This is a genomic window from Aureispira sp. CCB-E, assembly GCF_031326345.1.
In the GTDB taxonomy this organism is placed as follows: Bacteria; Bacteroidota; Bacteroidia; order Chitinophagales; family Saprospiraceae; genus Aureispira.
The window spans coordinates 5962672-6020342 of sequence record NZ_CP133671.1 but is presented as its reverse complement, the minus strand read 5'-3'; the positions used below and the strand labels follow the sequence as shown (position 1 = coordinate 6020342).

The window sequence follows — 57671 nt, the reverse complement described above, 5'->3', positions numbered from 1 at the left end:
TGATAAGCTTCGTGTACTAGAATCGCTAAACGTTGATTGACAGACATGGTTTCTATGTCTCGAATGTAAATGTGTACTTTTTTTCGATCGTAAGTACTAGGTAGTGCTGTACCAATGGCAAAGGTATGGTGCATAAACCAAGGCATTTGACAGTAGCAATTGACTAAGGACCAGTCAATTTTAGGATACATTTGTTCTAAAAGTCGACGGTCTTTTGGCATTAATTCAAAAGAAGAAGGAACAATAAAATGATATAACCGTTGTCCTATATTCATGTATTAGGCAGTTGCAAATATGGCTTTAAAAGCCGTTTCTAATTTTTGTTGAGAGTGGGTCTGATATCCTAAAAGATAAACCTCGTTTTCAAGGTGCAGTTTCAGGTGTCCCGAACCCTTTACCCGATTAGAGATAAAATCTGAGTGGTTCTTTCGAACTTGCTGTATTAGAACCTTTATTTGAGTAAATTGTTCAATATTGAGTAATTTTTGAGCAGCTTTGCCACCGCAATAAACTCCACTAGAACTTTGGATAGGAATTACTGGCTTATATTGGATAAACTCTTTTGTAATATAATAAATATTACCAGAACCATCGGCATAAGAATAGATAAGATTGGGTGGTGGTACTGGTGCATTGGGGAGTAAAGCATCTAAGTTCATTTTGAGACATGTTAAAAAGGTGTGATAAAATTAAGAGCGATATTGGGCAATAAAACTATATTTTTACCATCTTTTGATAGATACTAAGATTTGCTTTTGTACTTTTGCTTGTAATGGGATGTTATTATTAATAGTACTTAGCTGCGCTGTTACTTCGTAGTTTCCACAAAATAATGATTAATAGTAGTTCGTTGATTACCTACGGTGCTACTTCGTGGTAGTTCGCTACGCTCATGAGGGCGCAAGCTTAGTTTTTTACTTTTTTACCAAAAAGATAAAAAAGCACATTTATATTAGTTTAGCTTCGCTGCTACTTCGTGGTACTTCGTGAGTGCTGCGCAGTTGATAATCAAAATTTTAACACAAAACGCAATAAAAGTGCAACTTGCTGATTATCAAACTGATAAAGTTTAGCTGCGCTGCTACTGCGTGGTTTCAACGAACTATTGGATTAAGATAGCATTAAAAAATAAGTCTACGTTTTGTCGGTAAACTTTTTTTGTCCAATTACTTATGAGTTCTAAAAATACAAAGTTGTATGCCAAATAAAGAAGAAATTACCAATTGGTTTCAAGGATTACAGGATAGCATTTGCCAAGGGTTAGAAACCTTAGATGGCAAGGGGCAATTTAAGCAAGATTTATGGGAACGCCCAGAAGGTGGTGGCGGAAGGACGCGTGTCTTGTCTGAAGGTGCTGTTATTGAAAAAGGAGGTGTTAATTTTTCGGCAGTAGAAGGTAATATGCCTGCCCAGTTGTTGAAAGTATTAAAAGTAGATGCCAATACTTCTGAGCCGATTACATTTTATGCAACAGGGGTATCAATCGTCTTACATCCTCGTTCTCCTCGTACTCCTATTATTCACATGAATGTGCGTTACTTTGAAATGAGTGATGGAACATGGTGGTTTGGAGGCGGTATTGATTTGACGCCACATTATGTCGATGAAAAATTAGCTGGAGCTTTTCATCAGCAATTAAAAACCGTTTGTGATGCGCATGACGCTAGTTATTATCCTGCTTTTAAGCAATGGGCAGACGACTATTTCTTTATCAAGCATCGAGAGGAGACGCGTGGTATTGGAGGAATCTTTTTTGATCGCCTCAAAGCTACGGATGAGCATACGAAAGCTGATCGTTGGGCATTTGTACAGGCTGTCGGAGCAGCCTTTGTAGATTTATATAGCCATCAAGTGCAGGCAACTAGAAATTTATCTTATGGTCAAAATGAATTAGATTGGCAACGATTGCGTAGAGGTCGTTACGTTGAGTTTAACTTGGTTTGGGATCGAGGAACCAAATTTGGTCTAGAAACAAATGGACGCACGGAATCTATTTTGATGAGCTTGCCTCCTCAAGCAGATTGGGCATACAGTTATGAACCTACTCCTAATTCCCCAGAAGCACAGACGTTAAATTTGCTTAAAAAAGATATAAACTGGGTTGATAAATTACTTGAAACGGCGCATTAAGACAATTGATGTTCAATTGTTTTGAGTAAGCGGGGATATAGCGAACTGAGCACAGCGAGTTCACGACCAAAGGGAGTAACAAAGCGGCCTCATAAAACACCAAGCAGCAGCAGCGCAGCTAACTAAAAGCGCAGTGCTCACGAAGTAATCTATGCAGTATTACTAATAATAAGTATATGATCTAGTGATAACTTCCCCTACATCATTTCCTGTATAGTGAATGCGCTGTATCCAATTGCCGATAGAGTCGTATTCGTAATGATAAGCATACGTTCGTTTTCTACCCTCGTAGGTGACCATTTTTTCCCGAATAATATCACCATGTTCATTGACTTTAAAGGTAGAATGCGTTGGTGTTTCGTGGCATTTTTCTAAAATATTATTATAATGGTAACTAAATTCTTCTTGGATGTGCCCATTATCATCATAAACCTTTTGAATTTTGCAAGGGACATGCGTTGGATGTTTTTGTTGGCTGTAAACGATTTCTGTTGTATTTCCAGCAGTGTTGGTTTCTAAATCAATATGAAAATTAATAGAGCTATCAATAAGTATAGAAGTGATGGATTTCTGGATGCCGTTGGGAGCTAATTTATAGAGCCAGTAAGCTTGGGGTTGTTCGTGCTTGCTGTAGAGTTCTCTTACTTCATCAATCCAAACAGAATCACCTTTATAGCTGTATTTCATCCACAAAATATCGTTGGGACCCATGTAAATAGCTGATTTGTTAATCAGCCCTTTGGGGGTAAAGCGAATGAAACTTTTTTTGCCATTTTGTTTTAATTGTAAATCTCTAAAAGTAGGGTATTTGACTTCGTCAATTTGTTGTATTTGTCCTTTTAAGTTCATGCGGTGCCAATCATTGAATTGTTTTGATTCTTTGGAACAACTCAAAAAAGAATGACCCAATACAATAAAAAGTAAGATAAACCAAACGTTAATTCTCATTATGTGCTTGTTCTAATTTATAGTACTTCGTGCAAAAAACGGCGAAGTATTCATTTAAAAAATACATGATCTTTGGGAATTCAATCCTATGATTAACAGTGAAGTGGTTTAAAATTAAGTAATCATCAACTATACAATCAATTTTTACGTTACTTTGCTTTGCGTTGGATTTTAGTAGCAGCGCAGCTAACTATTGTTAAACAACTTCAATACAAAATTAAGGAATCTTGACTTTGGATGCGTAAATTAGAGGCGCTTTTTTGAGTCTAAAAGCAAAACCAAAAATTACGAATGTTCTTGCAAATTTGGACATATACCAAGTTGATGTCCCCCTTCGTTTTTAGTTGAAAGTATAACAACCTATTTTATATGACTTATAAAGGAATTGAACCACTTTTGTTATCGTGTATAAGCATTGTATCTCTATTTTTATGAAAATACATAATTACCTCTTTATCGTGTTGTTGTTATTAAGTACAGGAGAATCCTTACTTGCTTGTAACACAAGTGAACACCACTCTGTTTCCAATCACTATAACCATGCTCAAAAAATATTTGAAGGAAAAATACTAAAGGTTGGGAAATTAAAACAACGCAACTTTTCTTTTGTCTATAAAGAGACAGGGATTCGGAGTATTTTTATAAAAGTAGAAGTGACTAAAAATCTAAAAAATACAACCGTCAAAGAACAGTTGATTATTGGCGTAATGCCTGGACTGTATCGTGACTTTGAGCTTGGAGAGACTTATCTAATTTACGCTAACGCAAAGAAGGGGTATGATTTTTTGATATGTGAAAATGGCTTCTCCTTAAAGAATAAAGAAGCAATGCATTTACACGCATTTTTGTGGACAATTCCAGTTGAACACACTGGATATTTGGTCGAGTACGATACTGCGGGAAGAAAATGGGCAGAAGGAAAGCTAGAAAATGGTTTGCCTGTAGGAGAGTGGAAGTACTATGCTAAAAGTGGGGAATTGCAAATAAAAGGAAGTTATCAGCACGGCGAGGAAACAGGACAATGGATTTATTATTACCATACTATTGACGATACTTATGCTATTTTGAGCCAGATAGTTTCAGGAGCTTATTATCAAAAAACAGGTACTTATCAACTGTTGAGGTTGGATAGTAATCAAACAGGAATGCATAAAAATAAATTGACCTATACTGTTGGAGAGGATACATTGACAGAGTCATTTTATTATAAGCATCGAATTATTGCTAAACAAGTCTGGTATCAGAATGGTTGGCGCAATGGCATTGAGCAACGCTTTGACGAACAGGGGAGATGTATTAGTTATTATCAATTTAAGGACGATGCTCTAGAAGGCGAATACTGGGAAACCCAAGTAATTAGAGGAGCTGAAAACGTACATTTGAGAGTCGAGGGCTATTATCGGAAAGACAAAAAATACCACGAACGGCATTTGTATTATGAAAATGATGTTTTATCCAAAACTAAAGAAATTTTAAGAGATGGAAAGGTCTTGCCATAGATACAAACGCCTCCAAAAGCTGAGCGCTCTTGGAGGCAACATGTCATTTGAAAGGATTGAAAAAGTATAGTACTAATTTGACTTCAACGCTTGTTTTAAATGTTCTTGCATATAAGCTCTTACTGTTAGAAACCTAGCGGTATCCAAATCCTGGTTTCCAATTAAATAATTCATACAAGCTTTAAATTTACCCATATCCCCCCATGGCATAGGATGTTCTAAAAGAGGCGGAATATTAGGCGTTTCATCTTTGCTTCTAAATTGAGGATTGGCTTCTTTTTGTGTGGTTAGCAATTCTTTGACCACCTTATTCTCCAAAATGCCACATTTATCTAAGGTTTCATACGCCTCATCCTTTAGTAAAGTACTAACATCATCAACAGTAGTATTGTAAATGTCTCCAACAATATTTTGAGCCGCTTCTGTTCTTGATTTGCCTAGTGTACCTCTCATTCTTTTCCAAAGATTATTCGCCAGCATACGAGTTTTTTGACAGAAGCCCATGAGCCCATTAATCGCTCCGATAGCACTAGCAACAGCCTGTGTGACACCAATAGGAATCAAGGTCAATACCCAAGACAAGTAGTTGAGTACCTTAGCACAAAAATCAATAATCTTATTAAAGAAAAGACGGATCATTTTTTTTGCAGCACGGCTATAGTTGTGAATTCTTGTTAGCAATGTTTCCTTCTGTTGTTGAAACTTTAATAATGTTTGCTGGCTTCCATTTCCTTCCGAAAGGAGGCGTTGTTCATGTAAAACAGAATTGCTAACAGGGTTCAATTTTATTTCAAGGTCATTGATGATTTTTTTATACCTTTTTCTAGCATCCCAAGCGTCTCGAATTTCTTGAACTAAGGTAATAAATCCGTTGACCAAAGGAACCTTTTTGTACCAAGGAGCATCCCCAGATTTGATGGCTTCATAAGCTTCGTAGGTATCTTTTCCCATATCCACTGCTTGAGCAAGGACGCCTGATGCTGTGCAAAAATTAGAAAGGCTACTGTTCAAACTGCCCCAATCTACCATATCTTTAAAGTCTCCCAAGTAGTTATTTTCAGCTTTGAGCATTTTGGCTGCATTTTTTAGACCAGCTAAGTCTTTTGCCAAAGCTGTTGAACCAGCAAAAAAGTCAAATTTATCATAGTAATCTAAAGCATATTTTGTTTTAGACCATCTTTCCTTTCCAATAACGTTTATCCAAGAATTGAGTAATTTTTGGCATTCTACATGAATTCCTGATTCCAAAATATTAATACCATAAGTAACTTGAAACAACTCTACTAGCGCATCGGTTTGCTTTTCTATTTCAGTAATTAAGGCATCATTTTTTAATTTCTTTTTGGCACTTTTAATATTTAAAATCAAGCGATCCACGGTTTTTTTCATACGCCCATCGTTGATAAAATACTTGTACCAAGCATCTTCGTATTTCTTGCGAAAATCAGGGGAGGAGCCTACTGTTATCATTGCCGTTGGAAAATCCAATAAAAACTTGTTGAGATGCAAATGATTCATAAACTCAATCTTATTAGGCTTGAACGCCTCCATCGTCTCTGCTTTCTCTTTTTTAGCCCCTGTTGTATCGGGCGAAGTCATAATTGAATCAGGAACCAAGGCTGTTTGAGGCATCGTGATGTCATTCCAACTAATTGGGCTAAGCGTATCCAAGGCTTCTTGCTCTAAGGGATAATCTTCGTATTGTTTAGACTTCAACAATGACTTTAAATTATCAAGATCAAAAGCAATATTTTTGATGGCTTGTACGACCGCCTTTTGAGTGCCTTTATCCTTATCTTTAGTGCTTAGGTTATCTACATTGTCAAATAACATTTTAGGACTAACACAAGTTTTTCCATATTCCAAGCTTTGGGTGTAGGTTATGGTACGTTCTTGGGCAGCAGTTAAGTATTTTTCCAAAAGCTTTTCGGAAGCCAACAAAGCGTCAAGCTCATTAGCTGTCACCTGTCCTTTGACATAAGCAGTATACTCCAATTCACTTTGCAATCCTCCTTTGAATAAATCTACCAACGTATCATTGATAGATGCAATTAAATGATTTCTGTAACCAACCAACCACTCTTTTTGACGCTGTATACGAACAATTCTTTTTTGTTTTTCCTCCTCCAGACGTTTCTTTAGGAGCAATTCAAGTTCTTTAGTATCAATTGTGTTTTCTTGAACATTGTCATCCAATTCATCGGTTGGTTCATCTTCAGGAAGATCGTCAATAACCTCAACTGTCTCGATAACTTTTTCTTTAGGTTCAGGCTTGGTAGTATACCCTAGTTGCTTTATTCTTTTAACTAGAAGTTTGCGGTATATCTTTAAAAGGTTAGCATCTTCGATTCCTGTCAGTGCCTTGAATTGTTCTAGCAACTCTGTCATGGTATGCTTAAAAGCAATAATAGAGAGCGTTGAATCGATAGCGGTAAAGGCTTTTCTGCGTTCAAGCAAAGCCATATTGTAAGCCATTTTTAACTCATCTAGTCTACGGTTTAGTTTAGTAGAGACTTTTTTAGGAGCATAGCATTCTCGTCGGATTGTTTCATAATGTGTTTGAAAACGATCTCTATAATCCTTATCAGGGGTTTCGAAATTGCCCTTATAAGGGTCTAAAATATGCTTGTTAAAAATAGTATGTGTTTGGCAACTTAGAATTATTTTTTCAAGTTCAGTTTTCCAAAGCAAATCTTGTTCATTAAGTTTTTTGGAAGCCTTGATTTTTTTTGCCTTTTTATTTTTGTATTTATTACTATTATTGTTGATGTTAGAACTTCTACTTTTACGAGGCATGATAGTTATATTTGTAATAAGATGATGGATTGACTTTTCACCAATAAGCATCTTAGGTTTTTTGAAAAATAATGAATAGAAAGAGAGGAGGTAGGGCAGTGCTAGACTTCAAAACTTTGTAAGTGTTGATCCAACTCTTCTTCAAGTAAGGGGACAGAAGAAGAGGTTAAGAAGTAAAAATCTAAATCTTCCAAATCCTCATAAGAAGCTTTTTCTAATGCTTGGTCAATGGCATCAATGACCTTCTGAACAAGCTGAACCGCTTTTTGAGCATAACTCTCAAAATCTTTGACCAAGTCAGTTTTGTTTTGTTCTTTCATCGTATCAATTACCTTTTGGCGACTGGTATCAATTGGCTTCATTTGGACGACTCCATCTTCTGCTTCGCCAAGAGCATTAACAATAGCATCTATAAAAAAGCTTAATTGTTCGTAAATTAATTTTGCTGCTTGGTTAGAACTAGAATCTTCTAGCATTTTTCGCATTTTTTCTTGCGCTACATATGTTGGCATAACTGTGTTTTTTTATAGTAATTTAAAAGAGAGCATTAGGATAGGATACAACTAAAAGATTGAAACGGAAGCACTGTTTTGCGCCAAATTATTAGTTAAGTTTTCAACTTTACTAAAGATCGTTTGTCGCAGCTTTAAATCCTCGGTAGCAAGGAAATCGACTTCCAATTGTGCCAATTCTTTGGCAATTGTTTCAATAGTTTTTATTCTTGCTGTCATCGTCTCTTTGAGTTTAACAATGCCGCTTCGAATGACCGTCATTTGTTGAGAAATTTCAACAGGATTACCTATTTTTAGAATTTTAGAAGCTTCTAACATCCCCTTAGCCTGTGCCTCTACAGTTTGTTGAAATTGTTTGACGGTTGCTTTCATTTCAACCATATCGTTGGCTAAAATATCATTGAAACTCTCTGTTGTTTGTGTTTGTTGGGAAAAGGCAAACCACAAGTCATCCAGTTCTAATTGAAATTTTTCTGTAATAGTAGAAGGGCTTTCCAACAACGATTGCATTTCGTCAAATTGGTCGTTATCTTTTTGAAGCAAAATCTGAAGTTGTTTTCGGATACGCTTAAAACGATTCATCAAATCAACATTCTCTTTGAGAATTGTTTTAAAACTAGGTTGCACCCGAATTTCTTGGCAAACAGCCATAAGTTGAAGTAGTTCGGACAAAGAGTCGTCCTTTGATGTTTTAAGGTTATTTTCTAAATCCGTTAAGCGACGATCTAATATTTCTTTGGAAGAGTTAGCGTCTGTATCCGTATTAGTTTCGGATTGCTTTTTGACAAGGTTATATTTTAACAACCATTCTTTAAACGTACTTTTTAAGTTGTCATTTTCAGGTTGTTTTGCCAAGACCTGTTTGAATTTTGCCAAAACTTTGCCCCATGCCATTAGATTATCAGAAGTAGGAGTTAGTTTGTAGTCATTTTCTGCATTTTCTAAGCGCTGAATAAGTTGCTCTAGAATACTCAATTTAGGACTACTAGACGTTGGTGTTTCTATCTGAGTTGTCTCTTCCGAAGTTGATTCCTCTGGTTTGATTCCTGTTGCCATTTCAAACTTTAAATTGGTAGGTTTTCCTACCTTGTTAAGCCATTTGATAACAGGAGCCATTTTCATTTTGCACGCAGGCAATATTTCTATGCCCAAGATAAGCGTATTGTTTTCCTTTTTGCCTTCATAGACAAATCGACAAGTTGCAATTTCTTTGGTTCCTTTTTTTACAAATTTGTCAATATTTTTTAGAGCACTTTTAAACAGACCTGCTTTGCTTTCGGAAAGTAATAGACAGACATCATTGGCTATTGTGTCGCTCATCGTTGTTGCTCCCAAAACAATTACAGCAGTAACACTTGTTCCTACGGCTTCGGTCTCATTTTCTCTCAATGCATTGGATAAAACTTTTAAATTATTTTTTAAGTTGGTTTGAAATATTCCTCCTTTTTGGTCGGTAGCTAATTTTTTACTTCCCGAACTAAGAGGAACAATTTGGACAGGTTTTATTTTGGTGATAATAGGTATGCCTGTGATCATGATTATTGTGTTTTTTAGATACTTTATGAACATTGAATTTGCTAGTAAGTCGACAAAAAAATGGTACCTCCCTATTGCGGTTAAAAATTTTTTTAAAAAACACTTTTATCCTTGTCAACTCATCACAAAAAAACGCCACTTTATCCCAAGTGGTTTTATATGAGATTTTTACCTGAATTGTAATTTTACCTTTGAGTCATAATTATCAATTTAAAAAACAATTATTATGATGAAAAAAACGGCTCAGAATTCCATTTGTATGTTATGTTTATGGATGGCTTGGTGCAGCTTTTATAGTTGCCAAAAAGAAACATTCGTGACAGGAAAAAAACAAGATTCTTTTACCCTTCAATCCACTTATACCGAAACTCAATACGACCTAAAAATCGCTTATCCAAAGACCTATGATGCCACTAAAAAGTACCATACGATTTACTTATTAGATGGCGACGATTATTTTGACGAAGCGAGTGCTGTTATCTCAAATCAACAACGAGAAGATGTTATTTTGATAGGCATTGGGTATGTAGGTAACACCCAAAGAGGAAGAGATTATTCTTTTCCCAAAGACAACGATTTCCCCAATGCATCTGGAGGTGCAAAAGAATTTATTCAATTTATCAATAACCAACTAATTCCTAAAGTTGAAACGGAAATGGGAGTCAAAAGTAAGGCACGTACTATTTATGGTCATTCTTTAGGCGGCTACTTTGCCTTGTATATTTTATTTCAACAAGAACATCCTAATCCTTTTGACAACAGCATAGCTATTAGCCCCAATCTTATGTGGAAAGATGCTTATTTGTTTGATCTAGAGCAACAATATTATAACCAACGAGATAGCTTAGACAAGCGAATATATATGACTGTTGGTGATTTGGAAGGAGCGTCTATCAACTTATTTTTTAATGCTTTTAAGAACAAATTACTAACAAGAAATTACACAGGTTTAAGCCTTGATTACGAACGGTTGAGCCACGTATCGCACCGCAATAGTCCAATTATAAGTTTCAAAAATGCACTTTCAATCATCCTATAAAATAAATCTTATGAAAATCTATTCTTTTTTATGGTTAATGCTCTTTTCTTTTTCGTCAATATGGGCACAGGAGCCAGAGAAAAAAACACCGAAATCATCGCACCAATTATGGAAAGTTGAACTCCTACACACCTACGATGTGCTCAATATGAGTTATGGATTTAACTATGGTTTTATCGCCAAAGGCAAGTTCAATTTTTATAACAGGAAGCATTTGAATCTATATTGTGGCATGGCACATCAGTATAGTTATATATCGGAGTCCGACAACCTCTTTTCGGACAAGGTAGATGGATATACCAAAGATATTGGTTTGTATACGGTGCTAGACATTGTTTTCTATCCTTTTAAAAAGAAAACGTTGTATCTATCTTTAGAACCTTTTGTTGGATTAACACACCTGCGCTCTAAAGGCACTTTAAAAATGCCGCACTATGGCATCGTAGAAACGTATAAAAATGATTACGTTTATTTTAATTATGGATTTACGCAGGGGATAGGGTATACACTAGGGCAATTTACCATACAAGCGTCTGTTTGGTTGTCTCTAAAAGGATTTTTGGACGAAGGAAGGAGTCGCCCTGCCGACTTTGATTCAAGATTTTTAATTGGTTTAGGAGCTAGTTATTCCTTTTAACGTATTGCCTGACTAATAACTTATGTCCTTCGTTACTTCGCTTGGTCACAGACCTTGATGGAATAGCGAAGGCATTATTGATATGATTGGGTTGAGAAGTTTTTGGATTCTAGGCATTAGAACCAAATGCTTCTTTAAATGTTTGAAACTTATTTCTAGAAACAGGGACTTCATGTGTTGTGCCCTCAAAATGAATGCGATAATTTCGAGCATTTCCTGACGTACTGCTAATATTTTTGACATTAACAATGTAAGAACGATGTGTTTTGGAAATAAAAGGATAAGCTTTGAGTGCTTCTTCTAGTTTCTGAAGGGTGAGCCGATAGGCTTTATATTCTATTTTGTCTGCATTTTTTATGAATACATCGATATAGTTGCCTTCTGTTTTGGCAAATAAAAACGAATCAAGATTAAGTTGTAGGATTTCATTTTTATTATGCGTAGGAATTTCAATTAGGTCTGGCGTAGTATTTTGAATTGCTTTAACCTTGGTTTCCAACTCCTTGTTATAGAAAGATATTTGTTTTAGATTTTCTCTTAGTAGCAAGGTGTAGTTGATCCAAATAATTAAAATAGTGGGAGTCGTACCAATGATTATCACATAAAAAGAAGCATTTAGAAAGCTGGATAGAATATCAACGGTATTTTGCGTTTGGCTAATAATAAAGGATAAGAAATTATTAGATATTGCGATGACGAATAAGAGGAATAAAATTAGTAAACTTTCTTTTCCTACAGTCCAGTTTTCTTTTAATTCAGGTTTGAAAAATAAACGAGGTATCATTTCTGTTACTAAAATGATACTGCCAAATGTTACCAGTCCTGCAAAAACACAAGCCCATGTTTTGCTCAAAACATAGTTTTCTATAATATGATTTTCTGTTAGAGTTGTTGTATTAACAATATAGACCAATAAGCCTAAGACAATAGCAATAATTGTGTTTCTTTTGGTAGAAAATAAATAGGGATAAGGTTTATTGGAAAGCTGAATTAAGTAGGTCAAAACAGTAAGTATCGTACATTAGAAATAGGCTATTAATTGGCGACAAAATAGGTAAATAAATGCGTTTATTGGCATCTAGCAAAAGCAAAATATAAAAGATAGAATAGATCTCACGAATTTTCATTAAATTAGAAGCAAGCCCCTTTTGTCATTTTATGGTAGTTCACGAATACATAGTTACAGCACAGTTGACTATTGAAGTAACGACCTATTAATTTTAAATGAATTGTTATGCTAATATTGTTGGGATTTTTGATTGCGATTACTTTGTCAATAAGTGCACAAGCACAGAGTACCTCTATTTTTTTTCAGAATAATACAGAGCTGGAATTTGGCGTAACAGCTGTACAATCAGGAACGCATACGATGGATGCCAACGAATGGTCTCTAAAAGCAACAGATGTGGAGGCTTGGGAGATGCGCAAAGAACTCTTAGAAACGAATCGAAATAACGGAATACACAATGGAGAAACCTTTTATTTTGATGTTTATGTATGGCATGGTACCGACACGCTACAATTACAACTAAAACTAGAAGGAAATTTTATAGGTAGTGATATGGAGCATTCATTGAAAGGTTCTAATTTTAACCATCCGTGGTACGATGATGGAGGTTTTTATGAAGAAAGTCTGATGTTTGGAAATTTGCCTGTAACCGTTAAATACAAACCAGATGGAACCGATGCTTTTTTTAATAGAGATATTGTATTTGCCATCCAAGACAACCGCCCCAAATATACAATTGATTCTGCCGATTTTTCGAATCCCAATGTAATCAATGTTTTGTCGTACAATATCAAATTTTTGCCACCTCCTATTGGTACGTTTGATGCTGCTGAGCGTGCCGATGTGATTCCTAGATATATCAGTCCATATCAAGATGTCGTTATTTTTCAAGAGGCGTTTGAAGATGCAGCCCGAAACAACAACTTAGTCCCTGCCATGCAAGCAGCAGGATTCTCGTATCAAACAGATATTCTCAACGATGGGCAAATAATTGAGAACGGTGGAGTGATTATCTTTAGCCGTTGGCCAATTGAGTTGGAGGATGAATATGATTATCGTTCTTGTGATAACAATTCAGGCGACTGCTTTGCTGCGAAAGGGATTTTATATGCTAAAATTAATAAACTAGGAAAGAAGTACCATGTTTTTGGAACGCATATGGAAGCGGGAGGGAACCCTAATGATATTGCAATAAAAAAAGAGCAATTTGGAGAGCAACGTGATTTTATTGCTGCGCAAAATATTCCTGTCGATGAGGCGGTAATATTGGGGGGAGATATGAATACAGATGCGTCATCTGTTCAATATCCAGATTTGATAGATTCTTTAAATCCTATTATTGGGTTGCACAAAGGCTTTCATGCCTCTACAGATGTGACACGAGATTCAGGCAATATTATTGACCACGTATGGGGCGATCGAAAGCATTTGGTACCAATTGATTGTTACACTAAGGTTTGGGTTTATCGAGCGATTGACGATGATTTGTGGGATATTTTTGATCCTTCGGATCATTTGCCTGTCAATGGTCGTTTTGAATACCCTGATGTAGATACACCTGTTGTTGCAACGATTGAAATTTGCGGAAGTGGTTCTTTGCAATTAACTGCTCCTATGGTACATCCTGATTTGTTGTATCAATGGTTTTTGGATAGTATGCCATTGACAGGAGCAACGAATGCTAGTTATAATAATTCATTAGCAACAGCAAACGATACAGGACGCTATTCTTGTCGAATTAGAACGCAGTTCACAGTAGAGGATACATCGGCATTAGGGCACCCCAATTGGCCCGATACCGCTGTACAATATTTTGATTTTGAGATAGCTCATGTCGTGCATATTCCTATTGATATGAATCCTATTATTACACAAGAATCAGATACCTTGTTTTCATCAGCATCAACAGGAAATCAATGGTACGATGCCAACGGATTAATTGCTGGTGCCACAGATTCTTTTTATGTTTTGACACAATTAGGAAATTACTACACGGTCGTCAACCAAGGCAATTGTACGTCTAATCCTTCTAATAGCATTACGTATACCAATCTAAGTTTAATAAAGGAGATGGATGTATTCAAAATTTATCCAAACCCTGCTTACGAACAGGTTATAATTGAAGTGCTGCCTCAAACAGAAAAGCTTGAAATTATAGATCCAATGGGACGAATTCAGCAGATTGAACTCAATCAAAATACAATATCAAGGATTAGTTTAAAAGGTTGGTCTCAAGGAATTTATTGGGTGAAATTAACCCACCCGAACAAAGTATATGTCAAATCCTTTAGCATCAATTAGGATGTTCAATGATAGTGAATTCTTTATTATTGGATGAGCCATGGATAAATAAAAAAACTCTAAATACTTCTTTGGTAAAGAACAGAAAGAAGTATTTAGAGTAGAATATGCGTTGATGGTAAAGCTTTGAGTGGTCTAATCTAGTTTTAGAACATCTAAAAATGCTTTTTGAGGAACTTGAACATTTCCTACTTCGCGCATTCTTTTCTTACCTTTTTTCTGTTTTTCTAATAATTTACGTTTACGAGAAATATCACCACCATAACATTTTGCTGTAACATCTTTACGAAGTGCCGAGATATTTTCACGAGCAACAATTTTAGCACCAATTGCTGCTTGGATAGCAATTTTAAACTGTTGTTTGGGAAGAATATCTTTTAGCTTGGCACACATCCTTTTACCAAAAGCAACGGCCTTGGTACGGTGAATCAAACTAGAGAAAGCATCCACACTTTCTCCATTCAACAACACATCTAGTTTGACCAAGTCCGATTGACGATAATCCAATGGAGTATAGTCAAAAGAAGCATAACCACGAGAAATAGTTTTCAAGCGATCATAAAAGTCAAAAACAATTTCAGCTAAAGGCAATTCAAATGTCAACTCTAGTCGACTAGGCGTAAGGTACTGTTGGTTTTTGAGAATACCTCGTTTGTCCATACAAAGCTTGATGATTCCTCCAATGTACTCTGGTTTAGAGATAATTTGAGCACGAATATAAGGCTCTTCTACATAATCCAAAATCGTAACATCTGGTAAATCATTTGGCGTATTGATGGTTAGTTTTTCGCCTTTTTTGGTATAAGCAAAATAGCTAACGTTAGGAACTGTAGTTAAGACATTTTGATCGTATTCACGTTCCAAACGTTCTTGAATAATTTCTAGATGCAACATACCCAAGAAACCACAACGGAATCCAAAACCTAAAGCAATAGAGGTTTCTGGTTGAAAGATAAGAGAAGCATCATTCAATTGCAATTTCTCCAAAGCATCTCGCAAATCTTCAAAATCATCGTTGTCAATAGGGAATAAACCCGCAAAAACCATTGGTTTGACATCTTCAAAACCTTGGATAGCTTCTTCACAAGGACGCTCTTGCAAGGTGATGGTATCCCCAACTTTTACTTCCTTAGAATCTTTGGTTCCTGTGATTACATAGCCTACATTTCCTGCTTCGATAGATTCTTGAGGAACTTGATCCATTTTTAAAATACCAATTTCATTGGCAAAGAAATCGCTTTCTGTATTAAAGAAACGAATGGCATCGTTTTTCTTTAATCGACCATTAAAGACACGATAGTAGGCAATAACACCACGATACTTATCAAACATAGAGTCAAAAATCATGGCTTGTAAAGGCGCTTCTGGATCTCCTTCTGGAGGAGGAATGCGTTCCACGATGGCTCTAAAAATGTTATCTAAGCCCAAACCAGTTTTTCCACTAGCGAGAATAATATCTTCGATCTCACAACCCAACAAATCTACAACTTCCTCTGACATTTCATCAACCATAGCAGATGGCATATCCACTTTGTTCAAGACAGGAATAATTTCCAAATCATTCTCTAAAGCGAGGTATAAGTTAGAAATGGTTTGCGCTTGAACACCTTGAGCGGCATCTACCAAAAGCAGGGCACCTTCACAGGCGGCAATAGAACGAGAAACTTCGTAAGAAAAATCTACGTGACCAGGAGTGTCAATCAAGTTGAAGATGTATTCTTCGCCATCTTGAACATAGTTGAGTTGAATGGCGTGGGATTTAATGGTAATACCACGCTCACGCTCCAAGTCCATACTATCCAAGGCTTGGTCTTGCATTTTGCGTTCCGAAATGGTTTGTGTCATTTCCAGCATACGGTCTGCTAGAGTCGACTTTCCGTGGTCAATATGTGCGATAATGCAAAAGTTTCTTATATTTTTCATGTACTTCTTATAAGTTTCTGTATTGTTGTTATTAATTCCAATCAAAATCAATCTTCTAGAATTAATTAATAGTCTGCGAAAATAAGGCTTTATTCTTGGTATTGCAAACGTTTAGACCAGCACTTAGTCTTGAACTTGCAATTTACCACTAAATATTGTTTGTCCTTTGTGTATAAATCTAAAAAAATAAATGCCCTGATTTAAGTTTTTTCGATTGATTGTTAGTGAATTATCTTTTATTTGATGTTGTTTTATAACAACCCTGCCTTGTACATCTATTAATTCAAAATCATAGGCAATGCTCGATGGGTTTTCAAATTCAAATGTGGTTTGTGTCTTAAAAGGATTTGGATAGACTTTGACCGAAGATGTATTGGGAATGGTGCTAATAGGAACGGTGTAGGCATAATTATCAATAATGTTTTGTAATTGATAAAATATTTGAGCATTGATGTGGGCATGTGAATAGTTGTGTGAGAACGAGAATACGCCAAAGGAATAGTAAGCATTGAGATTGTCAGTATAAAAAAGAGAACTACCACTCTGACCTGGAACACCCCATCCGTCTCTAACTCCTAAGTAAGCTGAATAAGAAGAAGGGAAGGTGTCAATATAACCATAGTTGTAATAAAGACTATCACCATTATATACCTTTGATGTATCAAATGGGTCTCTTATTGAAGGATAACTAAGTTTGTGAAATACTTTATTATCAAAATAGCTAGCATCAGAACTATAAGCAATGCCAACCCATCCAATATCCAAGCCAATGGGTTCTCGGAGTTGCAGTAGAGCTGTTTCGTGTTGAATAGAACCGTTGTAATTTTCTTGGAAAAGATAAATCTTTTTAACCCAACTAGATGGCAAACTGCTTTGTAACTGGCCATTATTATAGGCAGGAGCAATTAAAAAACTATCGGTATGCCATGTTGGAGCGCTACCAATGCCACTGACGCAGTGTGCTGCGGTCAAGACCAAATCAGGACCAACCATAATGCCTGAACAGCCTGTTCCCGAAAAAGTGTCGGCATTGTAAAAATGGAGTGCTACTGCCGTCCGAATTGGATAGTCTAGTAGATTGTGAAAATTTTCTGCTAGTTCAGGTTTACTAAAGTTGCTGTTTGGAAATAAATTGCTATTAGGAGGAATGGTGCTTAGAGGTGTTGGGTTTCCTAGGGTTCCCATCGAAAAACTCGTGTGATTAAATGTCTGAGTACTGTCGTAAGCAACAGGATCAATTTTGGTGATACTTTGGTTTAAGATGTCATAAACAATAATCGTATCTTGAGCTTGTGCAGAATAAAACAAGCTAAGAAGCAAGATAAAAATAAAGCGATGTTTCATTATTGGATCAAATTGTTTTTTAATACTACTCCGTTGAAAATTGTATTAGTTTGATTATTAATAAAATATGAATCTACAGGTGTTTGTGGTAAAAAAAATGATAATCAAACTAATGCAAGATGCTTTTTTATGTTTTTACTTCGTGAGCCCACAGGTTCGTAGAAAAAATAAAAAACTAAGCTTGCGCCCTCACGACCGCAGGGAGCTACTACGAAGTAGCACCGCAAGTAATCAACGGAGTCTTATTTTAGTTTTACTAAATTTTTTTAGTTTTAGGATAAAACGTAATCTATGCAGCTTTTGTGGCGGGTTAAGACAAACAATAAGATAGTATCACTATAATTTATGAATTAATTACTATCTTAGTTCGATGCCTTTTGTGAGAGCAGTAGATGAATTATAATTCATCTAGTATAAAAAAACTATTATTTAATTAAATACACCAATATAAAATGGCAAATAATATATCTTGGCAAGATGCCTTAAATCGTTTAAAAACAGGAAATGCAAATTTTGTAGCAGATAGTTTGGATGGTAAACTTCAAAACTCTTCTCGTCGTAACGAATTAACTTCAGGGCAGGCTCCCTTTGCAATTATTCTTAGTTGTGCTGATAGTCGTGTTGTACCAGAATTATCATTTGATACTGGTTTGGGAGAATTATTTGTAATTCGAGTAGCTGGAAATGTTGCCAACACATCTACAATCGCTAGTATCGAATATGCTGTGGCACATTTAGGTGTCAATTTAATCGTTGTAATGGGACATGAAAGTTGTGGAGCAATCACGGCTGCATTAGCTGGAGGAGACAATGGTTATAACCTAAATCACTTATTGGGGCACGTAACTCCTGCTATGAGTGCTTCTGAAGATAAAAATGTTAACACAGTTGTAAAAGTAAACGCACATTTAACTTGTAAGCAATTGGTTTCTCGTTCTTCAATTATTGAGGATGCAGCTAAAAATAAAGGTCTAAAAATAGTTCCTGCATTTTATAACTTAGGGAGTGGTCAAGTAGATTTTATAGAGGAGTAAAGAAGGTTAACGGGAGTAAGTTAAAAAGGTATTACACAACGATTCTCGATTGTAAGGTGCCAATTAGAACAAAAGAATCATCGTCAAACTATTTTAAGATTGGCGATGATTTTTTTTTGAAAAAATTAATAAAAAATTCCAACCATTTATTAAAACAAGTTGTCATAGGATTGTTAAGAAAAACTAAAAACACAAGAAAAAGCGCTTACATATATGCAAGCGTTGGTTTCTTATTGTTTGAATAGTGGAATAGCAAACTAATCATGCTTTTATAGACTCTAACATAGTCCATTCCCAAGACTTGTTAGAGATAACCCTTACAAATTTTGATATTTGTAGGGGTTTTTGTTTTTATGTACGACAGTATGTTAATTAAAGATAAAATTGATGTTAATAATTTGTACTTTCGAAAGTTCCATTGATTTTAGATGAAACATTATGAATTGGCACTTCACAAACTAGCTTTCTTAGTTGGTTTGCTATGCTTAGTAATTTGATTGTCAATAGTTTTATTTTGAGGGTCAAAATGTAATCTATTGGTAGTTAAGTTGATATGGCGTTTAGGTGAATTAACGGATGCATAAAAATTGATGTTTTTATGATCGAACTAAAAGTTAGAAAAGATGAAGGACTAAATTTAAAATTACTACAAAAACAAAACATGATTAGATTAAAAAAAGGGAGAATACTATTTTTCTGGAGTTTGCTACTTTGGGGAATTGGTACCCAAACAGCTACGGCACAGGATGGTACGAATGTAGTGACATCTGATTTTGAGAGTTGGATTTCTGCAGGTATACGATTAAAAGTACACAAAAAATGGACTTTTGAGCTTAGCGAACAAATTCGATTTAATAGAAACTCTACACAAGTAGATCAGTATTTTACTAATTTAGCAATTGGTTATGAGCCGTTTAAGTTTATAGAATTTGGAGGAGCTTTTCGGTTTTCGCAATACAATGAAGGGGATGGGAGTTATAGCCCACATTACCGAATCAACGCAGATGTTACATTTAAGCACCAAATCAAGCGTTTTTCATTTGATTATCGTTTGAGATATCAATTTAGAAATGAGTTGGGAGTGACGAGCATAGAAGGAGATTATTTGAAGCATGGTTTTAGATTAAGGGCAAAAGCAAAGTATAACATCAAGAAAATTCCTTTGGAGCCTAGTTTTGCTGTAGAAATGTTTAGTGAATACGAAAAATATACATTACCTGTCGTTGATAAACTTCGATTTACAGCAGCATTAGCCTATGATTTTAAAAAGTATGGCAAGGTTAAATTGTTTTATAATTTGGAACAAGAGCTATTTACAGCTTATCCCAAAACAGTGGGAATTATAGGGTTAGGTTATGTTTATACTATTAAAATTAAAAAGAAGAAATAAGATGAAAAATAAATTTCAAGTATTGGTAATAATTGTAGGTTGTAGCTTGCTTTTTTCATCTTGCTACAAAGAAACATTTGTAGTGTCAGGAACAGGATTGGCAGATTGGACGGCAACAACGCATTCATCATCAGCTACTCCCGATTATGCTACGGTATTCAATCAAAACCAAGTTAATCGAGTGGATATAGTTATTGACGCACGTTATTGGACAATTATGGAGAACAATTTAAATGACATTTATGGCGGCAGCAGTACAAGCAGTGGAAATACTGGTGGAAGACCTGGTGGCGGTGGTCCTGGTGGCGGTCAAGGAGGAAACACAGGTGGAACGACTATTGGAGGAGGCGGAAATTTCTCTGAACAAACTCCTACATACGTGCCTTGCAATTGGTTTTTTAATGGCAAGCAGTGGTATAATGTTGGAATTCGTTACAAAGGAAATTCTAGTTTGGCTTCAGCCTATCAAGCAGGAAATGGAAAACTCCCATTTAGAATTAAGTTTGATTATTATGAAGATGAGTACCCAGAAATAACAGGACAAACTTTTTATGGATTTTCAGATCTTTCTTTGAGTAGTAATTATGATGATCAGTCTTTTATGAGGGAAAAAGTTGCTGCTGATTTGTTTAGAGAGTTTGGTGTTGCAGCTCCTCAAACGGCTTTTTATGAATTGTATATTGATTATGGAGAAGGACCTGTTTACTTTGGTTTGTATACTTTTGTAGAAGTTGTTTTTGATGCTATGTTGGCTAGCCAGTTTGGTAGTAATGCAGGAAATTGTTACAAACCTGATGGAGATGGTGCTGCTTGGTCTACTACTAATTTTAATATAACTGATTTTGAGAAAAAGACCAATGAGGCGACTGGAGATTGGTCTGATATCTGGTCGGTGTATAATGCCCTACACGCTTCTACCCGTAATACTAACACCACACAATATCAAGCTGATTTAGAAGCTGTCTTCGATGTAAATATGTTTCTGAAGTACTTGGCTGTCAATACAACCATTCAAAATTGGGATACTTATGGTAGAATGACGCACAATTACTACTTGTATAACAACCCTTCAAATGGCTTGATAACATGGATTCCTTGGGATAATAACGAAGCATTTCAAGAAGGTAAAATGGGAGGTTCTTTGGCTTTTGAATTAAACGATGCCTCCTTGGAAAGTTGGCCGTTGATATCCTATCTAATGAATCAACCAAAGTATAGAGCAATTTATGATGGATATATTGATAATTTTATTAACAGCACTTTTGAGCCAACAAAGATGCAAAATCAATATAATGCCATGAAGATTTTAATTGAAAGCTCTGTTAATAAGGAGATTAATGGATATACTTACTTGACAGGAAGTAGTAGTTTTGGTAATGCTGTTACGACTATTATTGATCATACTTCGACAAGGTATAATGCTGCTAATGACTATTTAAATTAGTATTAAAAATTTTTATAAATATAATAAAATAAATTTTTCTTTGTTTAAAAAAAAGGTTTTAGAAGGGCTATAATTTTTTTTTATAGCTCTCGGAAAAAAAAAATATAAAATACAAGATGTTCTCAAGTTACGGCCATGAGTGCATCTTGTATCTTTTTCTATGGTATTTTAATGATTGATAGGTGTAATGTGTTGTTACTTAAAGGTATTGGTTCTTTTATTTTAAATTTTTATTTTGTACTTTTATCAACGATAAATAAAAAAATAAAATAATTTATCAATTTTCCCCTCAAATAATAATATTTGATATTTGTTAAAGGGTTTAATAAAAAGTATTCAAAGTGAGTGCTTTTGTTTTACGTGTTAGTTTTGTTTTGAGAAAAAACAAAATAAGATGACAGAAATTCAATTCAATATTATTTGAGAAAATAACTTTTTACAACCAATACACCTCACTTATGAATCATCTTTACACCCTCAAGGGGTTAATGGCTATTGCCATTATCCTCCTTTGCTCTTTTTGTGCACCTATACAAGCATCACACATACCCGGAGCAAATATTACCTACACTTGTAATCCTGCCAATCCGCTAGAATACACATTCACTTTAACCGTTTTTAGACGCTGCCCTGGGACACACCCAACGACCATGCCTGCATCTTATTTTACTTTGACGAATGACTGTGGTTTGGTAAATCCCACCATACCTGTTTTTAATCAAGTAGGCACGGAGATAGATGTTAACCAATTGTGTAATAGTGCTACTTCCAACTGTAGTGGAGGAACGCAACCTGGAATTTGGAAATACACCTATGAAGCAACAATTATATTACCTGCAAATTGCAACGGTTGGCACTTGGAATATAGTTTGTGCTGTCGAGATGCTTCTAGCAATCTGAATGGTGGATCAGGAAATACGATGGTGACAACCACGACACTGAATACATCGTATTCTCCCTGTAATAATTCTCCTGTTGTTACGGCTCCACCAATTCCTTATGCTTGTACCAATACCAATTTTAATTATTGCTTGACAACTTATGACCAAGAAGGAGATAGTATGTCTTTTTCTTTGGTTGCACCTTTAAATTTAGGTCAGGCGCCAATTACTCATCAAGCTGGATTTTCAATTACACAACCTTTAAACAACTTTACACTAGACCCTCAAACGGGGTGTCTATCTTTAAATCATCCCAATGTTGGCAACTATGTTGTTGCTATTTTGATTAGGGAATGGGACTCCAATGGTAACATACTCACTGAAATTATTCATGATTTTCAAATTATGGTTATCAACTGTACAAATACACCACCTAATAATCCTGTAGGAGGAATTAGTAATTTTAGTGGCACAGGAACACAAACAGGTCCCAATACAATTGCAGCTTGTTTTGGTGATCAAGTCTGCTTTGATGTTGTTTTTGCGGATGTCGATGCAACCGATGTATTGACGATTACAACAGATGGAACCACATTGTTACCTGGAGCAACATTTACACAAACAGGCATAAATCCCGTTACAGGAACTTTTTGTTGGACATCTCAACCTGGCTATTTGAACGATGTCATCACGTTTACAGTACAAGATGACGGCTGCCCTGTTCTGGGAACATCTGGTTTCGCTGTCGATTTTGATATTACAACAGGGGTCTATGCTGGTCCTGATGTTACAATATGTGGGACACAAACAACGCAATTGCAAGCTTTCGGTGCCACCTCTTATACGTGGTCTCCTGCCGCAGGACTGAGTTGTACCAATTGCCCTAATCCGATTGCTAGTCCATCCTCCACCACTACATATACTGTTACAGGAAATTTAGTAGGAGTGTGTACGAATGTTTCTACGGTAACAGTAAATGTAGTTCCTGATTTTCCTCTAACATTGACACCAAGTTCAGCAACAATCTGTGCCAATGAATTGGTACAACTAAATGCTAGTGGTCCTGCTGCTAGAGGTCCGTTTACCTACAACTGGACACCAGCTTCGAGCTTAAATGACCCAGCTATAGGAAATCCCATCGCAAACCCTATCGTAACAACGAATTATACGGTAGATGTAACTTCTGCAAATGGATGTGTAATGACAGGAAATATTCCCATAACGGTTTCGGGAGTAGGGCCAACAGTAAATATATCACCCGTAGACACAACTATTTGTCCTGGAACATCGGCACAGCTTAACTCTACCGCAGTTATATACCCGTTGACTTGTGGCATTAGTTCGGGGTGTACGGGAACAACAACGCAGCCAATAGTAGGAACAGGAACCTCTGGGACAACAACGTATTCTCCTTTTTATGGATCAACATCGACAACATCCAATTATACCAAACGAATCCAATATATTTATACTGCTGCGGAGTTAAATGCGATGGGGTATTATGGAGGAACCATACGAGAATTGGCTCTATTTGTAACAACGTCAACATCATATAATTATGATGATGTTGAGATTTGGATGGGATGTACAAGTCAAGATGAATTTACGAATACTAATTTTGCAAGTACAGCAAGCATGACCCAAGTATTTGGTCCCACCAATAATATAAATTTAGCCAATAACAACTGGCACAACTTTAATATAACCGATTGGGATTGGGACGGAACTTCTAATCTAATCATTCAGTTCTGTTCTAGAGAGACAGGGGCGAATGGCTCTGAGTCTGTTCGTTATTCTAGTACCTCTCCAGCTTATCGTTGTATACAATATGCGACCACTTCCACCACAATTAATGCTTGCACCAATGCAACAGGGTCAAGATATACAAATAGAGCAGACATGCGCTTTACCATGTGTCAACAAGCAGCTACAGCACCTGTTTATAGTTGGTCGCCTGTCGCAAGCCTATCTGATCCAACGATTGCCAACCCAATTGCAACACCAACAGATACGACAACTTATTTGTTAAATGTAACAGATGGTGTGTCAGGGTGTACTGGTTCTGCTATCGCAACGATAAATGTCTTAGATTTACAGTTGGCAATGAATCCTACGGGACCTATTAATATGTGTGCAGGAGATCCTGCGGTGAACTTAAATGCTCAGTTATACGAAAATGGTGCTGTTGTTCCTCTTGGAGCAGCACAAGCTTATACAGAAGCTACTTCCGCTACTTTGCCAATGTGTTCTAATGTTACAGGGGGCGATCATACTGTAACATTTAATTCAGGAGTGCCGGATGCTTCAGGAAATGTTACGCTTACCTTATGTGTGGTTGGAGATTTTGGATCTTCTAGTGAAAGTTTTACAGTATATGGGGAAGGAGGTGTCAATTTAGGAACGTACAATGAAGTGACCGCAGGAGTAGCTTATAATGATTGTGGAACAACACCTTTGTGTAATACGATAACCATTACACAAGCACAATGGAACTTGTGGAATGTAGATGGGCAAGTTATTTTTACCATTGATGTTAATAATAATGTTAATAATTTCTGCTCAGTTGGCGGCGGAACATCGAATTCTTCTTGTATTACTAGTGCTGATGTTGCCTATACTGGTGTTATCGGAACAAGTTATATTTGGTCACCAACTCTAGGATTGAGTAATGCAAACATTCAAAATCCAACTGTTGCGCCATCAACAACAACAACTTATACCGTTACTTCTGTATTTGGTTCTTGTACGCTGACAGAAACAGTAGATGTTATCGTAGGAACACCCTCTACCACTCCTACTTTGTCACCTATCGTAGGAACACAGTGTCCTAATACAACAATGACACTTAATGCTGGAGGAGGAGTTGCAGGAGTTGGTTCTGCCATTCATTGGTATACTGGACCGAATGGGACGGGAACATGGCTAGGCACAGGAAGTGTTTATTCTTTTGTCCCTACTAATGGTCAGACCATATATATTCGCCGAGAGGGAGCTTGTAATATTACAACGGATGATTTTCAGACGATCAATTTAAAAGATTATGTCTATGGAGTAAATGCTATTTCAACAACTAATTATTGTACTGATGACAATGGTTGGCATCATTTCTATGATAACGACGAAATACTATTATCTATACAAGGAGATTTGACTGGTGCGCCTGCTGGATTTCCTGAGATTACAATATGGGACAATGGTACTTGGTATCAACAATCGCAAGGACCATTTACAGCTCCTTCTTGTGCTGCAAGCAACCTAACACCAGGAGAGGAATATTTTGAAATGGAGCGTAGTTGGAATGTTAATTTTGGAGGTGGAACACTAAACCCACCTTACAACGTACGTTTCTATTATGAAGCGTCTGAAAGGGCTGCGGTAGAGAATGCAGCAGCAAACTGGATGGCAACTTATCCTGCCTGTGGGTATTCTTACAAATATGCCAATCCTTTAGGGGCTTATTGGTTTAAGAATGTTGGCTCTAATTATACTGCTCCAGATTATGATGGACTTCATTTGACAGGGGTAGGAGGAGTGACTCCGAATGGAATTAATTATGGTCAATTTAATGGCGTTAATAGTTTTTCTGGTGGAACGCTAGGAATTACGCTTGTGCCTAATATTTTATTGCCTGTGCAGTGGTTGTATTTTGATGGAGAAACAGACGGCAAAGTCAATCATTTGCGTTGGGCAACAGAAGCAGAACAAAACTCAGAACGTTTTAATGTACAACGGAGTAAGGATGGAGTAACTTTTGAAACAATAGGAAGTGTCGCTGCACAAGGCAACTCAACAACAACAACTTATTATACATTTGATGACGAACATCCTTTTGAAGGGGCGAATTACTATCGCTTAGAATTGCTAGAAGCGAGTGGAGAAGCTAATTTGTCCAATACTATTTTATTAGTCATTGCTCCAGATAATTTGGGCTATAGTTTTTATCCCAATCCAACCGATAAACTTGTTTATTATCAATACGAAGCAACTAAAAAAGAAGCTTTACGAATAGAAGTATTGGATGTATTAGGGAAACAAGTATCGACTAAAAATGTATCGAGTGTCGTAGGCATGAATCGTATCCCTGTTGACTTGTCCGCTTATCCAAATGGAACTTATATGGTGCGTGTACATCATGAAGGGACAGCGCAGGTACATACTTCAAAAATTATTAAAAACAAAGAGTAAACAAGAGCTTGTTGCTAGGATTTTGTAGATTGCAAAATAGCAAATGCTTATACTCTAAATATGACAAAGGCAAGGCGTTAATGCTTTGCCTTTTGTTATTAGGTAGGGGCATTGGCTTTTTCTTCGAGGTCTTTTTTCAAACCTTCTGGTAGTCCTTGAACATCACTCAAAGAAAAACCAATTTCGTCCGAGTTTTCATTGGGAATGATACTCAATTTGGAATTGGTTTCTAAAACTATGGCATAAATTTGTTGAATGGATTTTAACCCCTTTTGGCGGATTGCTGCGTATATTTCTGGTTTTAGGATGCGTTCTTTTTTCATATTTTCATCTATAAATTTTCCTTCAAAGAGTAGTAATTGAGGCGTGGACTTAACAACTTCTCTCAACTGGTCTGAAGAGAACATCATTTTGGTCAAGATGTATTGAAGAATTAATAAAATAAGAACAGCAAGTCCTCCTTCTGTTACCGAAATATCTTTGAGAATAATCGTAGAGGCAACAATTGAACCAATCGACACGGTTACTACCCAATCAAAATTATTTAACTCAGAAGTAGAACGCTTGCCAAGTAGCCGAATATAAATGATAATTAAGGCGTATATAATTGCCGATGAAATGAGTATTCTTAGAATATCGACTGGTTGAGTACTAAAAATAGTTTCCATAATATGGGTGATTTTTGATTTTGTAGATATTGAAAAGAGTAAAATGATTAAAGAATTATAAAACGGCTTTGGATGCCCATTGATGGGAGCGTTCCCCAAAGCATTCTAATATGGCATCAACTCCAAGTACTGTGCCTTTGCACAATCTTCCCAAAACAGCGATAGGAAGTTGTTGACTGTTTTGTTGGGACAGGGCATAAGAATAACGATCTGTTATTAATCCAAGCTGATCATGTATTGGAGCGATCAACTCATCCTTTAGTAAGTGTCGAATAATAGGCGTAGAAACCTTTAATAGTTGTGGTGAGTCTAAGACGGTATCAATCATAACAGTTGCTTCTATTGATTGGTGATTGGATGATATTTGCCACCCTGTTTTAGATAAATTTATGCTAGGATTATGTACAAAGTCCAGATTCAAAAGCCCCTTATCCACTAAGGCAACGAGTTGTTGAATGCTATCAACAGGTGGTCCATAGGCATAGCGTTTCATGCGCTCGTCCAAAGTAATAATAGCTTGAGCAACCTCATTGGATAAATTGTGAAACGATAATTTTTTATAGAATGTTGGCTGACAGTGTCTCCAAACTTGCCCAATACAATAATCCAAGCTTATGGGAGCATTTCCTAAAGCCATTTCTATGTAATGCTGCATACTAATTACTGCTGCTTGATGCTTAGGGATGATCAACTCGTGTTGATAATCTAAATTGCCTAACCATAGTACAACTTGATTTTTAATGCTTTCAATACTTAATTGATGCGCTACAGATGAACTTAGCCTGCTAAAAATAGAAGCGGCAAGAGGAGCAAATGCTTGTATTAAAAAAAGATTATTTTCAATATTAGGCGCATGAGAGGACGAGGCTACATCCAATTCACGACTTAGATATTGAAGTTCTTCTGTTGTAGGCTTAAACCAATTATCAATTTCTTGATTTAAAGGCTTAGGAGCCATTGGAAGACCATCTAAAGAAAAGGGCACAAACTGTTTTGGAATATGTTTATTGCCTTCAAAATACACGGATTGATTCGTCTCATTTTTGACAAAGCGTCCGCCGAGCCCCTCTAAAATCCCCCTTACAACATCCATCATGGCTAAACCAAAGCCTCGCAATGCAATGGTACTATGCGTTGTAATAATAGAGTGATTTAAAAATTGTCGAATAGGGTAGCATTCTTTAAAAAGAGCAATAGAAGGTGTCTTGGTAGCAAAGCTTTGCCATTTTTCTATTTGCTGGTCCCAATCCGTTGGTTGATGCCCAATGGTCAATAAAATTTCATCCGAAGTATAAATACGACCATCTTCAGTTTTTAGGCTTGTAGCAGTCCCTTTTTTTATAACTTGTTGTACTTTTTTGGGGATGATTGACAAATGCCCTTCTTTTTGTAATGGTCCTGCTATTGACCAAAAGCGTTCTTGTAGATAGCGTCCCAATTTGGAACGAGGAGGGTAATAATCGGGTGATTGGGCAGGAGTAGCTGTATTATAATTAGTCCACTCGTGATATGATGGGAATGTAGGAATGTACTGCTGTTCTAATGTAATGGCTTGACGTGCTTCAATTTCAAGGAATCGTTCAGAAATATTTAGCCAATTACTGTCTGGCTGTTCTTGTGCATAAATAGGACCACAGCCAAGGTGCTCTGTGGCTTCAAAAAGCAATGTTTTAATAAGATATTTGGAACAATTTTGAGTATAAAGACACTCTAGGGCAGATAAGCCTCTTGGTCCTGCCCCTACAATAGCAATATGTTTAGTTGGTTTCATAAAAATGATTAAAATAATTGACTTTTATAAATCATTACTTCATGGAAAAATCGCATCAGTTTACCGTGTGAGGGCTTCGCCGTTGATTATCAATAGAGTATAATTTTGTTGCTTAGTTTCTTAAGTAGTTGGTAATCAATATTTTGTAAAGGTGCTTTTTTAGTTTTTTACAAAAAAGCTAAAAAACTAAGCTTGCCGAGTAGGCTTGTGCTAGTAGCACAAAAGCCCAAGTTCATGACCAGAGGGAACTAGCCTTGCGCTCTCATGAGCGAACCGAGCATAGCGAGCTCACGACCGAAGGGAGTAACAAAGCGAATAATAATCCACGACCACGAAGTAGCAGCGCAGCTAGTTATTGAAGTAGAGTTCACCGTAAGAAATAATCTTAGAAAAAAGAGGTGCAAAAGAATACTTACCAAGTAGAACGTAAATTATACTTGCTGTTGGCAGCCTAGAAAAGCTGGTTCTAGTTATTTGTAAATTCTTGTTGCATCATCGTTGTTAAAGCAAACTTTTGTATCCAGCCCTCAATGAATCAATTCAACCAATAAGAAAGCCACTATTATTTTAACCCCAAATTGCCTCCAATTGTTTTGAAGTAGTTTAGAACAAGCGTGCTAACTACTATATTTTATAAAGGGAAATAATAAACCGCTTGACCAGCATGTATTTCATAATCCATTACCCTTGGCCAATTACTAGGAATGAGTTTTTTTTCCCAGTTTTTAAAGTCGGTTTGAAGGGATTGCACAACAGCTGGGTGTTGATGGGCTACATTTTGTTGTTCGTGTTTGTCTTGGGCTAGATTATATAAAACGGTACGTTGAGCTAAGTCGTCTTGAATGAGTTTCCAATCGCCTTTGCGAACAGCCTTGTGGTATTCAGAACGCCAAAAGAGTGCTTCATGTGGTACTTTATCGTTATAAGTAGAGTCTAGCAAGTAGGGCATCAGATTAACCCCATCAAATTCTCGATCCTTAGGAAGGTTAACTTGAGCTAGTGCAGTACTTGTTGCAAAAATATCAAGCGCACTAACGGGTTTTTTGTAAATCATTCCTTGGGGAATTGTTCCTTTCCATTGCATCATAAAAGGAACATTAATACCTCCTTCAAAATTGGTGAATTTGCCTCCTTTTAGCGGACTGTTATCTGCGGCACCAGTATAAGTAGCGCCACCATTATCACTAAGAAAAATGACCAATGTATTTTCTTCTAAATGCAGCTCTTTTAGTTGTTGCATAATAGAACCTACCGCATCATCTAAAGCATGAATCATAGCATAATAAATCCGTTTTTCGGGAGATTCAATATGAGCGTATTGATCATAATAAGCTTTTGTTGCCTGAAAAGGAGTATGTGGAGCAGAAAAAGGGACATATACAAAAAATGGGTCGTCTTTGTGTGCTTTTATCCAAGCATTAGTTTCAGAAGCAATCTTGGTAGTCAAATAAGTATCTTCTTTGATAACTTGATCATTTTTTCGGATTGCACAGTTTCCCGTTCTACCTTTTCCCCAGATATGAGGATCTGAAAAATCAGATAGTTTTTGATTGATAATGCCTTCTTTGTCTTCAGGGGCGTACAAACTAAAGGCTTCGTAAAAACCATAATGGTAATCAAAACCTCGTTTGATAGGAATAGCTGTTTCGTTATACCCCATATGCCATTTGCCAATAGCTGCTGTATGGTAGCCTTTTGTTTTGAGAATTTCAGCTAGCGTAAATTCTGTAGGTGGTAGCCCTTGTTTGTGCATCGCTTCGAAAGTAGGGACAGCCCAATCTTCGTGTTGTGCTACTTTCCAGTCACCAGTATTAAGAAGGTTTGCATAGACAAAATATTCAATTCTATTTTTGGGATAACGTTCGTGTATGTTGATTTCAAAGCCAAAACGTTGTTGATAACGTCCCGTGATAAGACCTGCTCTTGAAGGGGCACAGATTGGAGAAGAAATATAACCTTCTTTGAAGGTCACACCATTCGCACCAATAGCATCTATGTGTTTTGTGTGGACGTGTTGCCCACCATATCTAGACACATCCATAAGACTTAGATCATCCGCCAAAATGACTATAATGTTAGGCAATGGGGTAGAGTCTGAGTGCGTTTGTTGTTGTTGGAGGTAACGATGACGATAATCTATTTTGTCTTTGTCGAAGACAATATTGTATTTAGGATTGCCCATTGGCCAGAAACCAAAAATCAATAGAGGAATGAGAATTCCAACTCCGATGCCTAAACGAATTTTAGTTCTTTTTTTCATTAAATATAGAATGAGTAGTTCGTTGCGGATTGCATGAATAGTTTCTTTGTGGTATTAGTAATAGTCAAATAGGCTATTATTTAGTGAACTCTATGTTGCTACTACGTGGTTTCAACGAACTATTGAGAATGAGAGCGAGAATATTTTATAACGACACAAAAAAGCCTTTCACTTTTACAACAGTAAAAGTGTCTAATCCTATTGGTAGGTGTATTAGTTGCTTTGAGAAGCGTCAGACCTTAATAATTTTGTCATAGCTAAATAATCAGGTTGATCCGATGCCGATTTGTGAATGAAACTATTAATTATTTTACCTTCTTTAAGCAAGAAAACACCAGGCATTTGCTTCATGTTTCCTAATGGTTTTTTAGTTTCAAAGCCAAATTTTAACCCAATTGCCCGAGACCAAACTTTGAGGCCATAAAGTTCACTAAATGTTCCTTTTTGCAGACCAAAATACTCATAAAGTGTCATATCTGGATCAGAGACATGTTCCTCTGACTCTAGGTTATACTCTTTTAAGTATTGCTCCCCATAAATTTCTTCTGCCATATGGACAAAAACCAATTTAATGTTGAGGCGATCCAATTCGTCTTTGATGTTTGCAAAATCATTTAGAGCTTCTCTACAAAATACACAGCCAAAATGACGCAAGAAAACTAACATAACAGTATTTTCTTCTGTTATGGTTCTCAGATCATTACCTTCGTTTGTGAAGATGGCTTCTAGTATTTCTAATTCTAAATTCATGTTTTATTCATTTTGTATATACAAGGTACTTAAAAAATATAAAAATAGAAAGGCTATTAAGGTAATTTTAACGAACTCTCTTTTTCACTTGTAGCTTTAAATAAACAGATGTAGATAGAGAATGATTCCCTTTTTTTGAATTGCTATTGAACTTAGCGCTTGGAGGATAAGGCATTAAAAATAAGAAAGCATTGTTTGGGATAGATTCCAAAACAATGCTTTCTTGTATTTTTTATTGGTCAATGCCACCTCAATTGGTTTTGGGCATTTTGATTGAACAGAATGTAACGGACTAATTGCTTATTTTTCAGTATCAGCTATAGCAGTACTAGTTGATTCAGGAACTTCTTTGACATGAACCATCAATACATGTTCAACCATAGAGACTTCTCGTGCTGCCTCAATAGGATCTTCTAGAATTTCTTTAGGTTCCATGACAATTCCTTCGTTAGCATCATCAATAGCAAATTGTTGAATAATCTGTAAATTGTAAGATTCCATTAAACCATTAAGGTGGTCATCCCCAGTAATACTGAATTCACCAGAGCTAAAAATTTGTGCCCATGGAGCATTGGCTTCATAAAGTACAACCAAACTAACTTTCTTATCAGCAAGGCTGGCAAGGTCTTCTAATTCTAAGCTAACTTTTCCTTTTTCAAAAGATGCTAGACTCTTGTAGTAATAAGCTTTTGCAGCGACTTTTTTCTTGACCGTTCTAGTTCCCAACGTAGAGGTGTCAATGATAGATGAATCGGCTTTTGTTGTTGTGTCGGTAGTATTTGAAGCTTCATTGTTTGTACAAGCAACAACAACTAAGGATAGTAAAGAAGCAACAACAGCGAATACCAATAAAGTTTTTATACGTTTCATTCTAAGTTATAATTTTTAATACTTTACTTTCTATATTAAAAGACTGGGGACAAAATCAAAAAATTATTGGTAAAGTAAATGATTAATGGAATATGTTTTGAAGTTGTTTAAAATGGGATTTAGATATTAGTTTATTTTTAAACAAGTTCATGTATACAGAGGACGAAAGTACGTTTTTTTTTAATAGCAATAAAGCCATTACTCTGTAGAATAATGGCTTTATGGTTATCGCGCTGCGTACTACAAATTAATTTACGTCAGCTGTTGTATTAAGATCTTCTTCTTGAGGAACTTCTTTAATTTGTACCATTAGTACATCTTCGACTAAAGACAGTTCGCGTGCTGCTTCTACTGGATTTTCTAAAAGTGCATTAGGTTCTAGAACCAATCCTTCGTTATCTTCATCAATAGCAAATTGTTGAACAATATCCAATTGGTAAGAAGCCATCAATCCATTAAATGTATCGTTTCCTGTTTGGTCGTATTTTCCTGTATTAAAGATCTCTGCCCAAGGAGCATCCGCTTCATACAAAACGACTAAATTTACTTTTTTGCCTTCTAGCGTAGCTAATGTAGAGATGTCAACATCTGCGTAACCTTCTTTGAAGGTTGCCAAGCTATTGTAATAGAAAGCTTTAGCTGCAATTTTGCTAGAAGCACTACGAGTATTGATTTCGGTTGACTCTACATCTGTTGTATTAGCGTCTGCAGTTTCTGTTTGGTCGCTAGAACAAGAAACTACCATAATAGATAGAACAACTAAGAGACCATATGTAAGGAGATTATTTAGGACTTTCATGTAATAATTGATTTGATGCGTTATAAATCTTTAAAAACTTAGTTTAATTGTACGGTTCTATGGGCTTAATGTTTTTTGTCTTGAGAATGTTACCATTTAAAGGCATTTTTCTAGCAATTTTTTTTGTAAATGATTTAATAAGGATTCCTCCATGCTTGCCAAGAAGCTCAAGTTTATATAAGAAAGATGCTACCTTTTAAGATAGAATTGTTTTCTTTGCCTTTTGATGTTTCAAATACGATAAAATAAAGATAGAAAGGAGCAAACTCTATTGAACTTATGTATAAACACAAAAATACGGATTTAAACTTTTTATGTGTCGAAAAATGACATTTTTATTCTTCTTATGGCTGTTTTTCGCCCTTTTATGACAGATTTGTTGTTCAAAAACAACATTTAATAACATTGCTCATGGAGCTAAATTGTTTTTTTTAGAAAGGGGAGGTAAATATTTGAGTTGGGGTGTTTCCCAAATTACTGCTTAAACTTGTTATTCTTGATACTGGTGGAAAGATACTTGTAGCATACCAAGAAAACAAAATGCCTTGTGGAATTGTTCTAAATCTAAAGATTTGCAAAGACATAAGATTTTTGAACATAAAAAAGCTCACTCAGATTTGACGTACAAAAATACACTGGTTTGATATGTTATTGAGCCAATAAAGTTTAAAATTATTACAATAAAAAAAGTGAAAAGAGGTAGTTTGTTAAAGGTAGAACACTTGAAAGAAGCGAGTGTACAGGTGCACTAAACTAAGGAGCATTTGTTGTCGCTAAGAAAAACATTCCTCTGTTGAAACCATATAGTAGCAGTGTAGCAAACTAAGCAAAGCGATCTCACGAAGTAAATTATATTAGTTTGATTAGCTGTTGTTGTTGGTAAATTGTTGACAGTTAAGTTATATGTATATCAACGATGAATGAATGCTTATTACGGCTTAATGGGAGTTAACAAACTACTATAAAAAGAACGATATATTATGAACGCAACAGAAACAATCGTGAGAACGATTAATCCTATTGATAATCAGGTGCTAAAAGAATATAGTTTAGAAACTTGGGATGAAGTAAAAGCAAAATTGGAGCAGTCAGAAGCTGCCTTCCATCAGTGGAAGCGACAATCTTATGCCCAAAGAGCAGCTTTTTTTGTGAAAACAGCTGAAATTTTAGAAGCGAACAAAGGAAGTTATGCGAAACAGATGACTTTGGAGATGGGAAAACCAATTACGCAAGCTGTTTCGGAAATAGAAAAATGTGCCTTGGTTTGCCGATTTTATGCAGAAAATGCCGATGATTTCTTAGCGGATCAACCTATTAAAACAGAGTTTACAAAAAGCTATGTGACCTATCAGCCATTGGGAACGATTTTGCAAGTAATGCCTTGGAATTTTCCTTTTTGGCAAGTATTTCGTTTTGCGGCTCCAGCTCTTATGGCAGGTAATGTTACCATTTTAAAGCACGCTTCTAATGTCATTGGTTGTGGTGAGTTGATTCATCAAATATTTGAAGCGGCTGGTTTTCCTAAAGGCGTTTTTCAACATGTGATTATTGATAGTGATTTGGTAGGAGATATTTTGGCGCAAGATATGGTACAAGGTGTTGCTCTAACGGGAAGTGTTCCTGCAGGAAAGGCAGTAGGAGAGTTGGCAGGCAAAAACTTGACAGAATGTGTCCTTGAATTAGGTGGTTCTGATCCTTTTATTGTCTTGAAGGACGCTGATTTACCACAAGCGGCTAAAATTGCTGTTCAGTCGAGAATGCACAATACGGGGCAAACCTGTATTTCTGCCAAACGGCTTATTGTAGAAGAAGCCGTTGCAGATGAATTTATGAAACTTCTAAAAGAGGAAATGCAACAATTGGTAGTTGGAGACCCGATGGATGAAGCAACTAGAATTAGTGTTATGGCTCGAATGGACTTGGCAGAAGAGTTGCAAGAGCAAGTCAATAAATCCATTGATATGGGAGCTATTGTAGAATTCTCTGGAGGACACAAAAAAGGTACAAATTATTTTTATCCGATGCTATTGAGTAATGTGAAAAAGGGAATGCCTGCTTATGAAGAAGAATTGTTTGGACCTGTCGGTGTATTTTTTGTTGTTAAAAATACAACAGAAGCAGTAGCTTTGGCTAATGATTCTATTTTTGGATTGGCAGCAACAGTATGGTCAGAAGACGAAGAAAAAGCAATTGCTGTGGCTCACCAACTAGAAGTAGGAGCTGTGGCAATTAATAAATTGATGAGCTCTGATCCCAGAATTCCATTTGGAGGAATAAAACAGTCGGGGGTTGGTCGTGAACTGGGGCGAGAAGGAATTTTAGGTTTTGTTAACAAAAAATCAGTAGTTGTCAAATAACAATAGTTAGCTGCGCTGTTACTACGTGGTCGTTGAAAAACTTTATTATTTTGATAATTAATAAGTTATAGTTTTTACTGTGTTTTGTGTTAAAAAATTGATTATCAACTGCGTAGCACTCATGCAATACCACGAAGTAGCACCGCAGGTAACTAAGCGAAGCGATCTCATAAAATACCACGCAGTAGCAGCGAAGCTAACTAAAAGCGCAGCGCTCACGAAGTAATCAACGAACTACTAAAATAAGAAATAGCACATTTTATAGGGTTCTCCATATTGGTTTAGAGACATGGGGAACCTTTTTTAGTTTTAATTAAATGTTAATCTAAACTGGATTAAAATTTTTTAGTTACTTTTATGCGTAATTAATAGAAATAGTAGTTGGTTAAGTTTATAAACAACTCTTTTGTACTACTAAGCAGAAATCACTTGGCAAACGTAGTTTTTTGTGGTGTTGCTGCGTGGTTTCAGCAGATTATTACGGAAACGATCAAATCAATCATGTTAATACAATTGCTCCATATCATCAATCTGATCACCTTGTTGTTTTCTACAACAGGGGTATTGGCGCATCAGCATTATTGTCAAGATAAATTAAAAACCGTATCCTTCTACACAACTACAAAAGACTGTTGTAAAAAACAAAAAAAAATAACGCAGCACTGTTCTACAAAAACTCCTCAAATAGGTAAGAAGAAATGTTGTGAAAATAAGACCATTTTTAGTGTTGATAGCAGTGCGCAACAACTTCTAGATGTTGACAAGAATTTAAGCACTCCTTGGAGCTTTGCATATATCCCAATTATTCATTATTGTATAGAGCCAGTCGTTCAGCCCATTTATTGGGATGCGCAAGAGAAATGGCAGTATTGTACTTATAAAGCACCTCCCAATCAGGTAGCTACATATCTGTTATTTTGTTCTTTTTTGTGTTAGAGATTAGATTTTGACTATAAGTTTTAGAAAACTTATACGTATACTTAATGTATAGGTATAAGGTGTTTTTAATGTACTTGATGCTCATCAAGTGTCAAAATCTAGAATATGTTAGATAAATTAATTTTATTTTTCCTAAAAAATAGATTGATTACCTTTCTATTGGTACTATTAACTATTGTTTGGGGAGTGGTAACAATGCCATTTGATATAGACAAATATTTCTTGCCAAATGACCCTGTTGCTGTGGATGCCATTCCAGATATTGGAGAGAATCAACAAATTGTTTTCACCGCTTGGAATGGTCGATCGCCACAAGATATAGAAGACCAAATTACGTACCCGCTTACGACAGCTTTGTTAGGCATCCCAGGTGTGCGAACCATTCGAAGCAACTCCATGTTTGGTTTTTCTAGTATTTATATCATTTTTGAAGAAGATATAGAGTTTTATTGGAGTCGTTCTCGCATCTTAGAAAAGCTGAATTCCTTGCCCAATGGCTTGTTGCCAAACGAAGTACAACCGAGCTTAGGACCAGATGCCACTGCTTTGGGGCAAATCTATTGGTATACAATAGAAGGCAGAGATGAGCAAGGTGTGGCAACAGGTGGGTGGGACCCACAAGAGTTGCGGTCGATACAAGATTTTTATGTGAAGTATAGCCTAGCATCCGCAAGTGGGGTATCTGAAATTGCTTCTATTGGGGGCTATGTCAAAGAGTACCAAGTTGATGTTGATCCCAATCAATTAATAGCGTATGATATAACATTAAATCAAGTAATTGAAGCTGTTCGGAATAGCAACTTAGACGTTGGTGCCAAAACTTTGGAGGTCAATCGTGTAGAGTATTTTGTTCGAGGCTTAGGTTATATCAAAAGTGTGCAAGATTTAGAGGAATCGGTTATTACTCATAGAAACAACAACCCTATTTATGTAAAGGATATAGGAAGGGTTGTTTTGGGACCCGCCGTTCGCAGAGGAATATTGGATAAGAGCGGGGCAGAGGTAGTTGGAGGAGTCGTTGTGGCTAGATACGGTGCCAATCCGCTAGAAGTAATTGATAATGTAAAAGCAAAAATCAAGGAATTAGAGCATGGTTTGCCGAGTAAAACCTTAGCAGATGGAACCGTTTCCAAATTGCGCATTGTGCCATTTTACGATCGGAGTCACTTGATAAAAGAAACAATAGGTACCTTGCAAGAAGCGCTTACATTGGAGATGTTGATTACCATTATTGTCATTATTATTTTACTCCTAAATTTAAAAGCTTCTATCTTAGTTTCAAGCTTATTGCCCATTGCTGTGCTAATGTGTTTTATTGCCATGCGTTATTTGGGGGTTGATGCGAATGTTGTTGCTTTATCAGGTATTGCCATCGCCATAGGAACCATGGTCGATATGGGAATTGTGCTTTCCGAGAATATTGTAGAGAATATAGAAAAGGCACCAGCCTCAGAATCTAAAATAGAAACGATTTTTAAAGCAACAAAAGAGGTCGCTTCTGCTATTATTACGGCTGTTGCGACAACCATCATTAGCTTCTTACCTGTTTTTACAATGGTAGCAGCAGAAGGAAAATTGTTTCGTCCTTTGGCGATGACAAAAACTTTTGCTCTGTTGGCTTCTATATTGTTGACAGTAATTGTTCTGCCTACATTTGCCTATTGGATTTTTGAAAAAAAAGGTGCTTCATCCAAGCGTTTCTTGAAAGTATTTTTATACCTCTCCTTAGCCTTGTTGGGAGGTGTCGGTTTGGTATTTGGGCAATATTGGGCAGGGGCAATAGCTATTCTTATTGCTAGTATGGAGTTATTGGCAATGAATGCACACCGCTTGCCTCAATCGCTTCAATGGTTGGGTAATAATGGCAAAAACTTCATTTATGCTTTAGTTTTAACTTATTTCTTAGCGATAGAGTGGATGCCTTTAGGGGGGAGTTATTCTGATTTTAGTAACTTTTTACTAACAAGTATTTTGATTGCCTTAATACTAGGTTTTTTCCAGTTGGTTATTGTTAGCTATGAAAAAATATTACGCTTTTGTCTGCGATACAAACTGCTGTTTTTTTTGCTGCCCATCCTTATTATTCTAATGGGAACCAACGTATACCGCCAAACACAAACGGAGTTTATGCCAAGTTTGGATGAGGGCGCTTTTTTGTTGATGCCAACTAGTATGCCCCATGCAGGCATGGAAGAGAATCAGGAAATTATTCGATTGTTAGATATGGCAGTGGCTTCTATCCCTGAAGTAGATGGAGTGGTTGGGAAAGCTGGTCGGGTAGAATCGGCTTTGGATCCTGCGCCTATGTCTATGTTTGAGAACATTATCAATTATAAATCAGAATATAAAACCAATGAAAATGGGCAAAAGATACGATTTAAGGTTGATCGGAAGAGACATTTTGTCTATGATCAATCGGGAGCGTTAATTCCTGATAAAAATGGTCAATATTTTAGGCAGTGGAGAGAGCATATAAAATCTCCAGACGATATTTGGAACGAAATTGTTGCTGCGACCAAAATACCTGGGGTAACACCAGCCCCTAAATTACAACCCATAGAAACTAGGTTGGTGATGTTGCAAACAGGAATGCGTGCGCCAATAGGTCTCAAAATAAAAGGACCAGACCTGAAAACCATTCAAGACTTCGGATTCAAGTTAGAAGCATTATTAAAAGAAGTCGACGGGGTCAAAGCAAAGGCTGTTTTTGCCGACCGAATTGTCGGAAAACCTTATCTGGAAATTGATTTTGATCGAAAGGCACTAGCTAGGTATGGATTAAAAATAAAAACGGTGCAAAACTATGTTCAAGTAGCCATTGGAGGGATGGTTTTGTCACAAACCGTAGAAGGACGAGAACGCTATGGCATTCGAGTGCGGTATCCTAGAGCACTGAGAAAAGACCCTGATGCTATTCGAAAGCTTTTAATTCCTATAGATGGAGATACCGAAATACCTTTGGAGGATGTCGCAACAATCAACTATGAGCAAGGACCTCAGGCAATAAAGAGCGAAGATGGTTTTCTGACAGGTTATGTTTTGTTGGATAAAGAAGCTGGCTTTTCGGAAACTACGGTAGTTGAAAATGCTCAAAACTATATTCAAGAGCAAATCAAGAGTGGTCAATTGACTGTACCCGCAGGAGTTAGTTATCGTTTTGCGGGAAATTATGAAAATCAAGTTCGAGCGAATAAACGTTTGGCGATTGTCATGCCCATTGCCTTACTATGTATTTTCTTAATCCTGTACCTTCAATTTTCTTCTGTAGCACTTTCTTTAATGGTTTTTATGGGGGTGATTATAGCTTTCTCAGGAGGCTTCATCATGATTGGACTGTACAACGAAGATTGGTTCTTGGATGCGACAATTGGGGGAACAAATTTGCGTGATCTATTCCAAATTAACCCCATTAATTTAAGCGTTGCTGTTTGGGTTGGTTTTTTAGCTCTGTTTGGTATCGCTACAGACGATGGGGTGTTGGTTGGAACTTATTTGCAGCAATCCTTCAAGGATAACGAGCCTCAAACAGTATCTGAAATCCGAGCTGCTGTGCTAGAGGCGGGGTGCCGAAGGGTACGTCCCGCAATGATGACGACTGCTACGACTATCTTGGCTTTGTTGCCTGTCTTAACTTCTAGTGGTCGTGGATCAGATATTATGATTCCAATGGCAATTCCTTCTTTTGGGGGGATGGTCATCCAAATGATAACCATGTTTACAGTGCCTGTTTTATTTTGCGCTTGGGCTGAATTGAAATTATATAGAAGAACTAAAAAAGAGGGCTTATGAGATATTTAATTGTAATAATTTGCCTCTGTATAGCGTGGTCGTTAACAGGGCAAAATTTTGAAACGTACTATAAGGCTGCGGTTAACAACAACCCCCAACTCAAAGCTACTTTTAATCAATATTATAGTACAAAAGAAAGAAGTACACAGGTAAAATTGCCACCGCCTTCCGTGGCTTTAGGCGTGTTTGTGCTTCCTGTTGAAACTAGATTGGGAGCGCAGCGATTTAGGCTAGGAGCAACACAAATGTTTCCTGCTTTTGGTGCTTTGAAAGCAAAAAAAAGTTTGATTCATGAACAGGGGTTGTTGAAGTTACAAGAGGCACAAGTTATTCGCAATCAGCTTTATTTTAATTTGCGTGATATTTGGTACCAAGCTTCTGAAATCAAAGCACTAACTAATGTCGAATGGCGCAATCTAGAGTTATTAAAAACTTTAGAAAAATTGGCATTACAAAAGGTTGAGAATGGACAGGGCAGTCTAGCAGATGTTTATCAAATAAAAATGGAGCAGAACAATCGAGTGGCAAAAATAGAGCTGTTGGAGAACAAATTACCTGTCTTGGAGCTTGCGTTTGCTCAACTTGTAAAAGAGGATAGTTTGCCTTTCCCTGCAACAATGGATACCATCACATTGCGACAGTTGACCTACCCAAAGGATTCTTTGATGGTTTGGATGCGTCACCAAAACCCACAAATGGGGTTGTTAGAGGCTCAAAGAAGGGTTGCCAACCAAAAAATGATGGTTCAAAAAACTAAAAATAGACCAACGTATGGGGTGGGCTTAAATTATACTTTTTTGACCAAAAGAACGGATGCCAATCCTCCTCAAAATGGGCAAGGCATTTTGATGCCTACCTTTAGCATTCAAGTGCCTATTTATAAAGATCAAAATCAAGCTAGGGTGAAAGAAGTGGTCTTTGAGCTAAAAGCTTTGGATTACCAAGAGGAGCATTTAATGGATAATTTAGAAGTGCAATTAGAAAATATGTTGACTTCTTACCGAGCGGCACAAATCAACCTGAAGCATTATCGAGCGCAAATTGCTTTTACACAGAAAACCTTAGATCTGTTATTAGCAGAGTATAGTGTTGATAATAAAAGTATTGATGAAATACTACAGTTAGAGCGAAGCTTGCTGAATTATCAACAAAAATTGATCGAGTATTCTATTGTACAAAATAGAGCTCTAATCGGTCTAGAACAATTATTTGCACAACCTTTATTCAATTGATACAATGAAAGATACAATTAAAAATAATATTCGACAGCTTAGTGGGCTAATTGTAAGCTTATTGCTAGGTTTTTTAATTGGGTGGCTGGTTTTTTCAGCTAATTCTACAACTACCGATAAAAATACGATTGATAATCCCATAAAAACACCTCCAAAGGAAGAGATTTGGACTTGTTCCATGCATCCTCAAATAAGACAAAACGAACCAGGAGATTGTCCGATATGCGGGATGGATTTAATCCCTATTTCTGAGGATGCCAATCAAGACAATGCTACGCAGCTAGTTATGACAAAAGAAGCGGTGAAGTTAGCACAAGTAGAGACAACGGTTGTTGGTAATTTATCTGCTGCAACCTCGATGGCCAAGCCCCAAAAAGAAATCTTTTTGACTGGAAAAGTACAGATGGACGCAAGGACGGATGCTACTCAAGTGGCTCATATGAGTGGACGTTTGGAAGAGTTATTGGTTGCTTTTGAGGGGGAACAAGTGCGCAAGAACCAAAAAATAGCTGTATTGTATGCGCCTGAATTAGTTAGTGCGCAAAAAGAATTATTAGAAGCCATCAAGCTTAAAAAGGAATATCCAGCACTGTACGAAGCTGCTCGACAGAAAATTCTACAATGGAAATTGCCACTATCAACAATTAAGGAGATTGAAGAAAGTGGTCAAATACAGAGGGAAGTAGCCATTTATGCAGAACGTTCGGGTATATTGACTAGGCGTTATGTTGAAGAAGGTGATTATGTAAAACAAGGCAGTCCTTTGTTTGATATTATGGATTTGAATCGTGTTTGGGTGTTGTTTGATGTCCACGAGAAGGACTTGAAATGGATCAAAAAGGGAACCACCATCGAATTTAATATAGAGGCAATGCCTCAAAAAACATATCGCTCTAAAATTACATTTATAGATCCTATTATCAATCCCAATACAAGAGTAGCTGCGGCTAGAGTTGAGTTGAACAACCGAAGTGGCATGCTAAAACCTGAAATGTTTGCCAAAGGAATTGTACGTGTTAATCCCTTACCATCTAAGGACGTCTCAAGTCCTATTGTCGTTCCTAAAACAGCTGTCTTATGGACTGGAAAACGCTCGGTTATTTATGTGAAAAATCCTGAAGTGGATGTCCCTACTTTTGAGTTTCGAGAGGTAGAATTAGGGGCAGATTTGGGAGAACATTTTATCGTTAAAGAAGGTGTGAGTGATGGAGAAGAAATTGTGGTCAATGGTGCTTTTAGAATCGATGCGGCAGCGCAATTAAGTAATAAAAATAGCATGATGAATCGCTTGGTGCGTGTCAAAGAGACTGCTTTGCGAGAGCATCAGTTGCCGAACTATCAGAAGGAGGTGTCGGATGAGTTTAAACGATTGTGGACCGAGTTGATAAAGAGTTATTTGGTGCTTAAAAATGCCTTAGTAGCAAGTGATTTTGACAAGGCACAGCAAGCTAGTGAGGTGGTGGCTAAAAAAATGGAGCATATAGATATGAGTTTGCTGGAAGGAAAGGAACATCTATTTTGGATGGAAAAAATGCCTTCAATAGAAAAATCGCTCGAGACCCTGCACTTAGCAAAAAGTATAGATGCTCAACGGGCAGCTTTTGCAACGTTATCGGATGAGTTGATTCCACTCGTTAAGGTATTCGGAATTACCGAAGGGACGTTTTTTGTTCAATATTGCCCAATGGCTTTAGATGATAAAGGGGCAAATTGGTTAAGTCAAGAGGAGGGAATTCAAAACCCTTATTTTGGAGATAAGATGTTGCGTTGTGGTTCTATTGAAGAAACATTATCCTTTAAAAAATAAAAAACTATTCAATCATATTTAGTAGTTCGTTGATGAGTTCGCTATGCTACTAACCTGTGGTATGGTTTCAACGAGCTATTGTCATTTTATTAAAAACAAACAATTATGAAGTCAACTTATGGAATTATTGCGCTGCTTTTTGTCGTTATAACACTAGTATCTTGCTCTGTTAACGTAGAGTCTGATGACAAAAAGGAATCGACAGAACAGCAAGGAAAAGAATACACGGCAGCATATATTTGCCCCATGCATTGTGAGGGAAGTGGGAGCGATGAAATGGGAACTTGTCCTGTGTGTGGAATGGATTACGAAAAAAATGAAAAACACAATGAAAGTGGTCACAGTCATTAAATGAGTGCTGCACAATTTTGGGGATAAATGATGTCACTATTATAGAGACTATTGGTTAGTTGTTCTTAGGTGCAAAAACTGTTTTTTAGAATAGTACATCTAAGAATAACTAGCAGATAGTTGAATAGAAATAGATTGTTGTATATTCTCAGTTTATTGTCAAGTGTTGCTAGAGAGGATATCAATAATGTTTTATAAGTAAGCTTATTGCACTTGACAAAGTGAATCGTAAGAATGGAGGTAAATACAGTAGTTTTCCTCAAAAAAAGTTTATATTACTTATGTGTTTTGTAGGATTTGGACGAGAGAAGCACGTTAAATAGTTTGTATATTTGTACGAAGTGAACCCATTTGTGTGGCACAATTTGAGGTGTCCCAAGATCAAATGTTTTACTCCTTAATATTATTACAATAGGTAAGAGGATAGAAAAAATGATTATAAAAATGGGGGGATTTTTAGTACTAATCAAAGAGCAAAAAGGAAGCGTTGACTTTGTTGTTACTGCGTGGTACTTATTATTTTTTTGAACGATTACTTACATTCAAATGATACGATTTTTCATAGGTTTAGGGATTTTTATGATTTGGGCGGTATTCGCTCGGAATTACTACATTTGCGAAATAAAAGGGGAGTGTGGACCTCCATTAGCAGATGTAGATTCTACTTTTTTGGACAATATCCCAGAAACGTTAGATTTAACAGCAGGTGAGCACATACTGTTAGAAAATTATCCCCAGTTTTATTTTGATTATGCAAGCCACGACTATACCTATATAGATGGGAATGAAAAGTTTTTAGGTTATGTTGTTTCTTTTTTGGAGGAACATCCAGCGGATAGTATTTATTTGGTGATAACAGGATACTATTTGTCAAGCGAAAGTAAAGCAATAAAAAATAGCAACTTGTACAATGATCTGGGAATGGCAAGGGCACAAACCATTATAGACAAATTGATTCACGAGTACCAACTGCCAAAGGGGCGCATCCAAGCGCAATCTAAATTGGCTATTAGTGATCCTGTCGAGGAATATTTGTCTTTTAATATAGTTGGTTATATTCCACCGAATGCTATTGCTCAAACCAAAGAAGATACGGCATTTCTAGAGCTAATAAAAACATCTGTAAAAGATATTACTTATACCGACAAAAGTGCCAAGTTTGCATACAATTCAGGAGTATTCAATCCTAATCCTACTTTTGAAGTATACGTTGATTCACTAAGGCAGTATTTTGGACGGAATCCTGATGATTATTTGGTGATAATAGGGCATACTGATAGTAGAGGTACAGAGTCGTATAATCGAGAATTAGGGTTGGAACGAGCCGAATCTGTTAAGAACTACTTGCAGGAACAGAATTTGGAAATTACAATCAAGACCAAATCAGAAGGAGAAAAAAATCCAATGGTGCCGAATAAAAACGAAGATGGCAGTTATAATATTGATGCTATGGCAAAAAATCGACGCGTAAATATTATAATAAAATCCACAAATTAAGTATACTTGTTAGTTCAGTAGGCGGAATAAAATTAAAATCTAAGGACCAATTTAAACAATCCAATCATTCATGCAAGACGCATTTATAAAATTCTTTTCAACAAGCGATAGTTCACAAACTATCGTCTTTGTTATTCTTATGCTCATTAGTTTTCTTTTAGGAATGCTTGTTTGGGCTTTATTGGCGCATTGGCCAGCAGCTCGAAAATTAAAAGCGCAAAACAAAGACTTGAGCGATGAAAATACTGTCTTGAAAAAAGACAATAAAGACTTATCAGAACGTTATACAGTTGTTAATGCTAAGTTGGGGCGTGCTAGTGAAGATCTGAGAACGGCTGAGGCAAACTTGGAAGAAAAAAACGACAAGGTTATTGCTCAAGGAAAGCAGATCGCAGTTCTTACAGAAGATCTGGGGTTGTATAAAGATAATGCGCGCAATTTTAAGGAGGCAAACGAAAAGTTGTTAGAGGAGTACAAAAAGATGTCTAGGGAGCATGAAGAAACGCTTGCTAAAATGGAGGATATGAAAGGCTTGGTTGAGGAAGTAGAGCAGGAAAAATCGGAAATGATTAAAAATCATTTGTTGGTGGCAGATGGCAAGCTTGCCGCAGATAAGAAATTGAAAACAACAGAAGAAAAATTATCAAAGGCGAATGAAACCGTTCATCTTTTGAAAAAAGATTTGGATGCTGCTTTGGAGCAAAAAGCTGAACTGAAAAAAATGGTTTTGAATCTTGAAGCTACTCAACAGTTGGACGGAACGAATGACGAAGATTTAAAGATACAGTTGGTTGATTTGAAAACTCATGTTCGAGAATTAGAGGCAGAGAACAGCGACCTAATGGAGCGATTGGCGCCTTTTTTAGCAGAAGAGCAATCCAACTCTAACGAAGAAGCAGAAATGGAGGAATTGCTGGTGAACTTGCTGGTAGAGGCTGAAACCAATATGGAGGAGGATGGGTTCTATTCTGATTATGATGAAAGCCAGCTAATTGAAGACAAGATTTACTTGGAAAAAGCATTGGCTGAAAATACTGTTGTAACCAACGAAGAGAAAGACGAAGAGACGATAGAAGTAAATGATGATGAGGCTGAAAAAATGGAACAGGTACTTCTACAGGTGGACGATGCAATGAGTTTGCAAGGGTTTTATCAAGATATGGATGAGGCTGTTTTGATGGAGTCGGACGAAGAGGAACTCGAAGACGAGGAATTGATGAATCGCCATTTAGAAGGTACAGCAGAATTGTTCAAAAAAGTACTGTTTTTTGAAGAAGAGGTAGCTAGTGAACGATTTATAGAAAATGAAGATTTATTAAATAAAGAGTTGCCTAAAATAGATTTTATAGATCCTGTTATAGATGAATCTGAAAAAGTAGAACTTAGTGATGACGATCATTCTGAAATGAATGCGGCATTGAATCAGGCTATAGAGGCAATGAATGTAGAAGGATTGTATGCTCCTATAGAAGCAGATAAGTTGCTTGCTTCTGATGATGAAACAGAGGATGACAAACGATATTATAACCAAGAAGCGGATTATGAACATACGGTATTAGAGGAGATTGGTCGTTCTATTCCTAGAGCAGGCTTAGATGAAAAAGATGATTTGAAGAAAATTGATGGTATCGGAATGTTTGTTGAGCAACGATTGAATCAACTGGGAATTTACACTTACAAGCAGATTAGCCATTTTGATGAAGCATTTGTGGCTAAATTAGGAGCTGCTTTAGGGTTTTCAGAACAAACCATCTCAAGGGATCAATGGGTTGAACAAGCCCAAAAATTGATGGTCTAATTTGAACCTATTGAATAATGTTAGGTTCTTTTTAGAATATAAAACAAACCCGTTAGTTGCCTGTAACAATCACTAGGGGAGCTTTGTTAAACGATTGTAACATACTCTGTGCAAATAAGAAAACTTTTAATGGGCAGTGTACTAAAAATCTCTTCTATTGGAAGGGGATACTTGGAAAAAAATTAAAAACAATAACATTATATGATTGAACGTCCTGTCATATTATTGACATTTGCGAATCAGCAGGATGCCTATCTAGATAATCTAAAAAAAGAGAGCAAAAAGCTCAACTATATCCTAAGTACACACCATGACAAAGGAACCATAGAAGTTTTTAGAGAAGAAAGCACCACTACTGATGATATCAAAAAAGCCATAGAACGTTTTGACGAAAGAATTGCCATCTTTCACTATGGAGGACATGCCGATGGAGGTAGTCTACGATTTGAAGGTGGTGATGGCAATGCTGCTGGTCTGGCAGAACTACTTGGACAGTTGCCCAATTTAAAGTTGGTGTTTTTGAATGGTTGTTCTACCGAAGCACAAGTGCAGTTTTTGTTAACAAGTGGTGTGAAGGCTGTTATTGCTACGGCAGTGCCTATTAATGACGAAAAAGCAGTTGTTTTTGCAGAGGATTTTTATCGTTCCTTTTCCAATGGTCATACCATCGAATCTGCCTTTCGTCGCGCTGTAGCCAATATGAAGTTTGTCTACGGAGGAGACTTTGATGCAACAATTGTTCGCCGTGGCGATGCCGTTGTACATGGCGACAAAAATAAGATGCCTTGGGGACTGTATCTCAATGACAATAGTGAGGAGGCTCTCAACTGGGAAATGCCTAAGTATTATCCCAAAGACAACGTCCGAGCAGAAGCTATTGATAAGTCTAAGTTCAAGGTAAATATGCATATAGAGGAAGTCATTTTCCCTATGTTTGATGTCAAACCAGAACTAGAAGCTTTGTGTACGTATGAAGATGATGACGAATTGGATCCTAGAGCTGTATTGTTACAGATTATTCAAAATTTCCCTTGGCCTATTGGGGCGCAAGTGCGTTTGCTAGTGGCAAAAGATGGTGATATGGATACGCCTTCTATGGAACGCCTAAAGCAAATTGTAAGTGTCTATATCATGACGAGCCAATTCATTTTTTATGTTGTGATGTCTCAAATGTGGGATGAAAAGCGTGCAGCAACCTTTACTGCCAAGAGTTTTTTGGTAGATATGCTTTATATGAATCACAAACAATTTGGGCAATTCGACTATTTTAAAAACTTTGTAGAGGCAACTAAACTTCTCTTAGATGCTGATTGTGAACTTGCCATTCCTGAATTTGCAGATGTAGTAGCAGATTTTGATGCCCATACCGAATTGCATGAAGCGTATCTTTATTTAGAATCTCTTCGTGCTGCTATTCACACTGGAAATTTAGAGGCATTAGAAAATAAAACCTTTGAAAAATGTGTAGAAGGGGAGTATTATCTATCTACTATATTGTACCATTTAGCCTTTACCATAAAATACGATTTGGTGACCGTTCGGGATATTCATGTGGTTAACCATAGAAATATGGATACAGAATTTAACCATTTTATCAGTCGACTAAATGTTAAAGTTGGAGATATTGCAGTGAGTGAAGGAAGTAAAAAAATGAAAGCTAGAATCTATAAAACCTTTACCAACAACTCTTCTGTAATTTTGACTTCGGATTTGCAAGATCCGACCACCTTCTTGAACTTATCGCCTTTTATTATTGACAAAAATGCGTTTAGAGATGGTCTTACAGAAGATAGAGCAACAGAACAACAGTTGTTTATGTATGCACACCGAGTAGAAGGGGATGACCCTAAAAGAGATTATAAATACTATGCTACATTTCACAATATTTATGTAGCGCAAGAAAGAGCATCTGACCAGTTCTTAATAGATGGACCTGGTGGAGCAAGCAAGGACAGTGAACAGCCTACCAACACTAGAAGTCGAATGCGCTCTAGACGTAGGCGAAGAACCTCTACAACGACACAGGTTATTAATCCTTATGCTGTTCTCAAACGACAATTTGAGATTTTAGAAAAAGATTTAATCAGTTAGAGCTTATTGAAATAACAAAATGCTCACATCTAAAATTTTAAAGAATCTCTTATCAATTGTTAAAAATTAGCTCTTATGGCAACACAAGTAAAAAGTCCGTTCAAGTTTTTGGATTCTTACGACAAAAAAGATAAAGCGATCTTTTTTGGTAGAACTCAAGAAACATATGAATTATACGATAGAATATTTGAGACCAATTTGGTCTTGTTATATGGTGCCTCTGGTACTGGCAAAACTAGTTTGATTAATTGTGGATTGGGCAATCAGTTTGAATCAACCGATTGGCATCCTATTTTTATTCGCAGAAAAGATAATATCATGGAATCCATGAAAGAGGAGTTCCAAGAGCATGCGATAAAAAAGATCGACCCTTCTACTTCTATGATTGATCAAGTCCGTTCTTTGTATTTAGATTATTTCAAACCCATTTATTTAATTTTTGATCAGTTTGAAGAGATCTTTATCCTTGGTGATAAGGAGGAGCAAAGAATCTTTTTTGAGATGATTTATCAATTACTCGAAGAAGATTTGCAATGCAAGGTACTTATTTCGATGCGAGAAGAATACATTGCTTATCTGTCAGAATTTGAAGAAATTATTCCGTATCTGTTTGATAATCGCTTGCGGGTCGAAAAAATGAATAGTAAGAACTTGAAAGATGTTATTGAAGGAACAACGGCTAGCTTTAATATCGAGCTGAAAAAAACACCAGGAGGAAAAGAAATTTCTGAATTAATTATTGAAAAATTAAGGGATAAAAATCATGAAATTGATTTAGCAAATTTGCAGGTCTATTTAGATCGTCTATATCAAATGGCGGTAGAAAAAAATGGACCTAATGCCCCCATTGTGTTTGATGAAGCTTTGATTAAAGAGACGGGTAATTTGGAGGATGTTATGTCTACTTTCCTAGACCAACAATTAGATGTTTTGGAAAAGGAATTGGCTCAGAAGTATAAAAATGCCAAAAAAGGAGCACCGCTAGATATCTTGTTTGAATTGGTGACTGATAACGGCACAAAACACGCTATAGATTTGGAACAAATTAAAAAACGTCTAAAACGTTCTAAAAATATTGAACCTGCTATAATAGATTACTGCGTTGTTCGTTTTAAAGAAATGCGTATTTTGAGAGAACTTTCATAAAATGTTGTTCGATCTATGCAATTAATAGATAGTTGTTTCTTGTGATAATTGTTGTAAGAAAACTATTGTAATAGAAAATAGATTATGAAAATAGAATTAGCACACGACTTTATTGCCAAGAAAATATATGAAGAAGCTTCGATTGAAGACAAAGCTAGGGCGCGTGCTACTAAAATGGTACACGAACGTTATCAACATTATCTATCGTCTAAAAATTTCTTGTTAACAGAACGAGAACTTGTTTATATCAACCCATTTATAGAACGAATGGATTTGATAGAGGAAGAACAATATTATATTAGAAAGAGTAAAAAAGCAATTAAGAAAGAAAAGCTAATGCGGCGGATCAAAGACATTGCATTGGTAGCATTGCTTAGTGGCATTGTTTTTAGTTCTTGGGGATATTGGGAGCGCCAACGATTTTTTCATGCTTCTAAACATTTAGCTTCGGCACAAGATTCTATCAATGTTCTTTTGAGAAATCAAAAAGGCGCCCGATCAGATATCCCAATTACTTCTTCTGATAAAAATAAAACCCATCAAGGAGGTGATCCACTTTCTCCTTTAGTGTTTTTTAGTACAATTAAGTTGGAAGGAAAAGTGACCAACGAACAAAATGAGCCAATTAACGAAGCACTGGTTCAAATAATGGGGGCGCAAGTGCTGACTAAAGAAGATGGAACTTATGAGTTCTACTTGGTCTTGCCGCCTCAAAATATAGGTAAAAATATAAGTTTACACATCAGTAAAACCAATTACCTACCCACCTCAACACCTATAGATACTGATAATCCTTCTGTACAATCTGCTTTTACCTTAGTTCGAGAGTAAGACCTAAATTCTTGAAATATTTATGGACAACTTAGAAAAGCAGAAAATAATTAATTTATTGTCTTCAGGAGATTTAAAAAATATGAGTCTTGCTTTTCAATTGATTGAATCCTTGGGGATTTTGTTTGATTGGGAGCAATACGAGAAGATAGCTGCGTGGTTAAATAAAGGTAATGAAACTATTTTAACGGCGTGGGAAGAAGAGGATAGAGGCTTTTCGGATCGAGAAGAAGCCGTTATTACGGTTTATACCAGAACAGCATACGGCGTACAGCAAAAAAAATTAACCACATGGGATAAGCGAATTTGCTTATTGCCCAATTTAGAAGCCTTAAACTATAGATCCAATTGTTTCGAAACCATTCCTGTATCTATTCAACAGCTAAAAAAATTAAAGCATTTAAATTTGAATAGAAATCGCTTAACGGTAATTGGAGCGGAGTTAGACAGGAGTTATCATTTGGAATATTTGGCTTTGGGACACAATCAAATATATGCCATTCATACTGACTTCAAGCGATTAAAAGGGTTGCGTTATCTAGATTTGTCGGGCAACAAATTAGCGGAGTTGCCTTCTAGCATCGGTTCGCTGCTTGCTCTCAAACAGCTTAATTTAAATCAAAACCCACTAACAATACTTCCCAATAGTATTTATAACCTTACTCAACTAGAGAAGTTATACTTGTTGAACACTCAAATTGATGAAGAAATCATTTCTGATTTAGCATCTCAACTGCCCAACTGTCAAATACTCTACTCCAAAAATTAAGTTAATCTATTACGACGATTATAAAAAAAACTCTAAGTTTGGAAAATAAGAGTTGTTTGTTCTGTACAAAATTTTGCATTGTATGCAAGGTATTTAGCTTGATATAGACAAAAATGAACTAAAACAAACACTTTTTTATTTATAGCATTACTCCGTTGGAAAATCGTATTAGTTAGCTTAGTTACTCCCTGCGGTCATGAGCCAGCAAGCTGGGTTCGCTGCTACTACGTGGTACTTGGTGAGCGCTACGCTTTTAGTTAACTATGCTGTTATTGCGTGGTACTTTGTAAGTGCTGAACAGTTGATTATTAGTAAGATGTATTTTTGCTGGTCTTTGTAGTAAAAGTATGATAATCAATGGAATATTATTATAGAATAACCTCTAAATTATAAACAATGACACTAAAAGAAGTTTTGACCGAGCTAGAAGCATTGGGAGACGAACGAACTAAAAACACACTCTTAAAACATGGTGCAAAAGAACCTTTCTTTGGAGTGAAAGTTGGTGATTTGAAAAAAATTTTAAAGAAAACAAAAAAAAATCACGAACTGTCTTTAGAATTATACGCTACAGGGAACTCAGATGCAATGTATTTGGCTGGTTTGATGGCGGATGAGAAACAAATTACAGTCGCTCATTTAGAAGATTGGGTAGAAAAAGCTTACTGGTACTACTTGAGTGAATATACTGTAGCTTGGGTAGCTGCTGAGACAGATTTTGGTTTTGAAATTGCTCAAAAATGGATAGCGTCAGAAAAAGAAACGGTCGCTTCTGCGGGATGGTCAACCTTATCTAATGTTGCTTCTATCAAAAAGGATGAAGAGTTGGATATCGAAGCATATAGTCAATTATTAGATCAAGTTGTCAATGAAATCAATACCGCGCCCAATAGAGTGCGTTACACAATGAATGGTTTTGTTATTGCTGTAGGGTCTTATATTACTCCTTTGACGACAAAAGCTCAAGAAGTTGCCCAAAAGATTGGTAAAGTAAGCGTAGAAATGGGAGGAACGGCTTGCAAGGTACCTTTGGCGAGTACGTATATTCAAAAGGTAATTGATAAAAATAGGCTGGGCAAAAAACGAAAACAAGCAAGGTGCTAATATTTAAGAATTGTATTTTATAGGTTTAGCTATACGCTGCTAGTGGTCACTACGTTTATTAATTAGAACTAAAAATAAGGTTATTTTTTAGCCAGAATTTTTCTGACCACTTACTTATAAAAATTTAGATGCATTTTAAAGGAATTGTTTGGCAAGTTTTGACGTTGAACGTGAGATTAAGGTCTTTACCAAAAGCATGTTTACTACCTATTCACTATTAAAATATGAATTGGTATAAAAAAAGTTAAAACAGATCCCCAACACAAATAATTTCAAACACAATGATAAAATATAATATATTACTTAGCTGGTGTTGTTTGCTCATCCTAACTGGTTGCCAAACACATGAGCAGAAAGCCTACAAAGATTTGCTAAAAGCAGGCATCCCGTTGATAGAAAATGACACTGTAACGGTCAAAATAGGTGAGAAACTTTTTTATTTATATTCTTACAGTGCAGGAGTACAACCGATTTATTATACATTAAAACATCTTAATTCAGATAGTACTGTTGTGAACTATGTCGATGACCGTCGATTTTATGTCGGTAAGGAAGATATGGTTGGAGGACCATCAGAAGGCGTACTCGTATTTGAAGCTAAAGGCGATGGTGTGGCTAAACTGGAGTTTTATAACCCTTATTTTAATGAAATGGAGTACAATCGAGTATATCCAGACCATGAGCGTACAGATCGAGTGATGTTAGAATTTTATAAGGCTTTGACAGATTCTATTGCTTTGGGGACTTGGACGGATGCACAATATGCTAATTATTATGATAATTGGGAAAAATTACCAGACGAAGCACAAACAATAGCAATGGATACTTTGCTAGAAAAGTATGTTGAGATGTCTAGTTCTATTTCTTTTAGCAGAAAGGATCAATTGATTGATAATTTTGTGAGACGTTATGTCTTGAGAGAATCTTCTATGGTAAGAAATATACTTGATACGCTTTTTAATTTGCCTAATGTAGATGCCCTAGAAAAGTGGCAAATGGAATTAAAAGCACACAGAGAAAATTTGCCTATTCATGAAAATTTAGAGACTAGAACTTGTTATGTTAAGGTGGAAGCATAGAATATACTTTTTGGGGCTGTTAATATGGGGGATCGCTTGTCATGACTGTACGGCACAGATTGTAATAAAAGAATTGACACCCAGTCAGCTGCAAGAGGATTTGGATTATTTGGTGACCGGTTTAGAAACTTATAATCCTACTATGTATGTGTATGGTTCAGAAAAAGTGTTCAAAAAAAAAATAGAGGTTATTAAAAAAGCTATTCAAACACCAATAGATGCGCTTGAATGGTTTAAATTACTTTGTTTGGCAGTAGAGGGAGTTGATGAAGGGCATCTTACAATAGGAACCGAAAAAGATAGTTTTTATCATGGCTTTTTAGAAGGGAACTTCAAAAGTTTGCCATTGAGTGTTCAATTTTTAGGAGAACGGGCTTATGTTTGGAATAATTTGAGTGAAGAGGATGTTTTAGAGCAAGGTGATGAAATTTTGTCTATTAATGGGCGTAGTATGGCGGCAATTAGACGCCTAATTTTTGAGTATACAAGTTCGGACGGACACATTGAGACGTTCAAACAACAGCGATTAAGTAAAGAACTTTCCGCCCGTTATTTTTGGTTCGTAGAGCGACCGCAACAATTTTTGATTGAGTATAAAAAACGAGGGACAATCCTCCCGCAAAAAGTTTCTTTAAAAGCATTAACACGAGCCGAAATGGCGGCATGGTCTAGGAAAAGGGCTTTAAAAAAAGAAGTGCCCAGAGGAATTAATGCCGTTTATAGCTTGGCAATCGAGAAAGATATAGGAACCTTAACGTTACGCAGCTTTGACGATGCCATTATTCAGCAAAATGATCTACAAGCGTTTTCATTTTATGAACGCATTTTCAAAAGGTTGCGACAAAATAAAGTCAAGCACTTGATTTTGGATGTAAGAGGAAATGTGGGAGGAATGAAAGACTTTGTAGATGCCTTATTGCCTTTTGCATTGCCTAAAAAAAGAAAAGGAGTGTTGAGAGAATTAATCGCTTGGGATGGTAGCAACGTTATCACATCTTTTCCTAAACGAAATCGATGGTTTTTTAAAGGTACAATTTATATTTTGACAGATGGAGGGACGTATTCTACGGCAGCTTTAATTGCACAATATTTACACGACTATGGAGAGGCTGTTGTTATTGGAGAAGAAACAGGAAGTCGTTATGAAGGGTTTGCAGCGGGAAATTTTCATTACTTGTTATTACCAAATTCTAAAATACAGATAAAAATTCCCAATAAATGGGTGAAAAACCAATTGCCCCAACAACCTAAAAATGCGAATAGAGGCCTAATGCCTGATTATCCTATCGTACTTTCGATAGATGATTTGTTACAAAAGAAAGATGTGGCTATGGCAAAAGCATTGGAGTTGATTAAAACAAAATCTTGATTGTTATGCAAATTACAAATACAGTTTTCCTAGTACGTCCTGCTTCTTTTTCTTACAATACACAGACGGCTGCATCCAATACATTTCAAACAAAATTAGAAGAGACGCCCGAAAAAATTCAAGCCAAGGTATTACAAGAGTTTGATGCCTTTGTTGCCAAATTGAGGAGTGTAGGAATTGCTGTACAAGTCTTTGAGGATAGTACGGAGCCCCGTAAACCAGATGCTGTGTTTCCCAATAATTGGATTTCCGTTCACCGAGATGGGACAATTGTACTGTATCCTATGTGCACGCCCAATCGACGTTTGGAACGCAACCCAGCTGTCTTGGAGTGGTTGGAAAAACAAAAAGACTTCGTGACACAGATTGATTATACATCGTACGAAGCACAAGACCGATTTTTGGAAGGAACAGGGAGTATTATTTTTGATCATAACCATCGCAAAGCGTATGCTTGCCTTTCTCCAAGAACCGATGCCATGCTATTTGAAAACTTAATGGTACATTTAGGGTATCAAGCAATTGCTTTTAATGCTTGTGATGTTAATGGTGTTGCTATCTATCATACCAACGTTATGATGAGCATTGGAGAGGGGTTTGTTGTAATTTGCTTAGAAAGTATTAGAGACGAGAAGGAACGTCAAAAAGTAATGGAAGAATTTCACTCTAGTAATTTAGATGTTATTGCAATAAGTTTGGAACAAGTGAGTCATTTTGCAGGTAATATGTTGGCCTTGGAAGGAACGAAAGGACAAATAGTGGTGCTTTCGCAACGTGCTTTTGATTGTTTGACCAGCACCCAAAAACAAGCTCTAGAACAATATGCAATCTTGTTGCCCATGCCAATCCCAACAATAGAAGCTATTGGAGGGGGAAGTGCTCGTTGTATGATTGCAGAGGTGTTTTTGTAAGTGTAATTATGACGGAATAAGGTTAACGGATTGACAAAGAACGTATCAATAGTTGTAAAATATGGAATTAAAGAAACAGTTAGGAAATATAGATATTTATTTGTTGGATCAAATACTCAAAGGACGTTATGAAGATGGGCAACGAGTCTTGGATGCGGGATGTGGAGGTGGTCGCAATCTAGTTTACTTTCTACAGGAGCAATGGGATGTTTATGGAACCGATCAAAATATAGAGGCTGTAGAGCAGGTACAAAACTTATCCAAACAATGGCATCCAAACAACCCCATAGAAAATTTTAGGGTAGAAAGTATCGAACAGTTGAGTTTTGAATCGAATTTTTTTGATGTGGTCATTTGTAATGCGGTTTTGCATTTTGCAAAGGACAGGGCACATTTTGAAGCAATGCTGTTTTCTATTTGGAGGGTTCTCCAACCTGGAGGTCATTTGTTTGTTCGTTTGGCATCTAATATTGGTATTGAGAATCGAGTGGTAGCCTTAGGGCAGGGGCAGTTTTTGCTGCCCGATGAATCGGTTCGTTTTTTGGTAGATGAGGATTTTTTATTTGCATGCACCCAGAAATTGGAAGGGGTACTAACGGAATACATTAAAACAACTAATGTGCAAGGCTTGCGTTGTATGACAACTTGGTGCTTGCAAAAAAGGGAGTGAGTTATGGAAATTATTACGGGAAAAGTAACCGCAGTGCCTTTCGTAACCAAGGGCGGACGAAAAATTAAAGGAGCTGAAAGTTTGTTCTTAGAAATCAACAACCAACGTTATTTTATCAAGATACAAGCAGGGCAGGTATCTCGCATGGAATTAGAAAAATGGCTTGATCAGTCGATAACGGTAAAGGTTTTAAGGGCAACTGGAG

General features: G+C 36.5%; 42 protein-coding genes (2 of these 42 only partly in view). 27 read left to right on the top strand and 15 right to left on the bottom strand.

What is annotated here, in order from left to right:
- Together QP953_RS23430 and QP953_RS23425 are read right to left on the bottom strand one after the other, a co-directional pair.
- Positions 1-275, bottom strand: the start of a protein-coding gene (locus QP953_RS23430) for a hypothetical protein (RefSeq protein ID WP_309553139.1). It extends 442 nt beyond the left edge of the window; the window shows 275 of its 717 coding nt (coding positions 1-275); the start codon lies at positions 273-275; the stop codon falls past the left edge of the window.
- Positions 276-278: 3 nt separating this feature from the next.
- Positions 279-659: a hypothetical protein gene (locus QP953_RS23425; RefSeq protein ID WP_309553138.1), complete on the bottom strand. Its 381-nt coding sequence runs from the start codon at positions 657-659 to the stop codon at positions 279-281.
- A 538-nt stretch (positions 660-1197) separates the two neighbouring features.
- On the opposite strand from QP953_RS23425, the gene hemF reads away from it, so the two are divergent.
- Positions 1198-2130, top strand: coding sequence for an oxygen-dependent coproporphyrinogen oxidase (gene hemF / locus QP953_RS23420; protein WP_052595093.1), 933 nt, complete (start codon positions 1198-1200; stop codon positions 2128-2130).
- Between the two features lie 162 nt (positions 2131-2292).
- Here hemF and QP953_RS23415 read toward each other — a convergent pair whose 3' ends face one another.
- Positions 2293-3078 carry a hypothetical protein gene (locus tag QP953_RS23415; RefSeq protein ID WP_052595095.1) on the bottom strand — a complete coding sequence of 262 codons (786 nt, stop codon included), beginning with the start codon at positions 3076-3078 and terminating at the stop codon, positions 2293-2295.
- A gap of 431 nt (positions 3079-3509) precedes the next feature.
- On the opposite strand from QP953_RS23415, the gene QP953_RS23410 reads away from it, so the two are divergent.
- The gene (locus QP953_RS23410) at positions 3510-4577 is read left to right on the top strand and encodes a hypothetical protein (protein ID WP_309553137.1); all 1068 of its coding nucleotides are present in this window, start codon (positions 3510-3512) and stop codon (positions 4575-4577) included.
- Positions 4578-4649: 72 nt separating this feature from the next.
- Here QP953_RS23410 and QP953_RS23405 read toward each other — a convergent pair whose 3' ends face one another.
- From QP953_RS23405 to QP953_RS23395, 3 genes are all read right to left on the bottom strand, one after another.
- Positions 4650-7373 (bottom strand): hypothetical protein, encoded by a 2724-nt coding sequence (locus QP953_RS23405; RefSeq protein ID WP_309553136.1) that lies wholly within the window; start codon positions 7371-7373, stop codon positions 4650-4652.
- Between the two features lie 101 nt (positions 7374-7474).
- Positions 7475-7885 (bottom strand): hypothetical protein, encoded by a 411-nt coding sequence (locus QP953_RS23400; RefSeq protein WP_309553135.1) that lies wholly within the window; start codon positions 7883-7885, stop codon positions 7475-7477.
- 51 nt (positions 7886-7936) lie between these two features.
- Positions 7937-9421: a hypothetical protein gene (locus QP953_RS23395; RefSeq protein WP_309553134.1), complete on the bottom strand. Its 1485-nt coding sequence runs from the start codon at positions 9419-9421 to the stop codon at positions 7937-7939.
- A 226-nt stretch (positions 9422-9647) separates the two neighbouring features.
- Here QP953_RS23395 and QP953_RS23390 point away from each other — a divergent pair, with 226 nt between their 5' ends.
- On the top strand, positions 9648-10460 hold the full coding sequence (locus QP953_RS23390; protein WP_309553133.1) for an alpha/beta hydrolase-fold protein: 813 nt from the start codon (positions 9648-9650) through the stop codon (positions 10458-10460).
- 10 nt (positions 10461-10470) lie between these two features.
- Positions 10471-11097: a hypothetical protein gene (locus QP953_RS23385; protein ID WP_309553132.1), complete on the top strand. Its 627-nt coding sequence runs from the start codon at positions 10471-10473 to the stop codon at positions 11095-11097.
- Between the two features lie 109 nt (positions 11098-11206).
- On the opposite strand, the gene QP953_RS23380 is transcribed toward QP953_RS23385, so the two are convergent.
- Complete coding sequence (locus QP953_RS23380; RefSeq protein WP_309553131.1) at positions 11207-12100, bottom strand: LytTR family DNA-binding domain-containing protein; 894 nt, start codon at positions 12098-12100, stop codon at positions 11207-11209.
- Positions 12101-12331: 231 nt separating this feature from the next.
- On the opposite strand from QP953_RS23380, the gene QP953_RS23375 reads away from it, so the two are divergent.
- A complete protein-coding gene (locus QP953_RS23375) occupies positions 12332-14407 on the top strand; it encodes an endonuclease/exonuclease/phosphatase family protein (RefSeq protein WP_309553130.1) in 2076 nt (691 codons plus the stop codon).
- Positions 14408-14542: 135 nt separating this feature from the next.
- Here the strand turns inward: QP953_RS23375 and lepA are convergent, their stop codons facing one another.
- Both lepA and QP953_RS23365 read right to left on the bottom strand, forming a co-directional pair.
- The gene (gene lepA / locus QP953_RS23370) at positions 14543-16330 is read right to left on the bottom strand and encodes a translation elongation factor 4 (RefSeq protein WP_052595113.1); all 1788 of its coding nucleotides are present in this window, start codon (positions 16328-16330) and stop codon (positions 14543-14545) included.
- A gap of 123 nt (positions 16331-16453) precedes the next feature.
- Positions 16454-17674, bottom strand: coding sequence for a T9SS type A sorting domain-containing protein (locus QP953_RS23365; RefSeq protein WP_309553129.1), 1221 nt, complete (start codon positions 17672-17674; stop codon positions 16454-16456).
- 452 nt (positions 17675-18126) lie between these two features.
- Between QP953_RS23365 and QP953_RS23360 the strand changes: the two genes are divergently transcribed.
- From QP953_RS23360 to QP953_RS23345, 4 genes are all read left to right on the top strand, one after another.
- Positions 18127-18708, top strand: coding sequence for a carbonic anhydrase (locus QP953_RS23360; protein WP_309553128.1), 582 nt, complete (start codon positions 18127-18129; stop codon positions 18706-18708).
- Positions 18709-19306: 598 nt separating this feature from the next.
- Positions 19307-20098 (top strand): DUF2490 domain-containing protein, encoded by a 792-nt coding sequence (locus tag QP953_RS23355; RefSeq protein ID WP_309553127.1) that lies wholly within the window; start codon positions 19307-19309, stop codon positions 20096-20098.
- 1 nt (position 20099) lies between these two features.
- Positions 20100-21542, top strand: coding sequence for a CotH kinase family protein (locus QP953_RS23350; protein ID WP_063833061.1), 1443 nt, complete (start codon positions 20100-20102; stop codon positions 21540-21542).
- Positions 21543-22000: 458 nt separating this feature from the next.
- The gene (locus tag QP953_RS23345; protein ID WP_309553126.1) at positions 22001-26608 is read left to right on the top strand and encodes a T9SS type A sorting domain-containing protein; all 4608 of its coding nucleotides are present in this window, start codon (positions 22001-22003) and stop codon (positions 26606-26608) included.
- A gap of 98 nt (positions 26609-26706) precedes the next feature.
- On the opposite strand, the gene QP953_RS23340 is transcribed toward QP953_RS23345, so the two are convergent.
- The 6 genes from QP953_RS23340 to QP953_RS23315 all read right to left on the bottom strand — a co-directional run bounded on the left by QP953_RS23340 (position 26707) and on the right by QP953_RS23315 (position 33726).
- Positions 26707-27276, bottom strand: coding sequence for a DUF421 domain-containing protein (locus QP953_RS23340; protein ID WP_052595125.1), 570 nt, complete (start codon positions 27274-27276; stop codon positions 26707-26709).
- 55 nt (positions 27277-27331) lie between these two features.
- The gene (locus QP953_RS23335; protein ID WP_309553125.1) at positions 27332-29047 is read right to left on the bottom strand and encodes an FAD/NAD(P)-binding protein; all 1716 of its coding nucleotides are present in this window, start codon (positions 29045-29047) and stop codon (positions 27332-27334) included.
- A 631-nt stretch (positions 29048-29678) separates the two neighbouring features.
- Positions 29679-31307 (bottom strand): sulfatase-like hydrolase/transferase, encoded by a 1629-nt coding sequence (locus tag QP953_RS23330; RefSeq protein ID WP_309553124.1) that lies wholly within the window; start codon positions 31305-31307, stop codon positions 29679-29681.
- 213 nt (positions 31308-31520) lie between these two features.
- Entirely contained in the window at positions 31521-32057 is a 537-nt protein-coding gene (locus QP953_RS23325) for a SelL-related redox protein (RefSeq protein ID WP_052595131.1), read from the bottom strand.
- 300 nt (positions 32058-32357) lie between these two features.
- Positions 32358-32927: a hypothetical protein gene (locus tag QP953_RS23320; protein ID WP_309553123.1), complete on the bottom strand. Its 570-nt coding sequence runs from the start codon at positions 32925-32927 to the stop codon at positions 32358-32360.
- Between the two features lie 247 nt (positions 32928-33174).
- Entirely contained in the window at positions 33175-33726 is a 552-nt protein-coding gene (locus tag QP953_RS23315) for a hypothetical protein (protein ID WP_052595134.1), read from the bottom strand.
- Between the two features lie 980 nt (positions 33727-34706).
- Between QP953_RS23315 and QP953_RS23310 the strand changes: the two genes are divergently transcribed.
- The 18 genes from QP953_RS23310 to QP953_RS23225 form a co-directional block, all read left to right on the top strand.
- Positions 34707-36083, top strand: coding sequence for an NAD-dependent succinate-semialdehyde dehydrogenase (locus tag QP953_RS23310; protein WP_309553122.1), 1377 nt, complete (start codon positions 34707-34709; stop codon positions 36081-36083).
- A 429-nt stretch (positions 36084-36512) separates the two neighbouring features.
- Complete coding sequence (locus tag QP953_RS23305; RefSeq protein WP_309553121.1) at positions 36513-37019, top strand: HYC_CC_PP family protein; 507 nt, start codon at positions 36513-36515, stop codon at positions 37017-37019.
- Positions 37020-37127: 108 nt separating this feature from the next.
- Entirely contained in the window at positions 37128-40811 is a 3684-nt protein-coding gene (locus QP953_RS23300) for an efflux RND transporter permease subunit (protein WP_309553120.1), read from the top strand.
- The gene (locus QP953_RS23295) at positions 40808-42043 is read left to right on the top strand and encodes a TolC family protein (RefSeq protein WP_309553119.1); all 1236 of its coding nucleotides are present in this window, start codon (positions 40808-40810) and stop codon (positions 42041-42043) included. The genes QP953_RS23300 and QP953_RS23295 overlap by 4 nt, the downstream gene beginning before the upstream one ends.
- A gap of 4 nt (positions 42044-42047) precedes the next feature.
- Positions 42048-43850: an efflux RND transporter periplasmic adaptor subunit gene (locus QP953_RS23290; RefSeq protein ID WP_309553118.1), complete on the top strand. Its 1803-nt coding sequence runs from the start codon at positions 42048-42050 to the stop codon at positions 43848-43850.
- Positions 43851-43955: 105 nt separating this feature from the next.
- A complete protein-coding gene (locus QP953_RS23285) occupies positions 43956-44201 on the top strand; it encodes a heavy metal-binding domain-containing protein (protein WP_309553117.1) in 246 nt (81 codons plus the stop codon).
- Between the two features lie 546 nt (positions 44202-44747).
- Positions 44748-45698 carry an OmpA family protein gene (locus QP953_RS23280; protein WP_081909508.1) on the top strand — a complete coding sequence of 317 codons (951 nt, stop codon included), beginning with the start codon at positions 44748-44750 and terminating at the stop codon, positions 45696-45698.
- Between the two features lie 70 nt (positions 45699-45768).
- Positions 45769-47496, top strand: coding sequence for a hypothetical protein (locus tag QP953_RS23275; protein WP_052595152.1), 1728 nt, complete (start codon positions 45769-45771; stop codon positions 47494-47496).
- 201 nt (positions 47497-47697) lie between these two features.
- The gene (locus QP953_RS23270) at positions 47698-49587 is read left to right on the top strand and encodes a CHAT domain-containing protein (protein WP_052595153.1); all 1890 of its coding nucleotides are present in this window, start codon (positions 47698-47700) and stop codon (positions 49585-49587) included.
- 75 nt (positions 49588-49662) lie between these two features.
- Entirely contained in the window at positions 49663-50733 is a 1071-nt protein-coding gene (locus QP953_RS23265; protein ID WP_052595156.1) for an ATP-binding protein, read from the top strand.
- Positions 50734-50817: 84 nt separating this feature from the next.
- On the top strand, positions 50818-51564 hold the full coding sequence (locus tag QP953_RS23260) for a hypothetical protein (protein ID WP_309553116.1): 747 nt from the start codon (positions 50818-50820) through the stop codon (positions 51562-51564).
- Positions 51565-51586: 22 nt separating this feature from the next.
- Positions 51587-52333, top strand: a complete 747-nt coding sequence (locus QP953_RS23255; RefSeq protein ID WP_309553115.1) for a leucine-rich repeat domain-containing protein — start codon at positions 51587-51589, stop codon at positions 52331-52333.
- 396 nt (positions 52334-52729) lie between these two features.
- On the top strand, positions 52730-53437 hold the full coding sequence (locus tag QP953_RS23250) for a DNA alkylation repair protein (protein ID WP_309553114.1): 708 nt from the start codon (positions 52730-52732) through the stop codon (positions 53435-53437).
- Between the two features lie 281 nt (positions 53438-53718).
- Positions 53719-54516: a hypothetical protein gene (locus tag QP953_RS23245; protein ID WP_052595164.1), complete on the top strand. Its 798-nt coding sequence runs from the start codon at positions 53719-53721 to the stop codon at positions 54514-54516.
- A 10-nt stretch (positions 54517-54526) separates the two neighbouring features.
- Positions 54527-55885, top strand: a complete 1359-nt coding sequence (locus tag QP953_RS23240; RefSeq protein WP_309553113.1) for a S41 family peptidase — start codon at positions 54527-54529, stop codon at positions 55883-55885.
- Positions 55886-55890: 5 nt separating this feature from the next.
- Positions 55891-56796: a citrulline utilization hydrolase CtlX gene (gene ctlX, locus QP953_RS23235; RefSeq protein ID WP_309553112.1), complete on the top strand. Its 906-nt coding sequence runs from the start codon at positions 55891-55893 to the stop codon at positions 56794-56796.
- A gap of 61 nt (positions 56797-56857) precedes the next feature.
- The gene (locus tag QP953_RS23230) at positions 56858-57466 is read left to right on the top strand and encodes a class I SAM-dependent methyltransferase (protein ID WP_309553111.1); all 609 of its coding nucleotides are present in this window, start codon (positions 56858-56860) and stop codon (positions 57464-57466) included.
- Positions 57467-57469: 3 nt separating this feature from the next.
- On the top strand, positions 57470-57671 hold the 5' portion of the coding sequence (locus QP953_RS23225) for a hypothetical protein (protein ID WP_309553110.1). 74 nt of this gene lie beyond the right edge of the window; the window shows 202 of its 276 coding nt (coding positions 1-202); it begins with the start codon at positions 57470-57472; the stop codon falls past the right edge of the window.

What these genes read in the sequence shown, in the direction of transcription:
- QP953_RS23425 (WP_309553138.1), bottom strand. Translation starts at nt 659, where the DNA reads ATGAACTTAGATGCTTTACTCCCCAATGCACCAGTACCACCACCCAAT.
- hemF (WP_052595093.1), top strand. Translation starts at nt 1,198, where the DNA reads ATGCCAAATAAAGAAGAAATTACCAATTGGTTTCAAGGATTACAGGAT.
- QP953_RS23415 (WP_052595095.1), bottom strand. Translation starts at nt 3,078, where the DNA reads ATGAGAATTAACGTTTGGTTTATCTTACTTTTTATTGTATTGGGTCAT.
- QP953_RS23410 (WP_309553137.1), top strand. Translation starts at nt 3,510, where the DNA reads ATGAAAATACATAATTACCTCTTTATCGTGTTGTTGTTATTAAGTACA.
- QP953_RS23405 (WP_309553136.1), bottom strand. Translation starts at nt 7,373, where the DNA reads ATGCCTCGTAAAAGTAGAAGTTCTAACATCAACAATAATAGTAATAAA.
- QP953_RS23400 (WP_309553135.1), bottom strand. Translation starts at nt 7,885, where the DNA reads ATGCCAACATATGTAGCGCAAGAAAAAATGCGAAAAATGCTAGAAGAT.
- QP953_RS23395 (WP_309553134.1), bottom strand. Translation starts at nt 9,421, where the DNA reads ATGATCACAGGCATACCTATTATCACCAAAATAAAACCTGTCCAAATT.
- QP953_RS23390 (WP_309553133.1), top strand. Translation starts at nt 9,648, where the DNA reads ATGATGAAAAAAACGGCTCAGAATTCCATTTGTATGTTATGTTTATGG.
- QP953_RS23385 (WP_309553132.1), top strand. Translation starts at nt 10,471, where the DNA reads ATGAAAATCTATTCTTTTTTATGGTTAATGCTCTTTTCTTTTTCGTCA.
- QP953_RS23375 (WP_309553130.1), top strand. Translation starts at nt 12,332, where the DNA reads ATGCTAATATTGTTGGGATTTTTGATTGCGATTACTTTGTCAATAAGT.
- lepA (WP_052595113.1), bottom strand. Translation starts at nt 16,330, where the DNA reads ATGAAAAATATAAGAAACTTTTGCATTATCGCACATATTGACCACGGA.
- QP953_RS23365 (WP_309553129.1), bottom strand. Translation starts at nt 17,674, where the DNA reads ATGAAACATCGCTTTATTTTTATCTTGCTTCTTAGCTTGTTTTATTCT.
- QP953_RS23360 (WP_309553128.1), top strand. Translation starts at nt 18,127, where the DNA reads ATGGCAAATAATATATCTTGGCAAGATGCCTTAAATCGTTTAAAAACA.
- QP953_RS23355 (WP_309553127.1), top strand. Translation starts at nt 19,307, where the DNA reads ATGATCGAACTAAAAGTTAGAAAAGATGAAGGACTAAATTTAAAATTA.
- QP953_RS23350 (WP_063833061.1), top strand. Translation starts at nt 20,100, where the DNA reads ATGAAAAATAAATTTCAAGTATTGGTAATAATTGTAGGTTGTAGCTTG.
- QP953_RS23345 (WP_309553126.1), top strand. Translation starts at nt 22,001, where the DNA reads ATGAATCATCTTTACACCCTCAAGGGGTTAATGGCTATTGCCATTATC.
- QP953_RS23340 (WP_052595125.1), bottom strand. Translation starts at nt 27,276, where the DNA reads ATGGAAACTATTTTTAGTACTCAACCAGTCGATATTCTAAGAATACTC.
- QP953_RS23335 (WP_309553125.1), bottom strand. Translation starts at nt 29,047, where the DNA reads ATGAAACCAACTAAACATATTGCTATTGTAGGGGCAGGACCAAGAGGC.
- QP953_RS23330 (WP_309553124.1), bottom strand. Translation starts at nt 31,307, where the DNA reads ATGAAAAAAAGAACTAAAATTCGTTTAGGCATCGGAGTTGGAATTCTC.
- QP953_RS23325 (WP_052595131.1), bottom strand. Translation starts at nt 32,057, where the DNA reads ATGAATTTAGAATTAGAAATACTAGAAGCCATCTTCACAAACGAAGGT.
- QP953_RS23320 (WP_309553123.1), bottom strand. Translation starts at nt 32,927, where the DNA reads ATGAAACGTATAAAAACTTTATTGGTATTCGCTGTTGTTGCTTCTTTA.
- QP953_RS23315 (WP_052595134.1), bottom strand. Translation starts at nt 33,726, where the DNA reads ATGAAAGTCCTAAATAATCTCCTTACATATGGTCTCTTAGTTGTTCTA.
- QP953_RS23310 (WP_309553122.1), top strand. Translation starts at nt 34,707, where the DNA reads ATGAACGCAACAGAAACAATCGTGAGAACGATTAATCCTATTGATAAT.
- QP953_RS23300 (WP_309553120.1), top strand. Translation starts at nt 37,128, where the DNA reads ATGTTAGATAAATTAATTTTATTTTTCCTAAAAAATAGATTGATTACC.
- QP953_RS23295 (WP_309553119.1), top strand. Translation starts at nt 40,808, where the DNA reads ATGAGATATTTAATTGTAATAATTTGCCTCTGTATAGCGTGGTCGTTA.
- QP953_RS23290 (WP_309553118.1), top strand. Translation starts at nt 42,048, where the DNA reads ATGAAAGATACAATTAAAAATAATATTCGACAGCTTAGTGGGCTAATT.
- QP953_RS23285 (WP_309553117.1), top strand. Translation starts at nt 43,956, where the DNA reads ATGAAGTCAACTTATGGAATTATTGCGCTGCTTTTTGTCGTTATAACA.
- QP953_RS23280 (WP_081909508.1), top strand. Translation starts at nt 44,748, where the DNA reads ATGATACGATTTTTCATAGGTTTAGGGATTTTTATGATTTGGGCGGTA.
- QP953_RS23275 (WP_052595152.1), top strand. Translation starts at nt 45,769, where the DNA reads ATGCAAGACGCATTTATAAAATTCTTTTCAACAAGCGATAGTTCACAA.
- QP953_RS23270 (WP_052595153.1), top strand. Translation starts at nt 47,698, where the DNA reads ATGATTGAACGTCCTGTCATATTATTGACATTTGCGAATCAGCAGGAT.
- QP953_RS23265 (WP_052595156.1), top strand. Translation starts at nt 49,663, where the DNA reads ATGGCAACACAAGTAAAAAGTCCGTTCAAGTTTTTGGATTCTTACGAC.
- QP953_RS23260 (WP_309553116.1), top strand. Translation starts at nt 50,818, where the DNA reads ATGAAAATAGAATTAGCACACGACTTTATTGCCAAGAAAATATATGAA.
- QP953_RS23255 (WP_309553115.1), top strand. Translation starts at nt 51,587, where the DNA reads ATGGACAACTTAGAAAAGCAGAAAATAATTAATTTATTGTCTTCAGGA.
- QP953_RS23250 (WP_309553114.1), top strand. Translation starts at nt 52,730, where the DNA reads ATGACACTAAAAGAAGTTTTGACCGAGCTAGAAGCATTGGGAGACGAA.
- QP953_RS23245 (WP_052595164.1), top strand. Translation starts at nt 53,719, where the DNA reads ATGATAAAATATAATATATTACTTAGCTGGTGTTGTTTGCTCATCCTA.
- ctlX (WP_309553112.1), top strand. Translation starts at nt 55,891, where the DNA reads ATGCAAATTACAAATACAGTTTTCCTAGTACGTCCTGCTTCTTTTTCT.
- QP953_RS23230 (WP_309553111.1), top strand. Translation starts at nt 56,858, where the DNA reads ATGGAATTAAAGAAACAGTTAGGAAATATAGATATTTATTTGTTGGAT.